Below are 55,528 nucleotides of genomic sequence, written 5' to 3'. Positions count from 1 at the left end.
GGAGTGGCAGCCGGGCAAGATCGACCCGCGCGGCTTCACCATGGACCGGCTGCGCGAGCGCATCCGCGAACGCCTGAAGTGAGGGCGGGGGACAATGGGCGGCATGTCCCGCCCCGTCCCCGACCCCGATGCGCTGCGCCCCCGCCTCCCCTCGCCCCTCCAGGAGATCGAGGACGAGCCGTTCGCGCGGCGCGGCATCCGGCTGCTGCTCAAGCGGGACGACCTGATCCACCCCGACCTGCCGGGCAACAAGTGGCGCAAGCTCGCGCCCAACCTGCGGGCCGCTGCCGCGGCCGGTGAGCGCGCGCTGCTGACCTTCGGCGGCGCGTACTCCAACCATCTGCGCGCCACCGCGGCGGCCGGCCGTCTCCTCGGCTTCGCCACCATCGGCGTGGTCCGGGGCGACGAGCTGGCCGCCGCCCCCCTCAACCCGTCCCTGGCCCGCTGCGCCGCCGACGGCATGCGGCTGCACTTCCTCGACCGGGCCACCTACCGCCGCAAGACCGACCCGGACGTGCTCGCCGGCCTCCGCAGCCACTTCGGCGCCTTCCGCGTCATACCGGAGGGCGGCAGCAACTCCCTTGCCGCGCAAGGCTGTACGGAACTCGGACGCGAGCTGCGCGGCACCGCTGACACGGTCGCGGTGGCCTGCGGAACGGGCGGCACCCTGGCGGGACTGGCCGCCGGGCTCGCTCCGGACCAGCAGGCCATCGGCTTCCCCGTCCTCAAGGGCGGCGGCCCCGGTGGCCGGCACTTCCTCCAGGAGACGGTCGGGGAACTGCAACGCACGGCCTTCGGCGCCCGCCGCGGCAACTGGCGCCTGGACCCCCGCTTCCACGGCGGCGGATACGCCCGCACCACCCCCGAGCTCGACGCATTCGCCGCCGCCTTCGAGAACCGCCACGGCCTCCCCGTGGAACGCGTCTATGTCGCCAAGCTGCTGTACGGCCTGACGACCCTGGCCGAGGAGGACGCCTTCGCGCCGGGCAGCACGGTTGCGGCCGTCATCACCGGCACGCCGTAGGCCGGCCGGCCGCCCCTACGCCCGCTCCCGGTAGGCCGCCGCTTCCTCCAGGTCCAGCCGGCGCAGCAGCGTCCGCAGCATCTCGTCGTCGATGCGGCGGGCGTCGCGGAGTTCGACGAAGACCCGGCGCTCGGCGTCGATCATTTCGCGGGCGAGCCGGCGGTAGGTCTCGTCGGCGGATTCGCCGGTTTCCTCGTTGACCGTCCCCAGGCGTTCCCACACGGCGTTGCGGCGCCGCTCCAAAACGGTGCGCAGGCGGTCGGAGAGGGGCCCTGGAAGCGCGTTGCGGCGGTCCTCGAGGAGCTCGTCCAGCAGCGCCTCCGCCGCCCGTGAGGCCTCGCTCTGGGCCTGCGCCTCGGCGAGCGTCTCGGCCCGCGCGTCGCGGCCGGGCAGCTTCAGGGCGCGGATCAGCGGCGGCAGCGTCAGCCCCTGGACGACGAGGGTGGCGATGACGGTGGTGAAGGTCAGGAAAAGGACGAGGTTACGGGCCGGGAAGGGGCCGCCGGCCTGCACGGTGGCGGGGATGGAGAAGGCGATGGCCAGCGACACCACCCCGCGCATCCCGGCCCAGCCGACGACGACCGGCGCGGTCCAGTTCGTATCGGGTTCGCGGGCCCGGATCCGGGCCGACAGGGCGCGCGGCAGATACGTCGCGGGGAAGACCCAGACGAACCGCGCGACGACCACGACGGCGAACACCACGGCCGCGTACCAAAGGGCCTGGGCCGCGCTGAACTCCCCCAGGCCGCGCAGCACCACCCGCAGCTGGAGCCCGATCAGCGCGAAGACCGCGGACTCCAGCACGAAGGAGACGACCTTCCAGACGGCGTCCTCCTGGAGCCGGGTCTCGAAGTCGACCTGCCAGGAGCGGTGGCCCAGATAGAGGCCGACCACGACGACGGCGAGCACCCCGGAGGCGCCGACCTGTTCGGCGGCCGCATACGCCGTGAACGGGATGAGCAGCGAGAGGGTGTTCTCCAGCAGCGCCGAGTCCCGCAGCCGGAGGCGCAGCCAGTGCAGCGGCACCATCAGGACGACACCGATCCCGATGCCGCCGAGGGACGCGACGGCGAACTCCTTGATGCCGTCGGCCCAGGTGGCGGCGACCCCGACGGCCGCGGCCAGCGCCACCTTGTAGGCGGTGATCGCGGTGGCGTCGTTGACCAGCGATTCGCCCTGCAGAATCGTGGTGATCCGGCTGGGCAGCCCGAGCCGGCGGGCGATGGCGGTGGCCGCGACGGCGTCGGGCGGGGCGACGACGGCGCCCAGGACGAGCGCCGCGGTCAGGGGAAGATCCGGGATGACCAGGTAGGCGGCGTAGCCCACCACCAGGGTCGCGAACAGGACATAACCGAAGGACAGCAGCGCCACCGGCCGCAGGTTGGCCCGCAGGTCCAGGTACGAGCTGTCCAGTGCGGCGGTGTGCAGCAGAGGGGGCAGCAGCAGCGGCAGCACGATGTGCGGGTCGAGGGTGTAGTCGGGGATGCCGGGGATGTACGACGCCGCGAGCCCGGCGGTGACCAGCAGCAGAGGCGCCGGGACGGGGCTGCGCCGCGCCAGCCCGGCGACCGCCGCACTCCCCGCGACCAGCAACAGCAGCGGCATCACATCCATGGTCCCCGTCCCGTTCCCCGTGGCTTGGCAGGCGACGGCCTCCTTGGTCGCCCGGCGATCTAACCTGGCCATCATGAGTGAGTGCACGCATGTTCCCGAACTGCCGCGCGCCGAACCGGCCCCGCTGAGCGCCACCTGCCCGGAATGCCTGGCGGCCGGCAGCCACCCCGTACAACTGCGGCTGTGTCTGGTCTGCGGCCACGTCGGCTGCTGCGATTCCTCGCCGTACCGGCATGCGACCGCGCACTACAAGGAGACCGGCCACCCGGTGATGCGGTCGTTCGAACCGGGCGACGACTGGCGCTGGTGCTTCGTCGACCAGCTCCTGGTGTGAGGCACTCCCGGCCGCCCCGTTGGCCGCCCGGCCGCCCCTTTAGCCTTGCGGCATGATCCGCGAAGCGACACCCGGCGACGTCCCCGTCATCCTGGCCATGATCGGCGAGCTGGCCGCGTACGAGCGCGAGCCCGAGGCCGCACGGGCCACCGAGCCGCAGCTGAAGGAGGCGCTCTTCGGAACCCACCCGGCGGCCTTCGCCCTGATCGCGGAGGCGGCCGGCGCCCCGGTGGGCTTTGCCCTGTGGTTCCGGAACTTCTCGACCTGGACGGGCACGCACGGTGTCTATCTGGAGGACCTGTACGTCCGTCCCGAGGCGCGCGGCGGCGGCCACGGCAAGGCGCTGCTCGCGGCCCTGGCCGAGATCTGCGTGGCTCGCGGCTACGAGCGTTTCGAGTGGTCGGTCCTGGATTGGAATGAACCGTCCATCGGCTTTTACCGGTCGATCGGCGCGCAACCCATGGACGAATGGACGGTCTTCCGGCTCACTGGAGAGGCGCTGCACGACCTTGCCGCCTCCCCGCGCGTCAACGGAGCGTAATCGGGATGGATTTGACAGTGCCGACCTCTAGCCACGGTGTGTACCCATAGCCGTACAATAAGTAACAGTGAGTGAGCGCTACGGCGCCGGGCGACTCCGGGCCGAAGCGTCGCCCGGACGGCAGCCGTGCTCCTTCCGGGCGACATCGGCCCGCAGATCGCGATAGCGTCACAGCCGAACCATGTGCTGCGCTGATTCGTTCTCCTTTCACCCGATGGGAGAACGCGACCGGCGTGGATGTCCCGAAGCCCTCGGCGGCATCCAGCATTCCAGCTCAACCAGCTTGTGCCACCTTGGAGGTGAGGGTGTCCCAGATCGCAGGCGAGCCCGGGACTCAGGACTTCGTGGAAGTCCGTCTGCCCGCTGCGGGTGCCTACCTGTCTGTGCTGCGTACGGCCACGGCCGGACTCGCAGCCCGCTTGGACTTCACCCTCGACGAGATCGAGGATCTGCGCATCGCGGTCGACGAGGCCTGCGCGATCCTGCTGCAACAGGCCGTCCCCGGCAGTGTGCTGAGCTGCGTCTTCCGTCTGATCGATGACGCGCTGCAGGTGACCGTGTCGGCTCCGACGACCGACGGCCGTGCCCCGGAGCGCGACACCTTCGCCTGGACGGTGCTCTCCGCGCTGGCCGGCAAGGTCGATTCCACCGTCGCCGAGGACCGTACGGTCACCATCAGCCTGTACAAGGAGCGCGGCGCCGGTCCCGGACCGTCATGACCGAGCAGGGGGCCCCGTGAAAGATCTCGAACGCGGCACGCGGATGGCGTCCGGTGTGGCCATCCCCGAGCAGCAGGCCCGGCCGCATCCGGTGGGCACGGACGACCACGGCGGCCGGTTGGACGCGGCGGAGCAGGCAGAGCGGGCGGACCACATGGACCAGAGCGAGCAGCAGGGGCAGCAGGCGGACCGGCACGATCCACCGGTCGCCGACCAGAAGCCCCAGGAAGAACAGCATCACCACGGGCCGCGCGATCCCCAGGACCGCAGCGGCGCGCGGGCGATGTTCTACGAGCTGCGCAAGCTCCCCGACGGCTCTGCGGAGCGCGCGGAGCTGCGCAACACCCTGGTGCGGATGCATCTGCCGCTCGTCGAGCATCTGGCGCGGCGGTTCCGCAACCGCGGCGAGCCGCTGGACGATCTGACCCAGGTCGCCACCATCGGTCTGATCAAGTCGGTGGACCGCTTCGACCCGGAGCGCGGCGTGGAGTTCTCCACGTACGCCACCCCCACCGTCGTCGGCGAGATCAAGCGGCACTTCCGCGACAAGGGCTGGGCGGTCCGCGTCCCGCGCCGCCTCCAGGAGCTGCGGCTGTCACTGACCACCGCGACCGCCGAGCTCTCCCAGCGCCATGGCCGGGCACCGACGGTTCATGAGCTGGCCGAGCACCTGGGGATCTCCGAGGAGGAGGTCCTGGAGGGCCTGGAGTCGGCGAACGCGTACAGCACGCTCTCCCTGGACGTGCCGGACACGGACGACGAGTCCCCGGCCGTCGCCGACACCCTCGGCGCCGAGGACGAGGCGCTGGAGGGGGTGGAGTACCGCGAGTCGCTCAAGCCGCTGCTGGAGGATCTTCCGCCGCGCGAGAAGAAGATCCTGCTGCTCCGCTTCTTCGGCAACATGACCCAGTCCCAGATCGCCCAGGAGGTCGGCATCTCCCAGATGCATGTCTCACGCCTCCTGGCCCGCACACTCGCGCAGCTGCGGGACAAGCTCCTGGTGGAGGAGTGAGCCGGCCTCCATGAACGGCGATGGGCGGGGTCCGTACGGGCCCCGCCCACTTGCTCTCCGGCCACGGGAATACCCCCCCCCGGGGCCACCACGTTCGGGAATACCCACCCCGGCCACCCCGTTGTGGCCCCGCAGGGGGCCTTTCCGTCCCCTACGGCATCCGTTCGACCTCCCCTTAGGGGACGTCCGTTTCCCGGGGGCCGATGCCCAGCGCCGCGGTGGCCGTCGGGGTGACCAGCAGGACGAGCACCACGATCGCCCCGGCCGCGAGCCCGGCCCCGGCCGCGATCAGCGCCCCGCCGCCCTTGATCAGCGTCCAGGCCACCGGCAGCGCCACGATCTGGGTGATCAGCGAGGGGCCGCGGCTCCAGCGGCGGCGCAGCCACAGTCCGCGCGCGGCGACGAGCGGCAGACCGGCGAGCGCAAGCACGGTCACCCCACCCGTCACCGCCTGCTGCGGACTGTCCGGCGACCCGGCCAGCCCCATGACCAGCATGTACGCGCCCAGGGCGGCCAGCGCCAGCCCCTCGACGGCGGTGAGCGCCGCGGCGGCGCTCAGCCGGGCGGGCCGCGGGCCGGTCGGCTGGGGTACGGCGGGGGTGCCGGCGGCGCGCTTCGCGGACTGCTTCTGCTGACTGCTCACCCCAGCAGGGTAGCGCCGGTGGCGTACGGGGCCGGGCCCGCCCGAACCGGGACGGGGCGTGAGAGGAGTACCGGCAGGTCGGTACGCTGCTTCGTATGCGCGCACTTCTCGTGGTCAATCCCGCAGCAACCACCACCAGTGCCCGCACCCGTGAAGTGCTCACGCATGCGCTCGCCAGCGACCTCAAGCTGGAGGTCGCCGAGACGAAGTACCGCGGGCACGCCCGTGACCTGGCCCAGGAGGCCACCGAGGGCGGCGAGACGGAACTGGTCGTGGCGCTCGGCGGCGACGGCACGGTCAACGAGGTCGTCAACGGCCTGCTGACGAACGGCCCCGATCCGGACGCGCACCCCCGGCTGGCCGTCGTCCCCGGTGGCTCCACCAATGTCTTCGCCCGCGCGCTCGGCCTGCCCAATGACGTGGTGGAGGCGACCGGCGCTCTGCTGGACGCGCTGCGCGACCGCAGCGAGCGCACGATCGGCCTGGGCCTGGCCTCCGGTACCCCGGGCAGCAAGGACGAGGGCGCGCCGCCCCGGTGGTTCACCTTCTGCGCGGGCTTCGGCTTCGATGCGGGCGTCGTGGGCCGGGTCGAGCAGCAGCGCGAACGCGGCAAGCGTTCGACGCATGCCCTGTACGTGCGACAGTTCGTACGTCAGTACCTGGGCGAGCGGAACCGCCGGCACGGCTCCATCACCCTCGAACGTCCGGGGAGCCGGGACGGCTCCACGGAGGTCGTCGAGGACCTGGTGATGTCCATAATCTGCAACACCGCCCCCTGGACCTACCTGGGCAATCGCCCGATCTACCCGTCCCCCCGGGCATCGTTCGACTCCGGGCTGGACCTGTTCGCACTGGGCAAGCTGTCGGCCCCGGCGGTGGCCCAATACGGCACCCAGCTGCTGACGTCAACACCGCACCGCGGGCCGCGGGGCAAGCAGGCGGTCTCACTGCATGACCTCACGGAGTTCACCTTGCATTCGCAGGCGCCACTGCCGTTCCAGATGGACGGGGATCACCTGGGACTGCGTACGAGTGTGACGTTCACAGGCGTTCGCCGTGCACTGCGTGTGATTGTGTGAGCAGTAGAGCCTAAAGTCCTTTCACTCGAACGTTTAGGCTGTCTCCCACCCCATGGAATGACGGCTGTGACCGAGGCGACACCAAGGAATCAAAAAAAAGTTTCCGGAAGGGGTTGTATCCGCAGCCGAGGTTTGCGAGTCTCTTCATGGCGATCGGGACGGCCGCTCTACCGGCCCCCTTGAGAGCCCGAATCCTCCTCCTCATTCCACAGGACCGCGCCAGTTCACGACTGGATTTCGGCCCTTCCCTTGTGGAGGGATTCGTGAAAGCGTTCACATTCACAAGCAACGTTCCCGTCATACGAGGAGATGGAGCAGCCATGGACTGGCGTCACCGCGCCGTTTGCCGCGAAGAAGACCCCGAGCTCTTCTTCCCTATCGGCAACACCGGTCCTGCGCTGCTGCAGATCGAGGAAGCCAAGGCCGTCTGCCGCCGCTGCCCCGTCATGGAGCAGTGCCTGCAGTGGGCGCTCGAGTCCGGCCAGGACTCCGGCGTCTGGGGTGGTCTGAGCGAGGACGAGCGCCGCGCAATGAAGCGCCGTGCAGCTCGCAACCGGGCGCGCAACGCCAGCGCCTGAGCCAGCCGCCCCGTGGCCCCCGAGCCGCAGCGCGCAGTACCCCCGATGCAGCCCCGGCGCTGAAAAGCCAGGTCGTTATCGCATCGCAATAGCTTTGAGCCCCGGACCAGATGGGTCCGGGGCTTGCTGCTGTTCAGGGGCCCGTACGGGTGTTCAGGGGCCGGGACAGGCGCTCAGTGCTGCTTCTCGGCCCGGACGGGAACATCGAGAACGACCTGGGTGCCGCGCTCCGGCGCCCGCACCATGTCGAACGTGCCGCCCAACTCCCCCTCCACCAGGGTCCGTACGATCTGCAGCCCCAGGTTTCCGGCGCGCTGCGGGTCGAATCCCTCCGGCAGACCGCGGCCGTTGTCCTGGACGGTGACCCGCAGCCGCGGCTCCGTACGGCTGCCGCCGCGCACCGCGCCGACCTCGACGGTGCCGCCTTCTGCCTGGTCAAAGGCATGCTCCAGGGCGTTCTGGAGGATCTCGGTGAGCACCATCGACAGCGGGGTGGCGACCTCGGCGTCCAGGATGCCGAAGCGGCCGGTGCGCCGGGTGGTCACCTTTCCGGGAGAGATCTCGGCGACCATGGCCAGCACCCGGTCGGCGATCTCGTCGAACTCGACCCGCTCATCGAGGTTCTGCGACAGCGTCTCGTGCACGATCGCGATCGAACCGACCCGGCGGACCGCCTCATTGAGCGCCTCGCGGCCCTGTGCGGAATCCATCCGGCGGGCCTGCAAGCGCAACAACGCGGCAACGGTCTGGAGATTGTTCTTCACCCGGTGGTGGATTTCCCGGATGGTCGCGTCCTTGGTGATCAGTTCCCGCTCACGACGTCGCAGTTCGGTAACGTCGCGCAGCAGCACCAGGGAACCGATGTGCGTACCCTTCGGCTTGAGCGGAATGGCGCGCAATTGGATCACGCCGTCATTGCCCTCGACCTCGAATTCCCGGGGGGCCCAGCCGCTGGCCAGCTTGACCAGGGCCTCGTCCACCGGGCCGCGGGCGGGCGCCAGTTCGGCGGTGGCCTGTCCGAGGTGGTGGCCCACCAGGTCGGCGGCGAGGCCGAGCCGGTGGTAGGCGGAGAGCGCATTGGGGCTGGCGTACTGGACCACGCCGTCCGCGTCGAGCCGGATCAGGCCGTCGCCGGCGCGCGGCGAGGCGTCCATGTCGACCTGCTGGCCCGGGAAGGGAAACGATCCTGCGGCGATCATCTGGGCGAGGTCGGAGGCGCTCTGGAGGTAGGTGAGCTCCAGGCGGCTGGGGGTCCGCACGGTCAGCAGGTTCGTATTACGGGCGATCACGCCGAGCACCCGCCCGTCGCGGCGGACGGGGATGGACTCGACCCGTACCGGCACCTCCTCCCGCCACTCGGGGTCGCCCTCGCGCACGATGCGTCCCTCGTCCAGGGCGGAGTCCAGCATCGGACGGCGGCCGCGGGGAACGAGATGGCCGACCATGTCGTCCTGATAGGAGGTCGGCCCGGTGTTGGGCCGCATCTGGGCGACGGATACGTAACGGGTGCCGTCGAGGGTGGGAACCCACAGCACAAGATCGGCGAAGGAGAGGTCGGAGAGCAGCTGCCACTCCGAGACCAGCATGTGCAGCCACTCGAGGTCGGAATCGCTCAGAGCGGTGTGCTGGCGTACGAGATCGTTCATGGAGGGCACATCTTGGAGCCTACCGGCGTACGGTGTACCTGTTGTTCCGGCGTATCTTCTGTTCGGCCCCTCGCCCGCCGCGCTGTCCCTCCGCAGCCGTGGTCCGTGCAAGGGCATGGACAACCGAGAATGGTCTAGTCCAGAATGTCGGGCGCAACACATTTTCTGGGGGATGTCCCCGGATCCTGCTCCTCCGTTCTCCCCGCACAGGAGAGCGGAACGAGGCCCGCGGCGCTCTCTGCCCTGACTGCGCCGAGGCCTCCGATCGACCGGTCCCGGCCGGGGCCGTGCCCCTACCGCACATGGGGTACATCCCGGCTGAAAACGGGGTCGGCCGATGTCAGCTCCGGGCTGCGGTGCCGGACAGGTTGAGGGTCCTGTCCCGGCGCCGCGGCCCGCGGGTGCTTCAGGGGCCGTCCGCCATACGGGCCCCCTCCCCCTCCCCCTCCTTCTCCTCCGTCTTGGGCCAGGCCGTCATCGCCAGCTCCGCGATGGCCTCCAGGGTCGACCGGTCCGCGCCGTCGCGCGCCTGCTGTGACATGCCCTGGACGACGGCCCCCAGGTAATGGGCGAGCGCGGCCGCGTCCGTGGTGGCGGGAAGCCCGCCGCAGGCGATGTCCACCACGATGGCCCGCTCGAACTCCCGGACGTTCGCCAGCCGCATCTCCCGCAGCGATTCGGCGACTTCGGCGGATGCCGGGGCGGTGTTCAGGCCGGCGCTGATGACGAGGCAGCCGCGGGGGTGGCCGGGCAGGGTGTATTCGGCCGCGGCCTCGCGCAGCGCGCGTTCGACTCCGCGGCGGGCGGTCGGTTCCTCGGCCACGGCGCGGGAAATGAAGCCGCCGTAGAGCCGCCTGTACCCGGCCACCACCTCATCGAACAGCGCCCGTTTGTCGCCGAAGGCGGCGTACAGGCTGGGGGCGCTGATGCCCATGGTGCGGGTGAGGTCGGAGATGGACGTGGCCTCGTAACCGTGCTCCCAGAAGGACCGAATCGCCTGCTCCAGAGCCGTCTCCCGGTCGAAGGAGCGGGGCCGGCCGCGCTGTTTCGTTTCCTTGGCTGCCATGGGGTGAATTTTATAGCGGTCGGTACGGAAGCCGTGCTACGGTTTTTCTGTAGCGAGCGATACAGAAAGCGCTCGGTGCGGGGTGCTGGTGCGTGACTTCGGTGCGCGCACCTCGCGCGCCGGGCGGCACATACGGAATGGGGAGGGGCACGGCCATGGGTGCACTCAGGGGCAGGACGGCACTGGTGACGGGCGGCAGCAGGGGGATCGGCCGGGCGATCTCGCAACGGCTGGGGCGGGACGGGGCGCGGGTGGCCGTGCACTACGGACGGGATGAGACGGCGGCCAAGGAGACGGTCTCGGCGATCGAGGCCGCGGGAGGCCGGGCCTTCGCGGTCCGGGCCGAGTTGGGGGCGGCGGGCGACGCGGAAGCGCTGTGGGCGGCGTTCGACGAACAGGCCGACGGGCTGGACATCCTGGTCAACAACGCCGGGATCAACAAGGCGGCCGACGGGACGCTCAAGCCGGTCGGCAAGGTGACGGAGGAGGACTTCGACCGCCTCTTCGCGGTCAACACCAAGGCGCCGTTCTTCATCGCCCAGCAGGGGCTTCACCGCCTGCGGGACGGCGGCCGGATCATCAATGTCTCCACGGGGCTGACGCATGGCGCGGCCAAGCCCGAGTTGATCGCCTACGCCATGACCAAAGGCGCCATCGACGTGTTCACCTCGACGCTGGCCAAGGACCTGGGCGGGCGCGGCATCACGGTCAACGCGGTGGCGCCCGGCGCGATCGATACGGATATGAACGCCGGCTGGCTGCGCGGGGAGGAGAACTCCGAGGCGCGTGCGGCACTCGGGGCGATATCCCCGCTCGGCCGGGTCGCGGATCCCACCGACGTCGGCGACATCGTGGCCTTTCTCGCCTCGGACGACAGCCGGTGGGTGACGGGGCAGTGGATCGATGCGACGGGGGGTGCGCTGCTCTGACGCCGACGCAGGACGTCCCCCGGCGGGCAGCCGACCGGCCATCCGGCCGACGGCAAAACAACCCCCGCCATCCCCCGGCGGCACCCGGTTCCGCAGGCCTCCCTCTGCTAGATTGGTCTATACCACATAGCCCATTCTCCAGAACGGCAGGCCAAGCGTGGAAGTTGTCATCGTCCCGGACGCCACGGCAGGCGGCGAGCTCATCGCGGAGGCCATCGCCACGCTGATGCGCCGCAAGCCCGACGCGCTGCTCGGTGTGGCCACCGGCTCGACCCCGTTGCCCATCTACGAGGCGCTCTCGGCGAAGGTCCGGGCCGGCGCGGTGGACGCCTCGCGGGCCCGCATCTGCCAGCTCGACGAGTATGTGGGCCTGCCGGCCGGACACCCCGAGTCCTACCGCTCGGTGGTGCTGCGCGAGGTGGTGGAGCCGCTGGGTCTCGGCGAGGACTCCTTCACGGGGCCGGACGGTTCGGCGCAGGATGTCCAGGCCGCGTGCGAGGCGTACGACAAGGCACTGAGCGAGGCCGGGGGTGTGGACCTCCAGCTGCTCGGCATCGGTACCGACGGGCACATCGGCTTCAACGAGCCCTGCTCGTCGCTCGCTTCCCGTACCCGCATCAAGACGCTCACCCGGCAGACCCGGGAGGACAACGCCCGCTTCTTCGACAGCCTCGACGAGGTCCCGCACCACGTCATCACCCAGGGCATCGGCACGATCCTGGAAGCCCGCCATCTGGTCCTGCTCGCCACCGGCGAGGGCAAGGCCAACGCGGTGGCCCAGGCCGTCGAGGGTCCGGTCACCGCGCTGGTACCGGCCTCGGCCCTGCAGCTCCACCCGCACGCGACGGTCGTCGTCGACGAGGCCGCAGCCTCCAAGCTGAAGCTCGCCGAATACTTCCGGGCCACGTATGCGGCCAAGCCGGAGTGGCAGGGGATCTAGGGGGCCGGTGCTGACGCCCGGCTGTTCTTCTTCGGGTGCGTGGTGAGGCTCCGGGCGAGGGTCCACAGGTCGGGGAGGGTGGCGGCGATGCGGGCTGATGCCCGGCTGGTCGGAGACCCGTTGCCTCCGTTCGGTCCGGGCGCACGGGTGCATCCGGCGGTGCCCTCAGTTGCGGGTCGCCGTCCTGTTCCCCGTTACTCCGTCAGCCCCGTCAGCCCGTACCCCCGTCATGCCCACCCGCCCGTCAGGGCCTCCGCCGCCGCCAGGCCGCACACCCGGGCCGCGCCATGGGTGGCGAGGTGGACGGCGCCGCTGGGCGGGGACTGCGGGACGCCCATTTCCACCACCGCGGTATCGGGGCGGGCCGCGGTGAGGGCGCGCAGGGCTTCGGCCATCCACGGGTGGCGGTGGACGTCGCGGACAACGGCGACGAGGCGGCGGCCGGCGGCGTCGGTGAGCAGGCCGTCGATCAGTGCGGGGGTGCCGGCCGTGGCCGCGGACTCGGCGGTGTAGGTGGCGGTGCGGGTGCCGGGGAGGAGACGGGCAAGTTCGGCGGCGATGCCCCAGGGTGTCTCGTCGCCCACGGCGATATTGGCGAGCGGGGTGAAGGCCGCGACGTAGGCCGGGCCGGTCAGCGGCTCGTACGGGCCGTCGGCGGTGATGCCCAGGGCGCGGCGGGCGGCGGTGAGGCCGATGCCGGGTGCGGGCGCGGCCCCCACGTCCGCGCCCGCACTCCGGGTCCAGCGCGCCAGGGCGCGCACCCGTGCCGCGGCGTCGGCGAGCCGCTGTTCGGGCAGCTCCCCGTCGCGTACCGCCGCCACCAGGGCGTCGCGCAGCCGCAGCACGGTGTCCTCGTCGGCCAGTCCGCCGCCCACGCAGATGGCGTCGGCGCCGGCCGCGATGGCCAGGACGCTGCCGCGCTCGATGCCGTAGGAGGCGGAGATCGCCTGCATCTCCATGCCGTCGGTGACGATCAGCCCGTCGAACCCGAGGCCGCCCTCGGCGACCGGCGCGCGCAGCAGGCCGTGCAGGGCGGCTGGGCTGAGCGTGGCGGGGCGGTCGCCGTCCAGGGCGGGCAGCAGGATGTGCGCGCTCATCACCGCCTTGGTGCCGGCATCGACGGCGGCGCGGAAGGGCACCAGTTCGCGGTCCTGGAGGGTGGGCAGGTCGGCGGTGATGCGCGGCAGGTCGTGGTGGGAGTCGACGGCGGTGTCCCCGTGGCCGGGGAAGTGTTTGGTGCAGGCCGCGACGCCGGCGGACTGGAGGCCCTCGACGTAGGCGGCGGTGTGCCGGGCGACCAGCCGTGGGTCGGCGCCGAAGGAGCGGACGCCGATGACGGGGTTGGCGGGGTTGGAGTTGACGTCGGCGGACGGCGCCCAGTTGAGGGTGATGCCGCAGTCGGCCAGGCGGCGGCCGAGTTCGCGGGCCACGTCGCGGGTCAGGGCGGTGTCGTCGACGGCGCCGAGCGCGAGGTTGCCGGGGAAGGACGAGCCGCCGCGTACTTCGAGGCGGGTGACGTCGCCGCCCTCCTCGTCGACGGCGATGAGGAGGTCCGGGCGTACGTCCCTCAACCGGGCGGAGAGGGCCGCGAGTTGGTCCGGGCTCTGCACATTGCGGCCGAAGAGGCCCACTGCAGCCAGCCCCTCGTCGAGGCGGCGGAGCAGCCAGCCGGGGGCGGTGGTGCCGGTGAAGCCGGGCTGGAGGACGGCGAGCGCGTCGCGGGTGAGGGTGTCGGTGGAACGAACGAGGGTGCCCATGCGTTATCCCTTCACTGCGCCGGAGGTGAGACCGCCGACCGCCTTGCGTTGCAGGAACAGGAAGAGGATCAGGATCGGGACGGCGAAGAGGGAGGCGGCGGCCATGGTGGCGCCCCAGTCGTCCCCGAACTGGCTCTGGAACTGCGAGAGCCACAGCGGCAGGGTGCCCGCGTCGGGCTCCTTGTTGAGGACCAGTACGAGCGGGAATTCGTTCCAGGCGGTGATGAAGCCGAAGAGGGAGGTGGCCATCAGCCCGGGGGCGAGGAGCGGGAAGACGACCTTGACGAAGGCCTGGCGGCGCGAGCAGCCGTCGACCATCGCGGACTCCTCCAGTTCCTTGGGCACCGCGGCCACATAGCCGCGCAGCGTCAGCAGGGTGAAGGGCAGCACCATCAGCATGTAGAAGAAGGTGAGCGGGAGGAGGCTGTTGAGCATGTCGGCGTCGCGGACGATGAGATAGACCGAGATCACCATGACCTCCCACGGCGCCATCTGGGCGACCATGAAGGTCAGCAGGATGCCCTTGCGGCCCCTGAAGCGCATACGGCTGAGGGCGAACGCCCCGCAGAGCGCGATCACCAGCGACAGGCCCACGGCGAGAAGGGTGACGACGGCCGAATTCCCGGCCAGCGTCCAGAAATCGGGGGCGTTCACCGCCGTCGCGAAGTGCTCGAAGGTGCCGTGGAACGGGAACCAGACGGGGTCCTCGGTGATGATGTCCTGCGTCGGCTTGAAGGCCGTGCCGAACATCCAGTAGACGGGGAAGACGAAGCCGATGGCGAGCACGATCGCCGTGGCGTTGGGCCAGATACGGCCGGCGAGCGAGCGCTTCACAGCGCGTCCTCCTCTTGGTCTTCGTGCCGGAGCGTCAGACGCAGGTAGTAGGCGGTCATGGCCAGCAGCACCACGATCGTGAGCAGGGAGATCGCGGCGCCCATGCCGAAGTGGAGATTGCCGACGCCCTCGGTGAAGGCGTAGATCGGCAGGGTTTCGGTGAGCCGGTCCGGGCCTCCTTCGTTGATCGCGAAGATCTGAGGGAACGCCTTGAAGACCCAGATGACTTCGAGGAAGGTCGTGGCGAGGAAGAAGGGCCTCAGGAAGGGGAAGGTCACGGAGGTGAAGACCCGCCAGGTGCCGGCGCCGTCCATCCGGGCCGCCTCGTAGAGCTCCCTGGGGATGGTCGTGGTGGCGGCGTAGAGGTTGAGTGCCACGAAGGGCAGGGAATGCCAGACGATCAGCACGGTGATGACGAAGAAGGTCGACAGCTGGGTGCCGACCCAGTCGTAGTTCGCCATGGAGTGCCAGCCGAGCCTGTCGAGCACCCAGTTGACGACGCCGTAGCGGGAGTCGAAGAGCCACTGGAAGACGGTGGTGGCGGCGATCACCGGCATCGCCCAGGCCAGCACCAGCGCGACGGAGAGCGTGAGCCGCATCTTCTTGCCGAGCCGGGCGAGCAGCAGTCCGATCAGCACACCGAGAACCATGATCAGGACGACATTGACGGCGGTGAAGACGATGGTGCGGAGGGTGACCCGCCAGAACTGCTCGCTGCCCAGGATCTCCTGGTAGTTACCGGTCCCGCGCCACTCGGTGAGGTGCTGGATCAGCTCCTTCATATTGAGGTTCTGGAAGGAGAGCAGGAGGTTGCGGACCATCGGCCAGCCCAGGAAGACCGCGGTCGCGAGCAGGGCGGGGAGCAGCAGCAGATACGGGGTGGCCCGCCGTCTTCTGCGGTCACGGCCGCCGGGGGGCGTGCCGGACCTGCCGGGCGTGCCCGATGTGCCGGTCCGCGCCGCGGCCTGGTCCATCGCGGCCGCCGCGCCGTCGAGCTGCACTGCCATGGGCCTCTGCTCCCCCTCGTTCCTGCCGGATACGCCGGTCCCTGCCGGATGCGTCGCGCCGTACGCGTACGGGACCGGGGGCGGCCGGTCCCGTACGCGGCTGGTGGTCGCCCGGTGCCGTTATTCCTTGGCGAGCCGCGCGTTGATTTCGGATTCGATGTCCTTGGCGGCGTCGGCCGGGGACTTACCGTTCAGCACGGCCGTCATATAGCTCTTGATCGGGTTGGGTATGTTCTCCACCGCGGCCCACTGGGGAATGAGAGGCGTCGTGCCGCCGGACCTTTCCGCGGCGGGTGCGGCGGCCGCCGCGGCGGGATTCTCCTTGGCGGCGTCGGCCAGGTCGGGGGACTTCGGCGTCCAGCCGGATTCCTTGACCATCTGGCCGTCATTCTGCTTCGAAAGGGCAATCTTCAGGAATTCTTTGGCGAGTTCCTGGTTCCTGCCCATTCCGGCGACGGCAAAGTTGGAGCCGCCGAGGAAGACACCCTCGGGCTTTGCGGCGGTCTCACCGGGGATGGTGAAGAAGCCGATGTCGTTCTTGATTTTCGGGTTGGCCTTGACGGCGGTGGCGGCCTCGTACCCCATGGCGATGACGGCGCCGGTCTTCCCCTTGGCGAATACCTCGCCCTGCTGCGGCGTCGCCTCGTCCTTGTTCTTCGGGGCGGTACTGAAGGCCTGGTAGGACCTGTAGATTTCCATGGCCTTGGCGACCTTGGGGTCACCGAGGTTGGAGACCCACTTGCCGCCCCGCTTCTTCACCAGGTCGGCGCCGGTGCCGATGGTCAGGCCGTCGAGGAAGTACCAGTTCTGGCCGGGGAGATAGAGCGGCTCGGCGTCGGTCTTCTTCTTGATGGCCGCAAAGGCCTTGAAGAGTTCACTGCGGGTCCTGGGAGTGCCCTTGAGTCCCGCTTCGGCCCAGATCTTCTTGTTGTACATCACGACGCGGTTTCCGGCGAACCACGGCAGCGCGTACTGTTTTCCGTCCACCACTGCCGCCTTGTTGAAGGCATCGTTCCAGTCGGCGCCGATGTCCTTCTTCAGGTCACCGAGGTCGGCCAGGGCGCCCGCCTTGGCGTAGGCGGCGGTCTGCGTATTGCCGATTTCGACGACGTCCGGCGGGGTGTCCTCGGACAGTGCGGTGCTCAGCTTCTGCTGAATTCCGTTCCACTGCTGGACCTTGAACTCGACGGTGGCGCCGGTCTTCTTCTTGAATTGCGCGGAGACCTGTCGGGTCCACTGCGCCGGATTGGACCCGCTCATCACCCATACGGTGAGCTTTTGGCCCTTGAAACCATCTGCGCCCGCCTTGTCGCCGCTTGACCCACAGGCAGCGACACTCACCAGCATTCCCGCGACCGCCGTCGCCGCTATGAGCCCACGCTTCATTGCGCTCTCCCCTAAAGGCCGGGTGTGGTCTTTAATGGTTTAGACCAGCGCCCGCAGCTTGGCCTAGACCTTTTGGGGTGTCAAGGGTGTATAAGAGTCGCTGTCAGGTCCGTTACCGGACCGACATCTGGCGGGCCGGGACCTGCGAGGGAGCACGGGAAGTCCACTCGTGCCACGATGTGAGCCGCTACGTACGGAGGAGCCGGTGACGGCAGCACGACAGGAGTCGGAGAGGCGGGTCATGGAGACCGACGGGGGCAGCGGCGAGAGCGGCGGCGGCGCACGGACCGCGCGGGTGCCCAAGTACTACCGCCTCAAGCGGCACTTGCTGGAGATCACCGAGACGCTGCCGCCCGGCACCCCGGTACCGCCCGAGCGCACCCTGGCCGCGGAGTTCGACACCTCCCGTACGACGGTCCGTCAGGCCCTCCAGGAGCTCGTCGTCGAGGGCCGCCTGGAGCGCATCCAGGGCAAGGGCACCTTCGTGGCCAAGCCCAAGGTCTCCCAGGCGCTGCAACTGACCTCCTACACCGAGGACATGCGCGCCCAGGGGCTGGAGCCGACTTCTCAGCTGCTGGACATCGGCTATGTCACCGCCGACGACCGCCTCGCCGGGCTGCTGGACATCACCACCGGCGGCCGGGTGCTGCGCATCGAGCGGCTGCGGCTGGCCAGCGGCGAGCCGATGGCCATCGAGATCACCCATCTCTCGGCCAAGCGGTTCCCCGCCCTCCGCCGCAACCTCGTCAAATACACCTCGCTCTACACCGCGCTGGCCGAGGTCTACGACGTCCGCCTGGCGGAGGCCGAGGAGACCATCGAGACCTCGCTGGCCACCCCGCGCGAGGCCGGCCTGCTGGGCACGGACGTCGGCCTGCCGATGCTGATGCTCTCGCGGCACTCCCTCGACGCCCAGGGTCAGCCGGTGGAATGGGTGCGCTCGGTCTACCGCGGCGACCGCTACAAATTCGTCGCCCGGCTCCGCCGCCCCGCGGACTGAGGTCCCGAAGGCGCCACCGTCCCCGTTTGCCCTGGTCCGTAACTCACGTATGCCATACCGATATACGGACACCTAGTGACGCGTCCCACGCCCCTGGCTTAGATTTCCAGCCGGTTACCCAGGAGAAAATGCCACGGACGGAGCCCCTCCATGTCAGAGCCAGAGCCGGCTGCCACAGCCCCGGAGCGCAGACGGATCGTCACGCCCACCCGCGTGGTGGCCGGGGTGTGTCTGATCGCGCCGTTCGTGGCGATGCTGTGGGTGAGTTCGTACGCCAGGATCGAGCCGACGCTCATCGGGATCCCGTTCTTTTACTGGTACCAGATGCTGTGGGTGCTGATCTCCACCGCGATGACCATGACCGCGTACAAGCTGGTGCAGCGTGAGCAGCGCGCCCGCAAGGGGGGTGTGGCCAAGTGAGCGCCGCCATCTCCTCCGTCGGCCTCGCGGCCGCCCCGGCGCACGGCGTCAACGGCGTCGCGCTGGCCGTCTTCGTCTTCTTCTTCGTCGCCGTGACGGTCATGGGCTTCTTTGCCGCCCGCTGGCGCAAGGCCGAACAGTCCGCCAGCCTCGACGAATGGGGCCTGGGCGGGCGCAGCTTCGGCACCTGGGTCACCTGGTTCCTGCTCGGCGGTGACCTCTACACCGCCTACACCTTCGTGGCCGTCCCGGCGGCGATCTACTCGGCGGGCGCCGCCGGCTTCTTCGCCGTCCCCTACACGATCCTCGTCTACCCGCTGATCTTCACCTTCCTCCCGCGGCTCTGGTCGGTCTCGCACAAGCACGGGTACGTCACCACCTCCGACTTCGTGCGCGGCCGCTTCGGCTCCAAGGGGCTGTCGCTGGCGGTGGCGCTCACCGGCATCCTCGCCACGATGCCGTACATCGCGCTCCAGCTGGTCGGCATTCAGGCCGTCCTGGACGTGATGGGTGTCGGCGGCGGCGAGAACACCAACTGGTTCGTCAAGGACCTGCCGCTGCTGATCGCCTTCGCGGTGCTGGCCGCGTACACCTACTCCTCCGGTCTGCGGGCGCCCGCCCTGATCGCGTTCGTCAAGGACGGCCTGATCTACCTGGTCATCGTCGTGGCGATCATCTACATCCCCATCAAGCTGGGCGGTTTCGACCACATCTTCAACGCGGCGGGCAAGGCGTTCGCCGAGCCCGGCGCCGTCCCTGGCAAACCGCGCGGCGAGCTGACGAGCGGGCCCAACGCCCAGTGGGCGTACGCCACCCTGGCGCTGGGCTCCGCGCTGGCGCTGTTCATGTACCCGCACTCGATCACCGCGACGCTGTCCTCGCGCAGCCGCAATGTGATCCGCCGCAACACCACGATCCTGCCGCTGTACTCCCTGATGCTGGGCTTCCTGGCGCTGCTCGGCTTCATGGCGATCAAGGCCGGTACGGACATCCAGGGCAACCCCCAGCTGGCGATTCCGCAGCTGTTCGAGGACATGTTCCCGAGCTGGTTCTCCGGCGTCGCCTTCGCCGCGATCGGCATCGGTGCGCTCGTACCGGCGGCCATCATGTCGATCGCCGCGGCCAACCTCTTCACCCGCAACGTCTACAAGGACTTCCTGAAGCCGGACGCGACCGCGGAGCAGGAACACAAGGTCGCCAAGCTGGTGTCGCTGCTGGTGAAGGTGGGCGCACTGGTCTTCGTCCTCACCATGGACAAGACCGTCGCCATCAACTTCCAGCTGCTGGGCGGCATCTGGATCCTGCAGACCATGCCCTCCCTGGTCGGCGGCCTGTTCACCCGCTGGTTCCACCGCTGGGCGCTGCTGGCCGGCTGGGCGGTCGGCATGCTCTACGGCACGCTCGCGGCGTACGGGGTGGCCAGCCCCACCCAGAAGCACTTCGGCGGCTCGTCCGCCGAGATCCCGGGCATCGGTGAGATCGGCTACATCGGCCTGACCGCGTTCGTACTGAACGTCGTGGTCACGGTCGTGCTGACCTTCGCCCTGAAGGCCGCCAAGGCGCCGGAGGGCATCGACGAGACCAGCGCCTCCGACTACACGGCGGATGCCGGTGACGAGGGTGTCACGGCCGATCTGCCGGCAGCTGCGGCGGGGGCGCCGGCGGGGCATTGAGGCTGCGGGCGGCCTACGGCTACGGGCCGTCGCATCCCTTTTGGGGGTGCGACGGCCCGTTTGCTTGCTGCGGCGTGGCTCGTTTAGTTCACCCAGTCCTTGAGGGCCTCGGTTTCGAGGGTGATGTCCACGGGATCCGGCAAATGGAGCGTCTTGCCGAACGGCACGGTATGGACGTTCTCGTAACGGGCACCGTCGGGCTCGCTGTAGACGGAGACCTGGCAGGCTTGCCGGTCGATCAGCAGATAGAGCGGAATACCGGTCTCCGCGTACGCACGGGGCTTCTCCACCCTGTCGCGCCGTTCGGTGTCGGAGTCGTGTGAGGTCACCTCGACAGCCAGCAGCACCGGGTCGGGGTCTGCCCATTCGCCCTGGCCTCCGAAGGAGCCAGTGGGGGCGAGCGAGCCATCCGGGCGGGCGCGGCCCTTGCGGTATGGCTCCACCTTGAGCCCCTGGTCGTAGAGCCACAGTTCGGGGCGCGACTGCATGCAGACACGCATCAGCCACTCAATGATCAGCCCGTGGTCCCCGTCCGGCATGGGCTTGCTCCTGACCTTCCCGTCGATAAATTCCAACCGCGCGCCTTCCTCCAAGCGGCTGAGTATCCGGGCGGCCTCTTCGAAGTGCTCGGTGTCCATGATGTGCGGCCGGTCAGCGAGCGCGCTCATGCCTTCTCCTTCGTCGATCGGGCGGAGCGGGGAACGTAAACCGACGATAGCCGAGGCCACTGACAGCCACCGCTCGATCACTCGGAGATCACTCTCGCACCTGCCCGATTGTCAGACCCGCCCGGCACACTGCACTGCATGGACATCACGATCAGGCCCGCGCGCCCGGCCGAGTTCGCCGCAATAGGGGACCTCCTGGTGGAGGTCTATCTCGCCGATGGGCTGCTGACGTTCGGGGAGAGCGATCCGTACATCGCCGAGCTGCGGAAGGTCGCGCACCGGGCGGAGCACGCCGAGGTACTGGTGGCGGTGGAGGGGACGGGCGGGGCGGTGCTGGGGGCCGTGACATTCGCCGCGTACGGGAGTCCGTATGCGGAGCTGGCGGGGCCCGGGGAGGGGGAGTTCCGGATGCTGGCGGTGCGGGCCGAGGGGCGCGGACAAGGTATCGGGGAGGCGTTGGTGACGGCCTGTACGGAGCGCGCCCGCGGGCTGGGGCTGCGGGCGGTGGTGCTCTCCAGTCAGCAGCATCTGCTGCCCGCCCAGCGGCTCTACCGCCGTCTGGGATTCACGCGCGCCGAGGAGCGGGACTGGCAGCCGATACCGGATGTCACGCTGTGGGCCTTCACCCGCGAGCCGGCCTGAGCAACGATTCCGGGCCCCGCCACGGCCGATGGCCGTTCGCACACCTGTGGGAGTGGTATGGGGAAGGTATGAGGCAGCGACACAAGATGTGGGGGTGCGTGCGGGGAGCAACACAAGATGTATGCTCGTGCTCGCTGTCGCCGCAGGGGAATCCGGTGGGAATCCGGAACTGTCCCGCAACGGTGTGAGAGCGCGTCCCCATGGCCCTACGGCCATCTCGCGCGCCCGTGAAGTCCGAGGACCTGCCGACGGTACGCCCGCACCGCCATCGGTGCGGACGTCGATACGTCCGGGCCCCGAGGGTTGGGCCGGTGGACGCCGCGCGGTGTGCCCGCGCGCCCCTGACCGTCACGGGGTGCCGCACGCCCGCGAGCGCCCGTCGCGCCTCTCCCTCCCGGTCCCCGCCGAGTGAGGGAGAGCATCACGTGACCATCGCGCCAACGGAGCCCGCGTCAGACGCCGAGGTCGTGCAGCCTGCGGTGGCCACGCCTGACACCTCCGCCGGGCGGGGCCAGGACAGGCCCGGCGTCGCGCTGCTGCGCACGCTGACCGAGCTGACCGCGGACCTGACCGCGACCGACCCCGGCAAGGTGGCCGCCGCCGCGCTGCGCGGCCGCCACCCGGGTTCGGACGAGGCCGAGTTGCGCGCCCTGGCCATCGACGCCGCGGCCGGTCTGATCGGTGACGAGCCGCAGTACTCCCGGCTCGCCGCGCGCCTGCTCACCCTCGCCATCGCGGAGGAGGCGGCCGGACAGGGGGCGGTCGCCTTCTCCGCCTCCGTCGAGGCCGGCCACCGCGAGGGCCTGATCGCCGACCGCACCGCGGAGTTCGTACGGACCCATGCGGAGCAGCTGGACGCTCTCGTCGAGAACTCCCTCCGCGACGGCGCCGACGACCGCTTCGGGTACTTCGGGCTGCGTACCCTGCACTCCCGCTACCTGTTGCGGCACCCCACCACCCGTCAGGTCATCGAGACGCCCCAGCACTTCCTGCTCCGGGTGGCCTGCGGCCTCGCCGAGGACGACTCCACGCGGGCGCTGGCGGATGTCGCGGAGCTGTACCGCCTGACCAGCACGCTGTCCTACCTGCCGTCCTCCCCCACCCTCTTCAACTCCGGCACCCGGCACCCGCAGATGTCCTCGTGCTATCTGCTGGACTCGCCGCTGGACGAGCTGGACTCGATCTACGACCGCTACCACCAGGTGGCGCGGCTGTCCAAGCACGCCGGCGGCATCGGTCTCTCCTACTCCCGGATCCGCGCACGGGGGTCGCTGATCCGGGGCACCAACGGTCACTCCAACGGCATCGTGCCGTTCCTGCGCACGCTGGACGCCTCGGTCGCGGCGGTCAACCAGGGCGGCCGGCGCAAGGGCGCGGCCTGTGTCTATCTGGAGACCTGGCACGCCGACATCGAGGAGTTCCTGGAGCTGCGTGACAACACCGGTGAGGAGGCCCGCCGTACGCACAACCTGAACATCGCGCACTGGATCCCGGACGAGTTCATGCGCCGCGTGGAGGCGGACGCCGACTGGTCGCTGTTCTCGCCGTCGGACGTCCCGGAGCTGGTGGACCTGTGGGGCGAGGAGTTCGACGCCGCGTACCGCAAGGCCGAGGCCGACGGCCGGGCGCTCAAGCAGATCCCGGCCCGGCTGCTGTACTCGCGGATGATGCGCACCCTGGCGCAGACCGGCAACGGCTGGATGACGTTCAAGGACGCCGCCAACCGCACCGCCAACCAGACCGCCGAGCCCGGCAAGGTCGTGCACTCCTCCAACCTGTGCACGGAGATCCTGGAGGTGACGGACGACGGGGAGACCGCGGTCTGCAACCTGGGGTCGGTGAACCTGGCGGCGCACCTGGGTGAGAACGGTGAGATGGACTGGGAGCGGCTGGACGCGACCGTCCGCACCGCCGTCACCTTCCTCGACCGCGTCGTGGACATCAACTTCTACCCGACCGAGCAGGCCGGGACGTCCAACGCCCGCTGGCGCCCGGTCGGTCTGGGCCTGATGGGCCTGCAGGACGTCTTCTTCCGGCTGCGGCTGCCCTTCGACTCGCCCGAGGCGACGGAGCTGTCCACCCGTATCTCCGAGCGGATCATGCTCGCCGCGTACGAGGCGTCCGCCGACCTCGCCGAGCGGCAGGGCCCGCACCCGGCCTGGTCCGCGACCCGCACCGCCCGCGGGGTGCTGCACCCGGACCACTACCCGGACGCCGAGCCCCGCTGGGCCGACCGCTGGGCCGCGCTGCGCGCCCGTATCGCGAAGACCGGGATGCGCAACTCCCTCCTCCTGGCCATCGCGCCGACCGCCACCATCGCCTCCATCGCGGGCGTGTACGAGTGCATCGAGCCGCAGGTCTCCAACCTCTTCAAGCGCGAGACCCTGTCGGGTGAGTTCCTGCAGGTCAACGCGTATCTGATCGAGGAGCTCAAGGCGCTGGGCCTGTGGGACGCGCGCACCCGTGACGCGCTGCGCGAGGCCAACGGCTCCGTGCAGGACGTCAATTGGATCCCCGAGGAGATCCGGGCGCTGTACCGCACGGCCTGGGAGATCCCGCAGCGCGCGCTGATCGACATGGCCGCGGCCCGTACGCCGTACCTCGACCAGAGCCAGTCGCTGAACCTCTTCATGGCGTCGCCGACCATCGGCAAGCTCAGCTCGATGTACGCCTACGCCTGGAAGCGCGGCATCAAGACGACGTACTACCTGCGGTCGCGGCCGGCGACCCGGATCGCCCAGTCCGCGCGCGCCGCATCCATCCCCGCCCAGCTGCCGGTGGCCGACCCCGAGGCGGTCGCCTGCTCCCTGGAAAACCCCGAGTCCTGCGAGGCCTGCCAGTAATGACCACCGAGACCCCCAACGCCTCCGCCGCGCACACCGCCACCACCGGCAAGAAGAACCTCCTCGACCCGGGCTTCGAGCTGACGCTGCGTCCCATGCGGTACCCGGACTTCTACGACCGCTACCGCGACGCGATCAAGAACACCTGGACCGTGGAGGAGGTCGACCTCCACTCCGACGTCGCCGACCTCGCCAAGCTCTCGCCGGGCGAGCAGCACATGATCGGCCGGCTGGTCGCGTTCTTCGCGACCGGTGACTCGATCGTCTCCAACAACCTCGTGCTGACCCTCTACAAGCACATCAACTCCCCCGAGGCGCGGCTGTATCTGAGCCGTCAGCTCTTCGAGGAGGCCGTGCACGTCCAGTTCTATCTGACGCTGCTGGACACCTATCTCCCCGACCCGGACGACCGCGCCGCCGCCTTCACGGCCGTGGAGAGCATCCCGTCCATCCGGGAGAAGGCCGAATTCTGCTTCAAGTGGATGGACTCGGTCGAGAGCATCGACCGCCTGGAGTCCAGGGCCGACCGCCGCCGCTTCCTGCTGAACCTGATCTGCTTCGCGGCCTGCATCGAGGGGCTGTTCTTCTACGGCGCGTTCGCCTACGTCTACTGGTTCCGCTCGCGCGGTCTGCTGCACGGGCTCGCCACCGGCACCAACTGGGTCTTCCGCGACGAGTCCATGCACATGGAATTCGCGTTCTCGGTGGTGGACACGGTCCGCGAGGAGGAGCCCGGCCTCTTCGACGACAAGCTGGAGCAGCAGGTCACCGAGATGCTCCAGGAGGCCGTCGAGGCGGAGCTGCAGTTCGGCCGCGACCTGTGCGGCGAGGGTCTGCCGGGCATGAACACCGAGTCGATGCGCGAGTACCTCCAGTGCGTCGCCGACCAGCGCCTGCAGCGCCTCGGCTTCGCGCCCGTCTACGGCTCGGAGAACCCGTTCTCCTTCATGGAGCTGCAGAACGTCCAGGAGCTGACCAACTTCTTCGAGCGCCGGGCCTCGGCCTACCAGGTCGCCGTGGAGGGCTCGGTCTCCTTCGACGACGACTTCTAGCAGATCCGGCCACCGGCCGCCCGCCGATTATGAGCATTCGGTTAGCGGGCGGCCGGAACGGCAACCGGCGCGGCTTCCGTACTATCTACGGAAGTATGAAGGGGAACAGGGGGCGTCGCCGACCGCGTCGCCGGATCGTCGACCATCTGCGGCAGGGCCGAGCGGGGCTGCGCCGTCGGCTGCCGTCGTGGAAGCCGCGTCGCCGGATCATCGACTATCCGCGACAGGGGCGAGAGGGTCTGCGCCGCTGGCTGCCGTCATGGAAGCTGCTGCTCGGCACGTTCGGGGCCGGCATCGCGGGCCTGGCGGCGCTGTTCGCCCTCGTCTACCTCACCGTCGACATCCCCAACGAGAACGAACTGGCCGCCCAGGAAGCCTCCCTCTACTACTGGGCGGACGGCAGCCAGATGGTCAGCGTCGGCGCCGTCAACCGGCAGAACGTCAGCCTGGACAAGGTGCCGGATTCCGTCGAGAACGCCGTGATCGCGGCCGAGAACGCCACCTTCTACAGCGATTCCGGTGTCTCCCTCAAGGGAATCGGCCGGGCGCTGGTGAACATGGTCTCCGGCGGGGAGACCCAGGGCGGCTCCACCATCACCCAGCAGTATGTGAAGAACACCTATCTTTCGCAGGACCAGACGGTCACGCGTAAGGCGAGGGAATTCATCATCTCGCTGAAGGTGAACAACGAGAAGTCCAAGCGGGATATTCTGCGCGGATATCTCAACACCAGCTGGTTCGGCCGGAGTTCGAACGGCATCCAGGCAGCCGCGCACGCCTATTACGGCATCGACGCCGAACGGCTGAACCCGAGCCAGGGAGCGCTGCTGGCCGCCCTGCTCAAGGGTGCGGAGCAGTACGACCCGACGCTGAGCAAGGCCAATCACCAGCGGGCCGTGGAGCGCTGGCGGTGGATTCTCGACCGGGAGGTCGCCACCGGCAAGATGAGCAGGGAACAGCGGGCCAGGTACACGAAGTTCCCGGAGCCGCGCGCACTGGCGAAGCCCACCAGCCAGGCCGGCCAGACCGGGTATCTCGTCGATGTCGCCAACAAGTTCATCAAGAGCAGCACCGGGCTGACCGACAAGGATCTGGCGCGCGGCAGCTATCGCATTCACACCACCTTCGACAAAACGCTCACCCAGCGTCTGGAAAAGGCGGTCACCAGCGTCCGCAAGAAGACCATCGATGCGAAGAAGCGCACGACCGACACATTCGTGGAATTCGGTGCGGCCTCGGTGCGTCCGAAGGACGGGGCGATCGTCGCGCTGTACGGCGGCGCGGATGCGACCAAGCACTTCAGCAACAACGCCGACACCTCCGCCGTTCCGGCCGGATCGGCATTCAAACCGTTTGTGCTGGCGGCGGCCCTGCAGCAGGAGACCGAGGCATGGGGCGCCGAGGCGCGCCCCGGGGACTGGGACCGCAGCGTGGGGGATCTGCGCGGGGCCCTGATGTCGGCGCAGAACCCGCCGTTCGTGCAGGCCGGGGAGCGCCTCGGGCTGGAGCGGATCCGGGATCTCGTGGTGGCCGCGGGGCTGCGCGAGGAGAGCCTGGCGCAGCTGGAGCCGACGTTCCCGCTCGGCACCTCCGCCCCCAGCGCGATCCGGATGGCGAGCGCCTACACCACCTTCGGCAACGGCGGGCTGCACGCCGAGCCGTACGCGGTGTCCAGGATGACCCTCGACGGCAAGCCGCTCGACGGCTTCGACCGCCCGGATCCGGAGCAGGTCGTGACGCCCGAGGTGGCCCAGCAGATGACCGGGATCCTGGAGGGGCTGGGCTGGCGCACGCTGGGCACCCCGGACGGCAGGGCCGCCTACCGGCCGGTCGCGGCGGGCGTCAGCGAGCCCGGTGACCGGATGAAGTCGGCGTGGTTCATCGGCAGCCCGTCGGCCATGTCCTTGGCGCCCGAGCGCGGGCCGGTGACCAGCGACTCCCCCAAGGGGCAGGCCCTCAAGGAAGGCAATGAGCCGACGACCGCGATCACCATGTTCCGCAACAAGCCGGGCGCGCCGGAGCTGCTGCCGATGAACGGCGTGGGCGGCCCGGACTCGGGGCTGGGCACGACCATCCCGCCACAGATCTGGGCCGCCGGCCAGGAAGCGTCGTAGGGCTCCAGGGCGCTCGCCTCGGCCGTCGGCGCCCCGGTCGTCGGCTTCCTCGGCCGCCGGCGCTCAGTCGTTGGCGACGACGGGGTAGCGCGGCTCCTTCTCGGCCATCTGCTTCAGCGCGTCCTTGCGGGCCCGCTTGGAGAGCCGGTCGATGTAGAGGTAGCCGTAGAGGTGGTCGGTCTCGTGCTGCAGGCAGCGCGCGAAGTAACCGGTGCCCTCGATGGCGACCGGCTCGCCCTTGGCGTTCCGGCCGCGGACGACCGCGTAGTCGGGGCGGGCCAGCTCGGCGTAGGCACCGGGCACCGACAGGCAGCCCTCGTTGGAGTCGTCCAGCGACCGGCGCCCGGCCGGCAGCTCGTCCAGGACGGGGTTGCAGACCGCGCCGACGTGCCGTACGCCCTCGTCGTCCAGGCAGTCGTAGACGAAGACCTTCAGGTCCACGCCGATCTGGTTCGCGGCCAGGCCCACGCCCTCGGCGGTGCGCTGGCTGGTGAACATGTCGTCGATGAGCTGCGCGAGCTCGTCGTCGAACGCGGTGACGTCCTGGCACTCCTTGTGGAGCACCGGGTTGCCGACGACCGTGATCGGCCGCGAGGTGCCGCGCTCACGGTGGGCGGCCTCCCGCTCGGCCGCCTCCGTCACATCGTCGATGAACGTCTCGTCCACCTGCTGCTCACCGTCTTGATCAAACACAGGCTGCTGCGCCATGTCCGCCGTACGCCTTCCTGAAAACCCTGAAAAAACCCTGATTAGTCGCCGTACAGACTACGGGGACGCGGGCCGCCGCTCAGCAGACCTCTTCAAGATCGCGCCACTCCCGGGTGTCCGGGCTGTCCGCGACCCAGCCGTCGAGCAGGCCGCGCACCAGGGCGGCGGGCGCCGCGATACCGCATTCGCGCTCGGGGACCCACAGGGAGCCCGAGCCCGCGGTGCGGTGGCCGAGCGGGCCGGGGTGGCCCGGTTCGCTGTGGTCGTGCGGGTCCAGATGCTCGCCGTCGCCCTCGTCGCTGGGCATGCGGCTCTCCGAGCACGTACGGCACAGCAGGCGTACGGAGGACGACCAGTCCTCGGCGGCGAAGCCCGCGTCGGCCGCCAGCCGCTCCAGGGCGTCCCGGTCGGCCTCGGTGGCGGCCTCCAGGAGGACCACCCAGGTGGGTACCGGGGAGGGCGCCCACAGCTCGATCTCGTCGAAGACCGGGTACGCGGGGCCGGCGGCGGTGGTGCGCTCGCCGTGCGGGACGCCGTCGTGCAGCACGACCTCGCCCCAGCGGCGCCCGGAGGACGGCAGCGGGATGGAGAGCACCTCGATCCGGGCCGGGTCCAGGCGGCGGCCCCAGACCACCTCGGCCTCCCCCTCCGGGGAGAGCCGGACCGCGGCGCTGCCCAGGGCCATCCCCACCGGCTCCCCGGACGGCGAGCCCTCGCCGGGGACCCTGAGGCCGTACGCCTGCCAGGCGCGGCGGGCCAGCGGCCAGTCCTGCAGGGCGGTGGCGGCGATACCGACGTTCCACCAGTCGGGCGCCCCGGTCTCGCGGTCCAGGAGGGCCACCGCGCGCAGGCCGGCGGCCCGCGCCTGCTCCCAGTCGTGCCGGAACTTGTGCAGCAGGGCGAGGTTGAACCAGGATTCCGACAGCCACGGCTCCATGTCCGCGGCACGGGTCAGCAGCGCCCCCGCGTCCTCGTAACGGCCGTCGCCGATCAGCGTGAAAGCGCGGTCGGTCGCCTGCCGCCACGAGGCGGAGGGCCGGTGCCGTACCTTGCCGAAGATCCTCACGATTCCCGCCTGCTGGTTGCTCTCGATGCCGCTGCCGGTGGCGTCCCGGGCGGCGCCCGGGGCCCTGGTGGGGGCCCACTCGACAACCTGCCACAGATTGCCGTCGGACTCAGCCTGATTGCTGTGCCCCCCTGCGGCTCCTTGCCCTGCGCCGCCCCCCTGAATCCCCTTGCGGGGGGCTTCCTTCGCATCCAACCATGCCCATCTCACAGGCCGCTCATTACCCATGGGTTCCACGAGGCGGGACGGGCCCTGCCCGGCCCGTTCCTCACCGCACGTGTCCCCTTCACCACCTCCCCGTCACGTCCCGCCGGCCGGCCGCCGCCAGCACCCGGGCCAGCGCCTCGACAACCCGTGGCTCATGGTCGTGCGCGGTGGACAACCGCAGTCGCTCCAGGGCGCGCAGCGGTCCGCCGGGGCGGGCGGCCCCCCGCGCCAGGTCGTCGTAGGCGTTGACCGTACGGACGATACGGGCGGTGACCGGCTGGTCGCGGAACGGATCCGCCTGCCGTTCGACGATCACCGCGACCTGCGCCGGGACGCCGGTCTGCCGGACAACGGCACCGCCCAGCAGCGCGATCCGGCGCTGTTCGTCGGGCGGCAGCGGTGCGGTCGCGCCGGCCGGGACCGGGTCCAGGAGCGAGAGCTGGCCGATGTCGTGCATCAGCGCGGCGTATTCGAGGAGGTCCAGGTCCGGTTCGTTCAGGCCCAGTTCGCGGCCCACCGCGCGGCTGAGCGCGGCCACCCGGCGGGCGTGGCCGGGCGCCGTGCAGCCGGCGATCTCGGTGGCGCGGGCCAGCGAGGCGATGGTCTGGCGGTAGGTGGCCCGTACGGCGGCGAAGCGGCGGAGGGCGGACTGGGTCAGCAGCAGCGGCAGAGCGCAGACCGGCAGCGCCCAGACCCCGGCCACGGCGGTGGCGAGCGAGATGACCACCCCGGTGGCGCAGATCGCCGTGCCGATGCCGAGCAGCGCCCGCAACTCGTCGCGCAGCAACGGGCCGTACGGCCAGCCGGTGCGGGCGTGGGCGAGGGCTGCGGCCAGCACCGCGTCGCACAGTGCGGTGAGCGCGAGCAGCCCGACCAGGAGGAGGGGGTAGAGCCGGCCGTCGGCTCCCCACTGCGTCAACGTGCCGGTGTTGTAGAGGGGTTGGAAGCAGGTGGCGGCGAAGCCCGCGGTCAGTACGCGGCGGGCCAGATGGTCGCGCGCGTGGCCCCGGCCGAGCGCGAGATGCGGGACGAGTCCCACCAGTACGGCCGCCAGCACGACCGAGACGGTCTGCGCCACGCCGTGCGTCGTCGGCCGGCCGCCGGCCTCGCCCAGCAGCGCGTACGCGAGCGCGCCGGCCGCGCCGAGGGGTGCGCTCTCCCGCTCGCCGGGCCCGGTGGTGCGCGTGTGCCCGCGGCGCAGCAGCTCGCCGGCCGCGATCAGCACGCCGAAGGCCAGCGCCGTTCCGGGCTGCGCCAGGCCGTCCCACAGGGTCCGGCCGAGGCTCCAGGCGGCGAGGGCCGCGGCGGCGGCATGGACGGCGACGACGAAGGGGGCGCTGCCCCAGCTGCCGCCGGCGGGACCCCCGCCCCTGCCCTTGAGGCCATGGGGGAGGCTCATGGCGCACCGTCCCGGCCGGGGTGCCGGGCCGTGGGCATCGCCGCCGGGCCCGCCTCCGGTACGTCCGCCCGTGGCCAGGGGGGCCGGGTTGTTGGAGGGACGTTTCCTCTACGGAGCTGCGCGAGGTCTCCACGGGGCTGCGCGGGGTCCGCGGCCGCCACCGCCACCCGGCCCGGATCCGCGTCCGCCGCCGTCACCAGGCCGGGGTGCCAGCCGTACCGCTCCAGCGCCGCGGCCAGCGCCGCCACCATCCGCGGATCGAACTGCGTCCCGGCGCACTTGCGCAGCTCCGCGACCGCGGCCGGGACCGGGCGGGCGCGGCGGTAGGAGCGGGTGGAGGTCATCGCGTCGAAGGCATCGGCGACGGCCACCACCCGCGCGAACTCCGGGATCTGCGGCCCCGACAGGCCGTACGGATAGCCGCGGCCGTCCAGCCGTTCGTGGTGGTGCAGGATCGCCGCCCGCGCCTCGCCGAGGAAGCCGATGCCGCGGACGATCTCGTGGCCGTACTCGGGGTGCAGCTCGATGATCCCGCGCTCGGCCGGGGTCAGCGGCCCGTCCTTGCGTAACAGCCGGGTGGGGACGCCGAGTTTGCCGACGTCGTGCAGGATCCCGGCGAACCGGAGCACCTCCGTGCGGTCCTCCGCCATGCCCAGCTCGCGGGCGATCATCACCGAGGCGCGGCCGACCCGCTCGCTGTGCCCGCGGGTGTAGCGGTCCTTGATGTCCACGGCCTGCACCAGGGCGCGGATGGTGGCCTGGTGGGCGGCGCGTTCGCGGTGGTACTGGGCGAAGACCCAGCACGAGAGGTACATCGGCAGCAGGACGAGCAGCGCCGCCGGCGGCCCGTACGCGCTGCGCCAGAGCACCGCCATCAGCAGTCCGGCGAGCCCGTGCACCAGATGCGGGCCCAGCGAGCGGGTCAGCAGGCCGCGCCAGGCGGTGCGCGCCGGGTGGCGCTCGGCGGCGATCAGGATGCCGCCGCCCAGCGCGGCGAGCGCCACGCAGAAGGTGAGGGCGGCGGCCGCGGCCGGGAGCAGCACCAGGGGGAACTGCGGTGCGGACAGCGGGTGGTGGCCGAGGGCGTCGGTGAGGACGCGGCCGGCCCAGGAGGCCGCGCAGCAGGCCAGGGCGAGTTCGGCGGCGTGCCAGATCCTGCGCGCGGCCGCCGAGCGGGCCTCGGCCGGAGCCAACAGCGCCCCGGGGACGGCGGCCAGCGCGGCCAGCGGCGGTGGCAGCAGCAGGGCCGCGGCGAGGAGTACGGGGCTGGCCCAGCCGGAGGGAAACGTGCCGGGCGTCAGAGGGCAGCGGCGCAGCTGTTCGCACAGCCCGTACAGGGTGGTCAGGGCCAGGGCGCCGGCCCAGGGGGCGGCGGCGCCGAGACGTAAGGCGGGGGCGGCGCACAGCGCCGCGGCCAGGACGGTGCAGCCGATATACCCTCGCGCGGCCGCCGGAAGTTCCCGCATCGCGCCCTCCTCACCCTTCCCCGTGGTGCCGCGCGCGCGGCACGCTTGGGTTCGGTGAGGATAGAGGGGCCGGGGCGCCGGATAGGGCGCATCAGCGGATCGGGCGGGAGGAATCGCCCCGCCCCTCACCCCTTGGGGTGATCTGCCGCGCAATCCCGCCCGCGCGGCGTCGGCACGTGCTGCGGCGGCTAGGCCCTGTCGGAGCCCGCGGCCTCTGCCGCCTGCTCGCGCTGTGCCTGTTCCTTCTGGGCCTGTTCCTTCTGGGCCTGCTCGTGCTTGGCCTGGTCGAGCACGCTGACCTCGGGCACGGTCTCCCCGGCCCGGATCAGATCGATCCGGCCCATGACCTTGGAGCGCAGGTCGGTGGGGACGTCGTCATGGCCGCAGCAGCGCTTGACGAGCTTCTTGACGGCCTGCTCCAGACCGTACTTCTCCAGGCACGGCGAGCATTCGTCCAGATGCACCTGGAAATCCGCGCACTCCCCGGCGGGCATCTCCCGGTCGAGATACTCATAGAGGTGATCGAGGACCTCTGAGCAGTCCTTCTCGTGCGGGTCTCCGCAGCTCATGATCCCGAGCCTTTCCGGTCGTGCGACTGAGACGTCCGCGCGGCCTGCGGGTCCGCAGCCGTCGCCCCCGCGGGGACCAGCCCGCGCTCACGGGCGTAATCCTCCAGCATGCCGCGCAGCTGGCGGCGGCCGCGGTGCAGACGGGACATCACCGTGCCGATGGGTGTCCCCATGATGTCCGCGATCTCCTTGTACGCAAAGCCCTCCACGTCCGCGAGATAGACCGCGATACGGAATTCCTCCGGAATCTCCTGGAGCGCGGCCTTCACATCGGAGTCGGGGAGATGGTCGAGCGCCTGGGACTCGGCGGACTGCAGCCCCGTCGACATGTGCGACTCCGCGCGCGCCAGCTGCCAGTCCTCGATCTCGTCGGCGGCGCTGCGCTGCGGCTCCCGCTGCTTCTTGCGGTAGGAGTTGATGAAGGTGTTGGTCAGGATGCGGTACATCCAGGCCTTGAGGTTGGTGCCCTCGCGGAACTGGTGGAAGGACGCGTACGCCTTCGCGTAGGTCTCCTGCACCAGGTCCTCCGCATCGGCGGGATTGCGCGTCATACGCAGCGCGGCGGAGTACATCTGGTCCAGGAAGACGAGCGCGTCCCGCTCGAAGCGCGCATTGCGCTCGAGGTCGCTCTCCCGCCGGCCGGCGGTCTTCTCCTCAGCCGCGCCGTCGGTCCCTGCGTCGGTACCGGTGACCGGACCCACCTCCTCCAACACCGTGACGGATCCGGATGCGGACCCCCGTGAATCGGAGAATAGACGACGATCCGGCGCCGCCGCCGCTCCAGCCAGGGCGGGCTGCGTCGCCTGCATCTGCGACCACGGCAGGTCAGCGGCCGGGCGGGCGGGGCAAGCGATTCCCATGCGACGGACTCCCGTTTCCTCGTGCTGCGCTCGACGTTCTTGATCCCTACGCCAGGCACAACAGCCACGGGCAGCCCCTCATTCCCCGGTCTCGGAGTTATTTCGCAGGGGCTGCTGCCGGTCGCCCACGAGGAGGTGGTGCCCCGCCCTCAGCCGAACATCCCGTCCAGCCATCCCGTCACCGCGTCCGTGATCACGGCCATCGACCCCGCCTCGTCGACCCCCGCCTTCTTCGGCACCGCGAAGCCGTGGTCCCCGTAGGCCACCTCGGTGATCTCCGTCCCCGGCGGGAACTCCGCGGGCCTGCCGAACGGGTCCCGGCCGCCCTGGACGACCAGCGTCGGCACCCCGGCGCCGGTCAGCTCGTCGGCGCGGGACTTCTCGGGCCGGCCCGGCGGGTGCAGCGGGAAGCTGAGGGCCAGGACGGCGTGCGCGCCCAGTTCACGGGCCGTACGGCAGGCCACCCGGGCACCGGCGCTGCGGCCGCCCGCCACCACCGGCAGCCCCGGCTTCTCCAGGGCGGGCCACAGGGCCGTCCACCCCGTGTCCAGGGTCCTGGGCGCGGGCGCCAGCTTCTTCCCGGCCACCCGCCACGGCTGCTCGACCAGCGCGACGGTGTAGCCGCGGGCGGGCAGCGCGGCGGCCAGGGCGCGCAGGTCGCGGGCCTCGATGCCGCCGCCCGCGCCATGGCTGACGGCCAGCACGGCCCGCGCCGGCGTCACCTCGCGGTACCAGGTGATGCGGGCGTCGCCCGCCGGGGTCGCGACCGTCTCGCTCTCGTTCGCCCTCGTACTCATGGCTCCATCCTGCCCCGGGCGCCCCGCCCCCTCAGAACGGCGCTCAGAACAGCGTGCCGGCCTCCGGGGCCTCGAGTTCCTTGAGCAGCTCGGGCCCGTTGTTACGGACGTTGCTGACCTCCGTCGGGACGGGATAGGCGCGCATCAGCCCGGCCGGCGGCGGCGCCAGCAGCGCGCGCAGGTCGTCGGGGTCCGTGCGGGCCGGGTCGAGCCAGGCGTCCCAGCGGTCCGGGGTCAGCACCAGCGGCATACGGGGGTGGATGCCGGCCAGCGACTGCGGGCCCTCGCCGCCTTCGGCGCCGGCCAGCGGCGTGGTCTCGGCCTCGGTGGTGAGGACCGTACAGGTCACCCACCAGGCCAGCGGGTGGTCCGGGGGCAGCGTCGCGTCCCGCCAGAACTCGTACAGCCCGGCCATCGCCATCACCGACCCGTCGGCGGGCGTCACGAAGTACGGCTGCTTACGGGGCCGCTTCTTCCTGCCCTGCTCCTCCAGCTGCCGCTCGGCCGGGGCGGTGACCCACTCGAAGTAGCCGTCGCCGGGGAGCAGGCACCGGCGGGCGCTGAAGGCCCGTTTGAAGGACGGCTTCTCGTGCACCGTCTCGGACCGCGCGTTGATCATCTTGGCGGCGGCGTCGGGTGACTTCGACCACGACGGGACCAGGCCCCACTTCAGCGCGCGCAGCTGACGCACCGGTCCGGGCGGGAAGGCGGCCGCCGCCTCGCCCTTGAGGGGACGCTCCAGCACCGCATGCACGGGGGCGGTCGGGGCGACGTTCCAACTGGGCGCCAGGGTCTCCTCCGGTTCCCACTGCTGGACACCGAAGGAACCCACCAGATCCTCGGGCTTGCGACTCGCTGCATACCTACCGCACATGCATGCCACACTGCCATGCCACACGAAGGGGAGACATGGATACCGATCACCTCACCGATATCTGGAGCCGTGTTGTCGGGACCCAGCCCGATCCCTCCCTCTGGCTGGTGATCGCCACCGGGGTGCTGGCGCTCGGCGCCGTCGTCCCGCACACCGCCTGGCGGCTGTCGCGGAATGCCGTCACGATCGCGCACGAGGGCGGGCACGGGCTGATCGCGCTGGTCATGGGCCGCCGCCTGCAGGGCATCCGGCTGCACTCGGACACCTCGGGGCTGACCGTCTCGCGCGGCAAGCCGACCGGCCTGGGCATGGTGCTGACCGCCGCGGCCGGCTACACCGCCCCGTCCCTGCTGGGCCTGGCGGGCGCCGCGCTGCTGGCCGCGGGGCACATCACGGCCCTGCTGTGGGGCACCACCGCGCTGCTGACCGCCATGCTGATCATGGTCCGGAACGCCTACGGCGTCCTCACCGTGGTGCTGGCCGGCGCCGCCTTCCTCCTCGTGTCCTGGCTGACGACGCCGGACGTCCAGGCGGCGTTCGCGTATGCGGCGGTGTGGTTCCTGCTGCTGGGCGGCGTACGGCCGCCGTTCGAGCTGATGGGGAAGCGGCGGCGGGGAGGCGCGGTGGACTCCGACCCGGACCAGCTGGCCCGGCTCACGCATGTCCCGGCGGCCGTCTGGCTGGGCCTTTTCCACGTGGTGACGCTGTGCTCCCTGATGGGCGGCGGGCGCTGGCTCCTCGGCATATGAATTCGCCGTATGCGCCCCTTTGGCGCCTGAGTGCACTACCAGCGCCATGTTTCATGGAAGTTGCGTAGGTATGCGCCACTTTTGATCAAGATCGGCACCCTTGCCCAGCCATTAAAGTAAGGGCATGACCGAGAGCCCCGCACTCCCCGCCCTGTGGCCCGCCCCCCTTGCCCCCGGGGCCGTCGATGCAACCGTCACCGTGCCCGGCTCGAAATCGGTCACCAACCGCGGCCTGGTTCTGGCCGCCCTGTCCGCCGAGCCCGGCTGGCTGCGCCGCCCGCTGCGCTCCCGCGACACCCTCCTGATGGCCGAGGCGCTGCGCACCCTGGGCGTCGGCATCGAGGAGACCGCCTCCTCCAGCTCCGCCGGTTCCGCGGGCGCCGATGCGCTGCCCGGCGGCGGTGAGGCCTGGCGGATCATCCCGGCGGGCCTGCACGGCCCGGCCACCGTGGACGTCGGCAATGCCGGAACGGTCATGCGCTTCCTGCCGCCGGTCGCGGCCCTGGCCGACGGCCCGATCCGCTTCGACGGCGACCCCCGCTCGTACGAGCGTCCCCTCGGCGGCGTCATCGACGCGCTGCGCGCCCTGGGCGCCCGGATCGACGACGACAGCCGCGGCGCGCTGCCCCTGACGGTGCACGGCGGCGGCGCCCTGGAAGGCGGACGGGTCGAGATCGACGCGTCCTCCTCCTCCCAGTTCGTCAGCGCCCTGCTGCTGTCCGCCCCGCGCTTCAACCAGGGCGTGGAGGTACGCCACGTGGGCGCCGCGCTGCCGTCGATGCCGCACATCCGGATGACCGTCGACATGCTGCGCAGCGTCGGCGCCCAGGTGGACACGCCCGAGTCCGGCGGCGAGCCGAACGTGTGGCGGGTCACGCCGGGCGCGCTGCTCGGCCGCGATCTGGTCGTCGAGCCGGATCTGTCCAACGCCCAGCCGTTCCTGGCCGCCGCCCTGGTCACCGGGGGCCGGGTCACCATCCCGGACTGGCCGGAGCACACCACGCAGCCCGGTGACGCCCTGCGCGAGATCTTCACCGCGATGGGCGGCTCCTGCGAGCTGACCGACCGCGGCCTGACCTTCACCGGCAGCGGCACGATCCACGGCATCGACGTCGACCTGGGCGAGGTCGGCGAGCTGACCCCGGGCATCGCGGCCGTCGCGGCCCTGGCCGACTCCCCCTCCACGCTGCGCGGTGTGGCGCATCTGCGGCTGCACGAGACCGACCGGCTGGCCGCGCTCACCAAGGAGCTCAACGAACTCGGCGGCGATGTCACCGAGACCGCCGACGGCCTGCACATCCGGCCGCGCCCCCTGCACGGCGGGATCTTCCACACCTACGAGGACCACCGCCTGGCCACCGCGGCGGCGATCATTGGCCTGGCCGTCGAGGGCGTGGAGGTGGAGAACGTCGCCACCACCGGCAAGACCCTGCCCGACTTCCCCGCGATGTGGACGGACATGCTCGATCCGGCCGCCGTCCCCGCCCGGAGAGCTTGAGGGCTGACGCCGCCATGCGCCGCTACGGCAAGAACCCCGATGAGGACGACATCCGCGTCCGTCCCAACCCCAAGGGCAACCGCCCCCGCACCAGCATCCGCCCCAAACACACGGACGCCGGCGAGGGTCTGGTCCTGACCGTCGACCGCGGCCGGCTGACCTGCCTGATCGAGGGCCGTACGGTCACCGCGATGAAGGCCCGCGAGCTGGGCCGCAAGAGCGCGGTGGTCGGGGACCGGGTCGCCGTCGTCGGTGATCTGACGGGCGCCAAGGACACCCTCGCCCGGATCGTCCGGGTCGAGCCGCGCACCTCGACTCTGCGCCGCACGGCCGACGACGACGACCCGTACGAGCGGGTGGTGGTCGCCAACGCCGACCAGCTCGCGATCGTCACCGCGCTCGCCGACCCCGAGCCGCGCCCGCGCCTGATCGACCGCTGCCTGGTCGCCGCGTACGACGCGGGCCTGGACCCGCTCCTCGTCCTGACCAAGTCCGATCTGGCGTCCGCGGACGACCTGTTGGAGTCCTACGGCGCGCTGGGCGTCCCGTACGTGGTCACCAACCGCGACGAACTGGCCGACGGCGCCGCGGCCGAGCGCGTCCGGGAGCAGCTGACGGGCCGTATGACGGCGTTCGTCGGGCACTCCGGCGTGGGCAAGACGACGCTGGTCAACGCCCTGGTGCCGGAGCGCCGCCGGGCCACCGGCCATGTCAACGCGGTCACCGGCCGCGGCCGGCACACCACGACGTCGGCCCTGGCCCTCCCCCTGCCCGGCGATTCGGGCTGGGTCATCGACACGCCGGGCGTGCGGTCCTTCGGCCTGCACCACGTCGACCCGTCGCGGGTCATCCATGCCTTCCCCGACCTGGAGCCGGGCACCGACGGCTGCCCGCGCGCCTGCAGCCACGACGAGCCGGACTGCGCGCTCGACGCCTGGGTCACCGACGGGCACGCCGATCCGGCACGGCTGTACTCCTTGCGCCGGCTGCTCGCCACCCGGGAGCGGCGCGAGGGCGACTGATCGCGCGAATCCGCTGCCACCCGTCCGACGTAACTGCATAATCACACCAAGGCAGGCAAAGGGCAGTCGGAATTCGACAGCCGGATGGCAGCGGAAGCGGCCATCGGGCCGATGCGGTCACCGACCTGACGGAGCGACCTGACGGAGGCAGTGGGACATGGCGTGGCTGCTGGTGGTGGTGGCGGGGCTCCTGGAGACCGGGTTCGCCGTCTGCCTCAAGCTCTCCCACGGCTTCACCCGCCTCTTCCCCACCGTCGCCTTCGCGGCGTTCGCGCTCGGCAGCTTCGGGCTGCTGACGCTGGCGCTGCGCAAGCTCGACGTCGGCCCGGCGTACGCGGTGTGGACGGGCATCGGCGCGGCCGGCACCGCGATCTACGGCATGATCTTCCTCGGCGACGTGGTCTCCACCCTCAAGCTGGTCTCCATCAGCCTGGTCATCGTCGGCATCATCGGACTCCAGCTGTCGGGCTCGGCCCACTGAGTCACACAGCCCGGCAGTCCGCACCGCCACCGGACTACTTCCCCTACGGGAATACTTCCCCGCACCCGCCGCGCTGTGGCCCGCAGGGGGCGCTCCCACCCCCTAAGGGATCCGTTCCCCCACCCCCTAGGGACACCCCCGCCCCCTGACGAACGCGCCCCGGACCAGCCGCGACACCGCCTCCGGCCCGGCCCGGGACGATGTCCCCGCCGGGGCGACGACACAGGACAGCGTCAGCCGCGCCGCGGTCTCGCAGGCGGTTCCGAGGGCCGGCAGCTCCTCCTTGGGCCAGTCCGGCTCCAGCGCCGCGACGGCCCGGTCGCAGAACCGGCCGACCAGCTCGGCGGGACCAGGCCGCGGCGGGGCCGGCAGCCGGTCCCCCCAACAACCCGTCAGCGCGGCCCTGACCAGGGGGTTCATCCGTGCGGTACGGAGCGTCCAGGCGGCCGCGGCCACCACCCGGCCCGCCGCGTCGCCGCCCGGCCCGGCCGCGGGACGCCGGGTCAGCGCCCGTTCGACGCCGGCCAGATAGCTGTCGGTCTCCCGCCGTACGAGGGCGTGGGCCAGCCCCTCCTTACTGCCGAACTCGTTGTAGAGGGTCTGCCGGGAGAGCCCGGCCGCGGCCGCGACATCCACCATGCGGACATCGGCCCAGGACCGCCTGGTCAGCGCCGCATACGCGGCATCCAGCAAGCAGTCACGCGCTGCGGGCATCCGTCGCCTCCCCGGCCGTCGGCCCAAATGGCCGCTGTGCGCACAGAATTGACGGGGCACCAGGGGCTGTCAAGGGTCGTTGCACGCCCCGTCCGTACCCCGTTGCGCGCCGCATGGAAGCCGCTCGCGGGCGCCGACGCGGCCAGTGGAATGACCCCGCGCGCGGGGTGGGCATGGCCAGGTGGCTCCCGCGTATACCAATGGATACTGTTCGCACATGCCCGACTATCACGATGATCTCCGCCTCGGCCATGTCCTCGCGGACGCCGCGGACGCCGCCACCATGGAGCGGTTCAAGGCTCTCGATCTCAAGGTCGAGACCAAACCGGACATGACGCCGGTGAGCGAGGCGGACAAGTCCGCCGAGGAGCTGATCCGTGGTCATCTCCAGCGGGCCCGGCCGCGCGATGCGGTGCTCGGCGAGGAGTTCGGCAGCGAGGGCGCCGGACCGCGCCGCTGGATCATCGACCCGATCGACGGCACGAAGAACTACGTCCGCGGGGTGCCGGTCTGGGCCACGCTGATCGCCCTGATGGAGCGCGGCGAGGGCGGCGACCGCCCGGTGGTCGGCATCGTCTCCGCCCCGGCCCTCAACCGCCGCTGGTGGGCCGCCGACGGCCTGGGCGCCTATACGGGCCGCAGCCTGACCTCCGCCACCCGGCTGCGGGTCTCACAGGTCGGCCGCATCCAGGACGCGTCGTTCGCGTACTCCTCGCTGACCGGCTGGGAGGAGCGCGGCAAGCTGCCGGGTTTCCTCGATCTGAGCCGGGACTGCTGGCGCACCCGGGCCTATGGCGACTTCTGGCCGTACATGATGGTCGCCGAGGGGTCGGTGGACATCTGCGCGGAGCCGGAGCTGTCGCTGTGGGACATGGCGGCGTGTGCGGTGGTCGTCAAGGAGGCGGGCGGCCAGTTCACCGGCCTGGACGGCAAGCCGGGCCCGCACAGCGGGAACGCCGCGGCCTCCAACGGTCTGCTGCACGAGGATCTGCTGACCTATATCGGCGACGCACGTCACTGACCTGCGAAGGGGCAAGTAATCGAACAACGGTCCAACGCTTGCCCCTTGTAGCACCTTGTTGTGCCGCCCCAGGCATGTGAATATGAGAATCCCCCACTTTGTGAACTTGTGAATCTCTTCGCAAGCACATTCACCAAGGAGGTGGCTCCACTCCATGCCCATGTTCGTCAAAGACGCCATGAGCACGGTGGTCCTCACCATCGGGCCCGCTCATACCCTCCGCCAGGCGGCGCAGCTGATGGCGGCCCGGCGGGTCGGCGCGGCCGTCGTCCTCGACACCGACACCAGCGGCCTCGGCATTCTCACCGAGCGCGACATCCTCAATTCCCTCGGCGCGGGCGAGAACCCCGACCGGGAGACCGCCCAGACCCACACCACCTCCGACGTGGTCTTCGCCGCGCCGGACTGGACCCTCGACGACGCCGCGGACGCCATGGTGCGCGGCGGCTTCCGCCATCTGATCGTGCTGGACGACCTCGAACCAGTCGGCATCGTCTCCGTACGCGACATCATGCGCTGCCGCTCGGACGTACTGGAGCGGGCCGGCGCCCTGCCCGCCTGACCGGCGCCCGACTCCCGGCACCACGAAGAGGCCGGAGCCCCATGGCATCCGGCCTCTTCGCTTTTACGGCAGCGACAATTGAGCTACCCCCACGGCGCGCAACCACCTCCGCGAGAGCGGCGCCGGTTTAGGCGCAAAGGGGGCGGCGTCAGCCGCGCAGGGCCTGGACCGCGGCTTCCAGCCGCTTGCCGTAGTCCGCGTCCGCCTTGCGGAAGTTCTCGATCGCGCGCTGCGCGATGTCGTCGCGGGAGACCTGGGAGATGAAGCCCGCCAGGTTGTTGATCAGGCGCTCCTTCTCGTCGTCCGCCATCAGGCGGTAGAGGTTGCCCGCCTGCACGAAGTCGTCGTCCTCGGCGTGCGAGGGCGCCGCCTGCTCGCCGGTGGGGCCGGTGAGGGAGGCCGGCTGCCACAGCGGCCTGCCGGTCTCGACGGGGCCGCCGAAGCTGTTGGGCTCGTAGTTCTTCTGGCCCGCGTGGCGGCCGTCGTAGAGCGCGCCGTCCCGGCCGTGGCTGCGCGCCTCAGTGGCGTGCGGGCGGTTGACCGGCAGGTGGTCGGCGTTGATGCCGACGCGGTAGCGGTGGGCGTCGCCATAGGCGAAGAGCCGGCCCTGGAGCATCTTGTCGGGGGACGGGCCGATACCCGGCACGAAGTGGTGCGGGGAGAAGATCGACTGCTCGACCTCGGCGAAGATGTTCTGCGGGTTGCGGTTGAGCTCCAGCTTGCCGATCTCGATCGGCGGGTAGTCCTCGTGCGGCCAGACCTTGGTCAGGTCGAACGGGTTGAAGCGGTAGTTCGCCGCCTCCTCCGCGGGCATGATCTGCACCTGCACGGTCCAGGTCGGGAAGTCGCCCCGCTCGATGGCCGTGCGCAGGTCACGCTGGTGGCTGTCGGGGTCCTGGCCGGCCAGCACCGCGGCCTCTTCCGAGGTCAGGTTCTTGATGCCCTGGTCGGTCTTGAAGTGGAACTTGACCCAGAAGACCTCGCCCGCCTCGTTGTTCCACTGGAAGGTGTGCGAGCCGTAGCCGTTGAGGTGGCGGTACGAGGCCGGGATGCCGCGGTCACCGAACAGCCAGGTCACCTGGTGGGTGGCCTCGGGCGACAGGCCCCAGAAGTCCCAGACGTTGTCCGCCTCCTGCGAGCCGGTGTACGGGTCGCGCTTCTGGGTGTGGATGAAGTCGGGGAACTTGATGGCGTCCTTGATGAAGAACACCGGGGTGTTGTTGCCGACGAGGTCGTAGTTGCCCTCTTCGGTGTAGAACTTCAGCGCGAAGCCGCGCGGGTCGCGCACCGCGTCGGCCGCACCGAGGTTGCCGGCGACCGTGGAGAAGCGCAGGAACGTCTCGGTCTGCTTGCCGACCTCGGAGAGGAACTTGGCGCGGGTGTACCGGGTCACATCGGCGGTCACCGTGAAGGTGCCGTACGCACCGGCGCCGCGGGCGTGCACGATGCGCTCCGGGATGCGCTCGCGGTTGAAGTGGGCGAGCTTCTCTATCAGGAGCTGGTCCTGGATGAGGCCGGGACCGCCGATGCCGGCCGTCTCGCTGTTCTGGTTGTCCGCGACCGGGGCCCCGGTTTCCGTGGTCAGCGGTCCGGTGCTGCTCTCTACCGACACGTGCGCCTCCTGAAGTGTTCTCCACCTGTCCCTTGGCTTGCGCCGGTCACGATCCTACATTGGACATTGTCTAAGTCAAGAAGTACCCGAAACTCGTACCTGATCCGGTGATGGACCGGCCACTGCTACCCTGGGCTGTATCTGACTGATAGGTGATTGGCATGAGTGACCTGCTGGAACGGCTCCGGGGACGCGGCTGGCGGCTGACCGCGCAGCGACGCGTCGTCGCCGAGGTCCTCGACGGGGACCACGTCCACTACACCGCCGACGAGGTGCACGCCCTGGCGACCGAGCGGCTCCCCGAGATCTCTCGCGCCACGGTCTACAACACGCTGGGCGAGCTGGTCTCGCTCGGTGAGGTGCTCGAGGTGAGCACGGACGGCCGGGCGAAGCGCTACGACCCGAACGCCCACCACGACCACCAGCACCTCGTCTGCTCGCGGTGCGGCACGATCCGCGACGTCCACGTCCAGGGCGACCCGCTCTCGGCCCTGCCCGAACCGGAGCGCTACGGCTTCGAGGTCTCCGAGGTCACGGTGACCTACCGGGGCATCTGCCCCAACTGCACCGCCCACCACTCCTGACACCACGGGAGCCGGCCCCCGTCCGGGCCGCCCCCAGGTCATCGCCATCCATCACACCGAGCCCGCGCCCGCGACGGCAGCGGGCTCCTTCGCGTGCCCGCCGCCGCAGGCTCGTTCGCGCCCGCACCGCCTTCCGTAGGCCCACACCGGGGTATGCACGCCCCCTTGCCCGTATCTGACGACCCGTCATATCGTCGGCGGGCCGCACTTTTCGGCCACCGGACGCACCCGTCCCGGCCCCATATCCCCGCGCCCCCTTGTCCGCACTCCGCACCCGCAAGGAGCACCCCGTGGGAGAGCCGCGCCCGTCCCCGCCCGCCGACAGATTCCCCCGCCCTCCGGCGCTGTGCGCCCGCGCCCTGGCCCGTTCGTTCGGCCGCGGCAGCAAGGCGCTGGCCGCCCTCGGCCCCGTCGACGCCGAGATCGCGTCCGGCGAGTTCGTCTGCATCGTCGGCCCGTCCGGCTGCGGAAAATCGACCCTGCTACGGATCGCGGCCGGGCTGCTGCGCCCCAGCGCGGGCGAACTCGAGATCCGGGCGAGCACCGACCGCCCCGCCGCGATGATCTTCCAGGACTACGGGATCTACGACTGGAAGACCGTCCTGGCCAATGTCCGCTTCGGCCTCGACATCCAGCGCCTGCCCCGCAAGGAGGCCGATGAGCGCGCCCGCTCCTGGCTCGCCCGGATGGGGCTCGCCGACTTCGCGGACGCCTACCCGGCCGCCCTCTCCGGCGGTATGCGCCAGCGCGTCGCCATCGCCCGCGCCCTCGCCGTCGAGCCCGAAATCCTGCTGATGGACGAGCCGTTCGCGGCCCTGGACGCCCAGCTGCGCACCATCCTCCAGGACGAGCTCCTCGACCTCACCCAGACCACCCGCACCACCACCCTCTTCATCACCCACAGCCTCGAAGAGGCCATCGTGCTCGGCGACCGGGTGCTGGTGCTGTCCGCCCGGCCCGGCCGGATCATCGCCGAACGCCGCCCGCCGTTCGCCCGCCCACGCACCGGCGAGATCCGCGCCACCCCCGAATTCACCGCGCTGAAGGCCGAGTTGTGGGAGCTGCTGCGCGGCGAGGTCGACGGGCGGGCCACCGCCCCCAGGAAGGGGGCCGTACCGGCATGACCACCACACCCCGCGCAGCCGCGCCCGACCGCCTCCTGGTCCGCCGCCCAGGGCCGCAGGAGCTCCGCCCCGAACGCACCCAGCGCCGCCGGCGCACCCTCGAACGCTCGCTGGCCGTGGCCGTCCCCCTCGCGCTCGTCCTGCTGTGGCAGCTGGCCGCCTCCCAGTCCTGGATCGACGCCCGCGTCTACCCCGCGCCGTCCACCATCCTGGCCGACGGCCGGCACCGCGCGCTGGCGGGCGAGCTGTGGCCGGACGTGCGCGCCACCCTCCAGCGCGTCCTGGCCGGCTACGCCATCGGCACCGTCGCGGGCTACCTCCTGGGCCTCCTGATGGGCTCCCTCTCGCTCGTACGGGCCGCCCTGGAACCCCTCCTCGACGCCCTCTACGTCGTCCCCAAACTCGCCCTCCTGCCCGTCTTCCTCAATATGTTCGGCCTCGGCGAGGGCCCGCAGGTGGCGCTCGTCGCCGCCACGGTCTTCTTCTTCGTATGGATCTCCACGATGGCGGCGGTGCTCGCCGTTCCCGCCGGGCACCGTGATGCGGGGCAGGTGTTCGGCGCGAGCCCCTGGCAGATGTTCCGCCATGTCCTGCTGCCCGCCTCGCTGCCCGCCGTCCTGGTGGGCGCCCGGATCGCCGCGGGCGTGGCCGTGCTGGTGATCGTCGCCTCCGAACAGATCGCCGCCACCGACGGCCTGGGCCATCTGATCTTCGACTCGCGTGCCCTGTTCCAGAACGACGTGATGTTCGTCGGCATCGTCTGTGTCGCCGTCCTGGGTGTCCTCTTCTCCGAACTGGTGCGGCTGGCCGGGCGGTTCCTCACCCCCTGGGCCCCCCGCGACCGCGGCCACGCCCAGAACTGACCCTCAACTCCCGGACCGTCCCGCACGGAGGACCCATGCTGCGCTCCCGCACCACCACCCTCGCCGTGCTCACCGCAGCCCTCGCCCTCGGCGCGGGCTGCACCGCCGGGCCGGACACCACCACCGCCGCCGAGCCCCGCACCATCAAGCCGGTGGCGGGCTGCGGCACGGCCTCCTGGACCGACCCCGCCGACCGCTCCCCCGGCCGCACCCCGGCCCGCTGCGACAAAGGCACCCCCGCCCCCGCGCCCCTCAGGAAGCACCGCACCCTCACGGTCGCCACCGGCACCCTCAACGCCGAGTACGCCGCACCGCTCCGACTGGCCATCGCCAAGGGCGAGTTCAAGAAGGAGGGCCTGGACGTCAGGCTCAAGGTGCTGCCCACCCCGGAGGCGCTGCCGCTGCTGGCCAAGGGCGATCTGGACGCCCTGTGGGCAGCCCCCGAGGCCGCCGTCGTCAACGGCGTCAACGGCGGCTTCGACATCCGCTGGGTGGCCGGAAACTTCTCCCCCGACCCGAAGTCCAGGAGCGGCCTGTGGGCGCGTCTGAAGAACGGCCGGGGCGCGTCCTCGGTGTCCCTCAAGGGCGCGACGATGGGCACCATGATCGGCAAGGGCTCCGTGATCATGTACCCGATGGCCAGGACCTTCGCCGCACACGGCGCCGACATGAACTCCGTCGCCTTCCAGCAGCTCGGCTCCTCCGACGTACTGACCGCCCTGACCGGCGGCGGCGTGGACTGCGCCTGGCTGCTCGATCCCGTCTGGCGGCGGATCGCCGGCGACCGGACGTACACGTTCCTCGGCGGACAGCCCCAGGGCGAACCGCTCGGCGGCGCCCTCTACGGCCCGAATCTGCTTCATCAGGACCCCGACGCGGGCGTCGCCTTCCTGCGCGCCTACATCCGCACCGTCAACACCTACTTCGCCGGTGACTACAAGGCCGACAAGGCGTTCGTCACCGAGCTGGCGAAGCTGCTCAAGGTGGACGCCGGGGTCCTGGCCTCGGTGCCGCCGCTCCGGATGGACTGGGAGATCCGCAAGGGCACCGCGGCCCGGCTGCAGAAGGCCTACCGGGACGCGGGCGTCACCAAGGGGGCGCCGCTGCCGGAGAACAGGATCGTCGACCGCTCGCTGTACGCGGAGGCGGTGGGCCACCGGCCGTGAACCGGCGGCCGGGCGGCCGTAGGCTCCAGGCGTACGACAAAGGCCCGGATTCTCGAGGAATCCGGGCCTTGGCCTTCAGTAGCGGGGACAGGATTTGAACCTGCGACCTCTGGGTTATGAGCCCAGCGAGCTACCGAGCTGCTCCACCCCGCGTCGTTGTGCCCTTACTTTAACCCCAGCCCGACGACCAGCGCAAATCCCTTCCGCGGGCCCAGGACCGGCCCCTTTGTTCCGGCCCTGGGAACCCGGAGCGCCACTACGCGCTGAGCTCCTCCTGGAGCGCCGTACGCAGCCGCGCCGCGCGCTCGGCGACCTCGGGCGGGCCCAGCTCCACGGCCCGCGCGCACCAGGTCTGCGCCTCGGCCAGCGCGCCGCGCCGGGCGGCCAGCAGCGCCAGGCGCAGTGCCGCGCGGCCGTGGCCGTCCTCGGCGGCCCGCTGCCACCACAGGGCGGCCTCGGGGAGGCTTCCCTCGCGGGCCAGCAGCAGCCCGAGGTTGAAGGCGCCGTTACAGCTGCCGGCCTCGGCCGCCGCGCGGTACCAGTTCGCGGCCTCGACCAGGTCACCCCGTGCTGCCGCGAACATGCCAACCCGGACCTGGGCGCGGCGGTGCCCCTGCCGCGCGGCCCGCTCGTACCACTGCGTGCTCTCGTCGTCCGCGGTGCGGTCGCTGTCCGCCGGTCCCTCGCCCGCCGCCGAGGCCCTGCGGTCCAGGAGGTCCGCGAGCCGGAAGGCGGCCTCGGGGCTGCCGCCGCCGGCCGCGCAGCGCAGATTGCGCTCCGCGTCCTGCAGATCGCCGTCCCGCAGCTGCACGATGGCGACCTGCAGCGCCGCCTCGGTGTGCCCGGCCGCCGCCGCCCGCTCGTACCAGGCGTGCGCGGTGCGCTCCTCGCCGCGCCCGGCGAAGAGGATGCCGAGGTTGAACGCGGCGTCCACGCTGCCCGCCTCGGCCGCCTTGGAGAACCACGGCTCGGCGCCCGCGGCATCGCCGCGCTGCAGCAGCAGAATGGCGAGCGCGTTGGCCGCCTCGCGGTGCCCGGCGTAGGCGGCGCGGCGGTACCACTGCTCGCCGCCCTCGGCCCGGCCCTGCTCGGCGCAGAGCAGGCCGATGTTGTACGCGCCGTTGACGTCGCCCGCGTCCAGTGCGACGCGGTACCAGCGCTCGGCGGTCTGCAGCTCGCCGCGGTCGGCGTGCAGCGCGCCCAGCGCATTGGCGGCGTTGCCGTCGCCGTCCTGGGCGGCGCGCCGCCACCACTCGGCGGCGCTCTCCTCGTCGCCGGCGTCGCGCAGCAGGAAGCCCAGCGCGCAGGCGGCCCGCGCCTCGCCGTCCTTGGCGGCGGACAGGTACCAGCGGCCCGCCTCCTGGATGTCGCCGCGGTCCTCCAGGAGCGCGCCCAGCTGCAGGGCCGCCCTGCGGTGGCCGCGGGCGGCGGCCTGGCGGTACCACTGCTCGGCCTCGGCCTGCCGGTTCAGCTCCCCGTAGGCGGGCACCGTACGGCGGTCGGCGTCGCGGCCGTCCTCGATGATCCGGGCGAGGCGGTAGGCGGCCTCGCGGTGGCCGCGCTCGGCGGCGGCGCGGAACCAGCGCTCGGCGCCGACGTCGCCGCGGTGTTCGAGCAGGTCGGCGAGGGCGTACGCGCCCAGGCAGTGGCCGGATTCGGCGGACTGACGCAGCCAGTACTCGGCGGCGGGCTCGTCGCCGCGCTCGCGGTAGTGCCGGCCGAGGGCGTGCGCGGCCGCGGCGGAACCGGCGACGGCGGCGATCCGCCACCAGCCGCCCGCCTCGTCGGTGTAGCCGCGCTGGTGGAGCAGTACGCCGAGGTTGTTGGCCGCGGCGCGGTCGCCGGCCGCGGCGGCGGAGCGCAGATGCGGCTCGGCGCCGTCCAGGTCGCCGCGGCGCAGCAGCATCGCGCCGAGCGCGCTCATCGCGGCGGTGTCACCCGCCTCGGCGGCCCGGCGGTGGCCGGTCTCGGTGACCGCATCGGACGCTTCGGCGGCCTCCGCGGCCTCCATCGCATCCATCGGCAGCTCGGATTCGCGCCCGTCGTCGGGCGCATGCACAAACCGGTCTGTCTCCAACAACCTTGCCTTGTCCCCCATAACAGCCATCGTCGCACCACCTGTAACCCGCGTACACCTGGTATACCGCAGCCAGTGAGGTCACTTCAGCGGTTTGTCGACTTCCCGACACGGCGACTTGTCAAACTCAAGCACACAGGTTCGCCACATCCGCAGTTCGACGCGGCCTTCACCGGCACCGACCTCACACCACACAACAGACACATGACGAAGGCCCGGATCGTGAAAGATCCGGGCCTTCATCTTCAGTAGCGGGGACAGGATTTGAACCTGCGACCTCTGGGTTATGAGCCCAGCGAGCTACCGAGCTGCTCCACCCCGCGTCGTTGTGCCCTCACGCTATCACGGGGCCGGGGTGGCCCCGGACCAGAGCTGCCGTGCGGCCGCCGGTACGTTCACCGGCGGCCGCACGGACCTCAGTTGCTGCCGGACCGGCTCAGCCGCCCGACTTGTTGCCCTTGCCGGCCGACTTCGCCTCCTCGGACGCCTTCGCCGCCCGGTCCAGCGCCGCCTTGAGCCTCTTCTTGGCGGCGTCGTACCCCGCCAAGTCCTTGCGCTCGAGGGCCTTCTCGCCGTCCTCGTAGGCCTTCTCGGCGTCGCTCAGCGCCTGTTGCACCGTCTGGTTGGCCGGCGGCTGCTGGCCGGTCTCACCGCCCGGTGGCTTGGTGCCCGTACTCGGCGCCTTCTTGCCGAAGACGACATCCAGCGCGTCCTCGAGGGAGTCCTCCAGGACCGGCTTGTTGTCGCCGTAGCTGACCAACACCTTCTTCAGCAGTGGGTAGTTGGTTCCGGCGCCGCGCAAATAGACCGGTTCGACGTACAGCAGCCCGCCGTCCAGTGGCACGGTCAGCAGATTGCCGTACTCGATCTCCGAATCGCCTCTCTTGAGGATGTTGAGCTCATTGGCGATCGTGGGATCGGAGTTGAACTTCGACTGCGCCAGCTGGGGACCTGGAACCGGTGTCTGAGCGGGCAGTTTCAGGAGTCTGATCCTGCCGTAGTCGGGGCTCATCGCATTGGCGTCGACGGCCATGAAGGCGCCCAGGTTGTCCTTCTTGTTGGGCGTGAACGTCGTCGTCAGCGAGAAGGCCTGGTCCTTTTGGTCCGGCATCTTCATGCTCAGGTAGTACGGCGGCACGGCGTTGCCCGACTTGGTCGTCGGGTCGCTCGGGACCTGCCAGCGCTCCGAACCGGAGTAGAAGGTCCCGGGCTCGGTGACGTGGTAGGTGGTCAGCAGCTGCCGCTGCACCTTGAACAGGTCCTGCGGATACCGCAGATGCTCCTTCAGCTGAGGGCTTATATCGGCCTTCTTCTTGACCGTACCGGGGAACGACTTCATCCAGGTCTTGAGGACCGGGTCCTTCTCGTCCCACTGGTAGAGCTTGACCGAGCCGTCGTAGGCATCGACCGTCGCCTTGACGGAGTTGCGGATGTAGTTGACCTGATTCTGCTGGGCCACCACCGCCCGCTGCCCGTCGGTGAGCGAATCGGCCGTGGTGTCCCCGAGCGTGGTGCGCGAGGCGTACGGATAGCCGTTGCTGGTGGTGTAGGCGTCCACGATCCACTGGATCCGGCCCTTGATGACCGCCGGATAGGCATCGCCGTCGATGGTCAGCCAGGGGGCGACCGCCTCGACCCGCTCCTTGGGCGTGCGGTTGTACAGGATCCGCGAACCGTCGCCGATCGCGCCGGAGTAGAGGATCTGCGGCTCCCCGAACGCCACCGCGTACGCGGCGCGGTTGATCGGGTTGGAGAGATTCACCCCGCTCTTGCCCGTATAGCGATAGCTCTTCTCACCGCTGTCGTCGGAGTAGTCCAGTTCCTTCTGCGGACCGCCGACGATCGAGTACTGGGAGGTCTTCTCGCCGTAGTACACCCGCTGCTGGTAGGGACCGACGAGCTGCCCCTTGGTCGGCAGGTCCGACTCGCTGTACTTCGGACCGCCGCCGTCGGCCGTCTCGGTCCCCTTCGCGGAGACCGCGCCGTAGCCGTGGGTGTACTTGAAGTGGTCGTTGATCCAGTTGTGGTCCGGGATGCCGGCGATGTTCAGCTCGCGCAGACCGATGACGGTGTCCTGCTCGGCGCCGCCCTTGTCCTTGTACCGGTCGACGTCAAGGGTGGAGGGGAACTGGTAGTACGCCCGCACCTGCTGCTGTTGCTGGAAGGCCGGCGAGACCACATTCGGGTCGAGCAGCCGCATGCTGGCCGTGGTGTCGGCATCGTCCCGCAGCCGCCGGCTGTCCTCCTTGCCGGCGGGCTTGTAGTCGCCCTTGTACGGCATGACCTCGGAGTCCCGGATGTCGTATGCGTCCCGGGTCGCCTTGATGTTCCGCTTGATGTACGGCGCTTCCTTGCTCGCCTCGTTGGGCTGGACCTGGAACTTCTGCACGATCGCCGGATACAGCCCGCCGATCAGGATCGCCGAGAGCACCATCAGCCCGAAGCCGATCACCGGCAGCTGCCAGGTGCGGCGCCACAGGGTCGCGAAGAACAGCACCGCACAGATCGCCGCGATGAAGAACAGGATGGTCTTCGCCGGGAGATAGGCGTGGGCGTCGACGTAGCGCATCCCGGCCCAGTTGTCCGCCGACTTCAGGCCGGTGGACTTGACCGCCAGGCCGTACCGGTCGAGCCAGTACGCGATGGCCTTGAGCGAGACGAAGATGCCCAGCAGCACCGAAAGGTGACCGGTCGCGGCGGCCGTGGCCCGCGAGCCGGGGCTGGTCACCCGCAGCCCGCCGTAGAGGTAGTGCGTCAGGGCGGCGGCGACCAGACACAGCACCGCGCAGGCGAAGCCGAAGCTCAGCAGGAAGCGGTACCACGGCAGGTCGAAGGCGTAGAACGCGACGTCCATGCCGAACTGCGGGTCCTTTTGCCCGAATGGCACGCCATTGACCCATTGCAGCCAGGTACGCCACTCACCGGAGGCGGAGGCGCCCGCGATCAGCCCGATCACCGCGGTGATCGCGATCAGCGCCCACTTCTTGAACGGGGCAATGCCCATCCGGTAGCGGTCCAGGCTCTGCTGCTCCATGGACATCGCGCTCAGCGGCGGCCGCAACCGGTGCGCCAGCCAGATGTTGACGCCGACGGCCACCGCCATCACGGCACCGAAGGCGAAGAACAGACCGATCTTGGTCCACAGGGTCGTGGTGAAGACCGACGAGTAATGGACCGATCGGTACCACAGCCAGTCGGTCCAGAACCCGGAGAACATGACGAAGAGCATGGCCAGTACGGCCAGTACGCCCAGCGTCATGAGCAGGGTCCTCACCCGCCGGGACGGTCGGCCGACTCTGATCCGTGGCCCGGAAGGGCCTCCGCCGCGGTCCGGCATCTGGAAAGCCAAGGTGCGCACCTCGAAGTTCGCTGTTGTGTGGAACAGGCCCGGCGATAGTAGGACCCAGTGATGCAACTTACGAAGGCTTTACTCGGTTCCCGTTTTCCGGGACGGACAAGGCACGATGTGGAACATGACCAACCTCCCCGTTGACGGCACCCCCCTCGCCGCCGACCCACTGACCCGCGCCGTGCTCGAAATCGACGAGTACGCCGCCGGGCTCGGCTGGGACCAGCCCGCCCGACTGTTCGCCCTCGTCGACACCGCCAAGCTGCGCGATCAGGAGCCCTCGCTCGCCGCCCAGCTCGGCATCGACGACTCCACGACCGCTTCCCTGACCCCCGTCGAGCAGGACGAGATCCCCGCCGACGCGCCGCTCGACGAATTCCTCGCCACCATCGCCTGGCCGGACGCCGTCGCCGGCTGCGCGCTGACCGTGGAACGGCTGATGCTGCCGCCGTCCGCCGAGGACTCCGTGCCCGAGGGGATGAACGAGACGCAGCTCGCCAAGTGGGTCGCCGGGCACCCGGACCGCCAGGAGGTCCGGATGACGGTGGCCGTACTGCGCGACGGGGCGCGCGAATCGGCGCTGCGGCTGCGCGAGAAGGACTCCACGTCCGAGGTGCTCACCGGCTCCGCGCTGGTGCCGGGACTTGCGGACGCGCTGTCCGCGACCTTCGAGGCGTAGGCGCGCGCCTCTCGGGCGCTACGACCGGCCTGCCGGGGTGCAGCTCGGCAGGCCGGCGGTGTCGCCCGTGCGGATCTTCTCCAGTGCCTTGACGGCGTCACCTATGGTGCCGACCTTCACCAGGGTCAGGCCCTGCGGAGTGTCCTTGGCGGCGGTCGCGCAGTTGTCCTTGGGCGTCAGGAAGAACTGGGCGCCCTTGCCCCGCGCGCCGACCGTCTTCATCGAGATACCGCCGATCGGGCCGACGTTCCCCTTGTCGTCGATGGTGCCCGTACCGGCCACGAACTTGCCGCCGGTCATGTTCCCGGTCGTCAGCTTGTCGACGATGCCGAGCGCGAACATCAGGCCGGCGCTGGGGCCGCCGACATCGGCCAGCTTGATGTCGATGGGGAACGGGAATATGTGGTCCACCCCGGCCTGGATGCCGACGATGGCCCGGCCGTTGGTGGCCTTGGCGGTGGTGACGGTGATCTGCTTCTGGCCGGTTGTGGGCTTCTTGCCCTTCTTCTCCGCGGCGGCCGCCACCTTGGCGGGGATGACCGTGAAGACGGTCTTCTCGCCCGGCTTGTGCCGGGTGACCAGCTTGGCGACATCGCCCATCGCCTTGACGGGCCTGCCGTCCACCGCCTTGATCACATCGCCCGCGTGCAGCCGCCCGTCGGCCGGCTTGTCCTTCATGACGGAGGCGACCACCGTCTGCTCCGCCACCGGGATGTGCAGCTGGTGGAGCGCGGCGACCTTGGCGCTCTCCTGGGACTGGGTGAACTCCTCGGCGTTCTCCTGGTCGGCCTGCTCGGCCGTCTGCCCCTCGGGGTAGAGCGTCTTGTGCGGCACCACGGTGCCGTCGTGGTCCAGCCAGCCGATGAGCGCCTCGAAGAGGTTCATGGTGTAGTCGGGGCCGGTGACCCGGACCGTGGTCATGTTGAGGTGACCGGTCGGCTGGTAGGTCCGGCGCCCGGAGATCTGCAGCACCGGCGCCCCCCCATGATCGCCGAGGGTGTTCACCGTCGGGCCCGGTGACATCGCCGCGTACGGCACGGGGATCAGCACCGCAATGATGAGCAGCGCGATCAGCATCATGGTCGAGGCGAGCAGCGTCGCGGTGCGGCGTGGCATGGAACGACAGTACGGGACGGGTATGACAACCGGCCCGCGGGGCCCGTCCGGACGGGGACGAGCGGACTGCGGTTGCTACCGCATATACCGGCGGACCGTCAGGCGGGGTCCGAGGCGGGGTCAGAAACGGAATGCTCCCGCTCCATCGCCTCGCGGAACCGGGCGTAGCCCGCGAGTTCCTCGCCGTCCCCGGACTTACGGCTGCGTTGGGTCCAGGTACTCCACACCGTGGCGACGAGCGCGGCCATAACCGGAACCAGCAACCACAGGAGCGCACCCACAGCGACCTCCCAACCCCTTGCACAACCGCAATCGACGATTAGCAGATTAACCATCCGATAGGTCAACGCTTACGCCAGGGGGCGGGTTACGCAACCGGAGCAACGGCGCCCCGGTCCGCTCGGATGGCCTTTCTAAACCCCTACCCACTCCTCTGCCCCATCAGAGAACGTCTGGTGCTTCCAGATGGGAACCTGGTGTTTGAGGTCGTCGATCAGCTTGCGACACGCCTCGAACGCCTCGCCCCGGTGCGGGCAGGAGACCGCCACGACGACCGCCAGATCGCCGATGGCCAGATCACCCACTCGGTGTACGGCGGCCAGCGCCCGGACGGGGTAGTCGGCGACCACCTTCTCGGCGATCCGGCGGATCTCTGCCACGGCGGAGGGGTGCGCAGAGTAGCCGAGCCCCTCGACGTCCGCACCACCGTCGTGCGAACGGACCGTGCCGACGAACAGCGCCGTGCCGCCCGCAGCGGCGTCCCCGACGGCCGCGAAGACCTCGTCCACGGACAGCGCGGTGTCGCGGATCGCGATGAGCCGGATCGGGTCCTCGGCGGCCCGCTCGCCGGGGTGGTCGCGGCCGGGTGCTGGGGTTTCGGCAGACATACCTCCATCGTGCCGTACCAGCGGCGCGCCGGGAAATGGCCGATTCCACCGGGCGTCCGGGCCGCCGTATGGAGGCTCGTACAGCCCGGCGCACACGGCCCCCGGCCCCCGGGCCGCGTGTGGATCAGATACGGCGGCGGGCCTTGCGGGCGCGGCGGACCAGTGCTGCGGTGCCCAGGAGAGCGACGGTCGCGCCGGCGGCACCGGCGGCGGTGGCGTCCTTGCGGCCCAGGCGGCGGCCCGCGACGGTGTGGCGGCCGGCGACCTCCTCCAGGAGCTCGGCGAGCACCTCCTCGTTGGTCCACTTCGGCCGCCAGCCCGCCTCGTGGAGGCGGCTGCCGCTGACCACCCAGGGATGCATGGTGTACGCGAGGTCCCCGGCGGGCGACGGGGTCAGCCCGATGCGGTGCAGCCGGGCGGCGGCCCCCAGGGCCACCGAGGACGGCAGCTCCATGCGCCGGATGCCGGACAGCTCCTCGACCTCCTCCTGCTCCAGCCAGCCGTCGCAGCCCACCGCCAGCTCGCCGTCGACCTTCTCCAGGGCGGCGTACTCCAGG

53 protein-coding genes, 2 tRNA genes and 1 riboswitch (2 of these 56 only partly in view) are annotated in these 55,528 nt (G+C 70.7%); of the genes, 28 read left to right on the top strand and 27 right to left on the bottom strand.

Translation table 11 applies throughout. The annotated features are described in order from the left end of the window. Both AB0D04_RS03600 and AB0D04_RS03595 read left to right on the top strand, forming a co-directional pair. Positions 1–82 carry the 3' portion of an N-acetylmuramoyl-L-alanine amidase gene (locus tag AB0D04_RS03600; RefSeq protein ID WP_362698957.1) on the top strand. Its footprint begins 509 nt before the window's first position, so the window shows 82 of its 591 coding nt (coding positions 510–591); its start codon lies beyond the left edge, outside the window; its stop codon occupies positions 80–82. A 21-nt stretch (positions 83–103) separates the two neighbouring features. Next, complete coding sequence (locus AB0D04_RS03595; RefSeq protein ID WP_362698955.1) at positions 104–1,024, top strand: pyridoxal-phosphate dependent enzyme; 921 nt, start codon at positions 104–106, stop codon at positions 1,022–1,024. Between the two features lie 15 nt (positions 1,025–1,039). Here AB0D04_RS03595 and AB0D04_RS03590 read toward each other — a convergent pair whose 3' ends face one another. Continuing rightward, on the bottom strand, positions 1,040–2,638 hold the full coding sequence (locus AB0D04_RS03590; protein ID WP_362698953.1) for a Na+/H+ antiporter: 1,599 nt from the start codon (positions 2,636–2,638) through the stop codon (positions 1,040–1,042). 73 nt (positions 2,639–2,711) lie between these two features. Between AB0D04_RS03590 and AB0D04_RS03585 the strand changes: the two genes are divergently transcribed. From AB0D04_RS03585 to AB0D04_RS03570, 4 genes are all read left to right on the top strand, one after another. Then, on the top strand, positions 2,712–2,972 hold the full coding sequence (locus AB0D04_RS03585) for a UBP-type zinc finger domain-containing protein (RefSeq protein ID WP_362698951.1): 261 nt from the start codon (positions 2,712–2,714) through the stop codon (positions 2,970–2,972). A 52-nt stretch (positions 2,973–3,024) separates the two neighbouring features. Next, positions 3,025–3,513: a GNAT family N-acetyltransferase gene (locus tag AB0D04_RS03580; RefSeq protein ID WP_362698949.1), complete on the top strand. Its 489-nt coding sequence runs from the start codon at positions 3,025–3,027 to the stop codon at positions 3,511–3,513. A 305-nt stretch (positions 3,514–3,818) separates the two neighbouring features. Next, positions 3,819–4,232, top strand: a complete 414-nt coding sequence (locus AB0D04_RS03575) for an anti-sigma factor (RefSeq protein ID WP_003985353.1) — start codon at positions 3,819–3,821, stop codon at positions 4,230–4,232. Between the two features lie 43 nt (positions 4,233–4,275). Further along, positions 4,276–5,244: an RNA polymerase sigma factor SigF gene (locus AB0D04_RS03570; RefSeq protein ID WP_362699099.1), complete on the top strand. Its 969-nt coding sequence runs from the start codon at positions 4,276–4,278 to the stop codon at positions 5,242–5,244. A 175-nt stretch (positions 5,245–5,419) separates the two neighbouring features. Here the strand turns inward: AB0D04_RS03570 and AB0D04_RS03565 are convergent, their stop codons facing one another. Further along, positions 5,420–5,887, bottom strand: a complete 468-nt coding sequence (locus AB0D04_RS03565; protein ID WP_362698947.1) for a hypothetical protein — start codon at positions 5,885–5,887, stop codon at positions 5,420–5,422. Positions 5,888–5,982: 95 nt separating this feature from the next. Between AB0D04_RS03565 and AB0D04_RS03560 the strand changes: the two genes are divergently transcribed. After that, positions 5,983–6,966 carry a diacylglycerol kinase family protein gene (locus AB0D04_RS03560; protein WP_362698945.1) on the top strand — a complete coding sequence of 328 codons (984 nt, stop codon included), beginning with the start codon at positions 5,983–5,985 and terminating at the stop codon, positions 6,964–6,966. Between the two features lie 320 nt (positions 6,967–7,286). Beyond that, positions 7,287–7,544: a WhiB family transcriptional regulator gene (locus AB0D04_RS03555; RefSeq protein ID WP_003983230.1), complete on the top strand. Its 258-nt coding sequence runs from the start codon at positions 7,287–7,289 to the stop codon at positions 7,542–7,544. Positions 7,545–7,717: 173 nt separating this feature from the next. Here AB0D04_RS03555 and AB0D04_RS03550 read toward each other — a convergent pair whose 3' ends face one another. Both AB0D04_RS03550 and AB0D04_RS03545 read right to left on the bottom strand, forming a co-directional pair. Further along, the gene (locus AB0D04_RS03550; protein ID WP_362698943.1) at positions 7,718–9,190 is read right to left on the bottom strand and encodes a PAS domain-containing sensor histidine kinase; all 1,473 of its coding nucleotides are present in this window, start codon (positions 9,188–9,190) and stop codon (positions 7,718–7,720) included. Between the two features lie 406 nt (positions 9,191–9,596). Then, positions 9,597–10,256: a TetR/AcrR family transcriptional regulator gene (locus tag AB0D04_RS03545; protein ID WP_362698941.1), complete on the bottom strand. Its 660-nt coding sequence runs from the start codon at positions 10,254–10,256 to the stop codon at positions 9,597–9,599. Between the two features lie 155 nt (positions 10,257–10,411). On the opposite strand from AB0D04_RS03545, the gene AB0D04_RS03540 reads away from it, so the two are divergent. Continuing rightward, the gene (locus tag AB0D04_RS03540; protein ID WP_362698939.1) at positions 10,412–11,185 is read left to right on the top strand and encodes an SDR family oxidoreductase; all 774 of its coding nucleotides are present in this window, start codon (positions 10,412–10,414) and stop codon (positions 11,183–11,185) included. 157 nt (positions 11,186–11,342) lie between these two features. Continuing rightward, positions 11,343–12,125 carry a glucosamine-6-phosphate deaminase gene (nagB, locus tag AB0D04_RS03535; protein ID WP_362698937.1) on the top strand — a complete coding sequence of 261 codons (783 nt, stop codon included), beginning with the start codon at positions 11,343–11,345 and terminating at the stop codon, positions 12,123–12,125. A gap of 227 nt (positions 12,126–12,352) precedes the next feature. On the opposite strand, the gene AB0D04_RS03530 is transcribed toward nagB, so the two are convergent. The 4 genes from AB0D04_RS03530 to AB0D04_RS03515 all read right to left on the bottom strand — a co-directional run bounded on the left by AB0D04_RS03530 (position 12,353) and on the right by AB0D04_RS03515 (position 17,070). Continuing rightward, positions 12,353–13,882 (bottom strand): glycoside hydrolase family 3 N-terminal domain-containing protein, encoded by a 1,530-nt coding sequence (locus AB0D04_RS03530; RefSeq protein ID WP_362698935.1) that lies wholly within the window; start codon positions 13,880–13,882, stop codon positions 12,353–12,355. Positions 13,883–13,885: 3 nt separating this feature from the next. Continuing rightward, entirely contained in the window at positions 13,886–14,716 is an 831-nt protein-coding gene (locus tag AB0D04_RS03525) for a carbohydrate ABC transporter permease (protein ID WP_362698933.1), read from the bottom strand. Beyond that, on the bottom strand, positions 14,713–15,723 hold the full coding sequence (locus AB0D04_RS03520; RefSeq protein ID WP_362698931.1) for a sugar ABC transporter permease: 1,011 nt from the start codon (positions 15,721–15,723) through the stop codon (positions 14,713–14,715). Before AB0D04_RS03520 ends, AB0D04_RS03525 begins: the two co-directional genes overlap by 4 nt. Positions 15,724–15,843: 120 nt before the next feature. Further along, on the bottom strand, positions 15,844–17,070 hold the full coding sequence (locus AB0D04_RS03515) for an extracellular solute-binding protein (RefSeq protein ID WP_362699097.1): 1,227 nt from the start codon (positions 17,068–17,070) through the stop codon (positions 15,844–15,846). 280 nt (positions 17,071–17,350) lie between these two features. Here AB0D04_RS03515 and AB0D04_RS03510 point away from each other — a divergent pair, with 280 nt between their 5' ends. From AB0D04_RS03510 to mctP, 3 genes are all read left to right on the top strand, one after another. Further along, positions 17,351–18,109 carry a GntR family transcriptional regulator gene (locus AB0D04_RS03510; RefSeq protein ID WP_362699095.1) on the top strand — a complete coding sequence of 253 codons (759 nt, stop codon included), beginning with the start codon at positions 17,351–17,353 and terminating at the stop codon, positions 18,107–18,109. Between the two features lie 150 nt (positions 18,110–18,259). Then, positions 18,260–18,529, top strand: a complete 270-nt coding sequence (locus tag AB0D04_RS03505) for a DUF3311 domain-containing protein (protein WP_362698929.1) — start codon at positions 18,260–18,262, stop codon at positions 18,527–18,529. Next, complete coding sequence (gene mctP, locus AB0D04_RS03500) at positions 18,526–20,202, top strand: monocarboxylate uptake permease MctP (protein ID WP_362698927.1); 1,677 nt, start codon at positions 18,526–18,528, stop codon at positions 20,200–20,202. Before AB0D04_RS03505 ends, mctP begins: the two co-directional genes overlap by 4 nt. Before the next feature lie 83 nt (positions 20,203–20,285). Here the strand turns inward: mctP and AB0D04_RS03495 are convergent, their stop codons facing one another. Continuing rightward, positions 20,286–20,870: a Uma2 family endonuclease gene (locus AB0D04_RS03495; protein ID WP_362698925.1), complete on the bottom strand. Its 585-nt coding sequence runs from the start codon at positions 20,868–20,870 to the stop codon at positions 20,286–20,288. A gap of 138 nt (positions 20,871–21,008) precedes the next feature. Here AB0D04_RS03495 and AB0D04_RS03490 point away from each other — a divergent pair, with 138 nt between their 5' ends. The 4 genes from AB0D04_RS03490 to AB0D04_RS03475 all read left to right on the top strand — a co-directional run bounded on the left by AB0D04_RS03490 (position 21,009) and on the right by AB0D04_RS03475 (position 27,521). Continuing rightward, positions 21,009–21,512: an N-acetyltransferase gene (locus tag AB0D04_RS03490; protein WP_362698923.1), complete on the top strand. Its 504-nt coding sequence runs from the start codon at positions 21,009–21,011 to the stop codon at positions 21,510–21,512. Between the two features lie 104 nt (positions 21,513–21,616). Further along, positions 21,617–21,777, top strand: a riboswitch (cobalamin riboswitch). Between the two features lie 160 nt (positions 21,778–21,937). Then, a complete protein-coding gene (locus tag AB0D04_RS03485) occupies positions 21,938–24,355 on the top strand; it encodes a ribonucleoside-diphosphate reductase subunit alpha (RefSeq protein ID WP_362698922.1) in 2,418 nt (805 codons plus the stop codon). Continuing rightward, positions 24,355–25,407, top strand: a complete 1,053-nt coding sequence (locus tag AB0D04_RS03480; RefSeq protein WP_362698920.1) for a ribonucleotide-diphosphate reductase subunit beta — start codon at positions 24,355–24,357, stop codon at positions 25,405–25,407. Before AB0D04_RS03485 ends, AB0D04_RS03480 begins: the two co-directional genes overlap by 1 nt. A gap of 95 nt (positions 25,408–25,502) precedes the next feature. After that, on the top strand, positions 25,503–27,521 hold the full coding sequence (locus AB0D04_RS03475; protein ID WP_362698918.1) for a transglycosylase domain-containing protein: 2,019 nt from the start codon (positions 25,503–25,505) through the stop codon (positions 27,519–27,521). Between the two features lie 63 nt (positions 27,522–27,584). On the opposite strand, the gene def is transcribed toward AB0D04_RS03475, so the two are convergent. From def to AB0D04_RS03435, 8 genes are all read right to left on the bottom strand, one after another. Continuing rightward, complete coding sequence (gene def / locus AB0D04_RS03470) at positions 27,585–28,229, bottom strand: peptide deformylase (RefSeq protein WP_362698916.1); 645 nt, start codon at positions 28,227–28,229, stop codon at positions 27,585–27,587. Between the two features lie 79 nt (positions 28,230–28,308). Further along, the gene (locus tag AB0D04_RS03465; RefSeq protein WP_362699093.1) at positions 28,309–29,295 is read right to left on the bottom strand and encodes a hypothetical protein; all 987 of its coding nucleotides are present in this window, start codon (positions 29,293–29,295) and stop codon (positions 28,309–28,311) included. A 286-nt stretch (positions 29,296–29,581) separates the two neighbouring features. Continuing rightward, complete coding sequence (locus AB0D04_RS03460; RefSeq protein WP_362698915.1) at positions 29,582–30,901, bottom strand: HD domain-containing protein; 1,320 nt, start codon at positions 30,899–30,901, stop codon at positions 29,582–29,584. Beyond that, positions 30,898–32,367, bottom strand: a complete 1,470-nt coding sequence (locus AB0D04_RS03455; protein ID WP_362698913.1) for an HD-GYP domain-containing protein — start codon at positions 32,365–32,367, stop codon at positions 30,898–30,900. Before AB0D04_RS03455 ends, AB0D04_RS03460 begins: the two co-directional genes overlap by 4 nt. Before the next feature lie 188 nt (positions 32,368–32,555). Continuing rightward, positions 32,556–32,936 carry a mycothiol system anti-sigma-R factor gene (rsrA, locus tag AB0D04_RS03450; protein WP_362698911.1) on the bottom strand — a complete coding sequence of 127 codons (381 nt, stop codon included), beginning with the start codon at positions 32,934–32,936 and terminating at the stop codon, positions 32,556–32,558. Further along, positions 32,933–33,637 (bottom strand): sigma-70 family RNA polymerase sigma factor, encoded by a 705-nt coding sequence (locus AB0D04_RS03445; protein ID WP_362699092.1) that lies wholly within the window; start codon positions 33,635–33,637, stop codon positions 32,933–32,935. The genes rsrA and AB0D04_RS03445 overlap by 4 nt, the downstream gene beginning before the upstream one ends. A gap of 308 nt (positions 33,638–33,945) precedes the next feature. Then, positions 33,946–34,593 carry an alpha/beta family hydrolase gene (locus tag AB0D04_RS03440; RefSeq protein ID WP_362698909.1) on the bottom strand — a complete coding sequence of 216 codons (648 nt, stop codon included), beginning with the start codon at positions 34,591–34,593 and terminating at the stop codon, positions 33,946–33,948. 43 nt (positions 34,594–34,636) lie between these two features. Further along, entirely contained in the window at positions 34,637–35,467 is an 831-nt protein-coding gene (locus AB0D04_RS03435; protein WP_362698907.1) for an SOS response-associated peptidase, read from the bottom strand. 35 nt (positions 35,468–35,502) lie between these two features. Here AB0D04_RS03435 and AB0D04_RS03430 point away from each other — a divergent pair, with 35 nt between their 5' ends. The 4 genes from AB0D04_RS03430 (at position 35,503) to AB0D04_RS03415 (ending at position 39,217) form a co-directional block, all read left to right on the top strand. After that, complete coding sequence (locus AB0D04_RS03430; RefSeq protein WP_362698905.1) at positions 35,503–36,216, top strand: M50 family metallopeptidase; 714 nt, start codon at positions 35,503–35,505, stop codon at positions 36,214–36,216. 124 nt (positions 36,217–36,340) lie between these two features. Continuing rightward, entirely contained in the window at positions 36,341–37,714 is a 1,374-nt protein-coding gene (gene aroA, locus AB0D04_RS03425) for a 3-phosphoshikimate 1-carboxyvinyltransferase (RefSeq protein ID WP_362698903.1), read from the top strand. A gap of 14 nt (positions 37,715–37,728) precedes the next feature. After that, complete coding sequence (rsgA, locus tag AB0D04_RS03420) at positions 37,729–38,736, top strand: ribosome small subunit-dependent GTPase A (protein WP_362699090.1); 1,008 nt, start codon at positions 37,729–37,731, stop codon at positions 38,734–38,736. A gap of 157 nt (positions 38,737–38,893) precedes the next feature. Then, positions 38,894–39,217 (top strand): multidrug efflux SMR transporter, encoded by a 324-nt coding sequence (locus AB0D04_RS03415; protein WP_362698901.1) that lies wholly within the window; start codon positions 38,894–38,896, stop codon positions 39,215–39,217. Positions 39,218–39,343: 126 nt separating this feature from the next. Here the strand turns inward: AB0D04_RS03415 and AB0D04_RS03410 are convergent, their stop codons facing one another. After that, entirely contained in the window at positions 39,344–39,931 is a 588-nt protein-coding gene (locus tag AB0D04_RS03410) for a TetR/AcrR family transcriptional regulator (RefSeq protein ID WP_362698899.1), read from the bottom strand. A 217-nt stretch (positions 39,932–40,148) separates the two neighbouring features. Between AB0D04_RS03410 and hisN the strand changes: the two genes are divergently transcribed. Beyond that, positions 40,149–40,952 carry a histidinol-phosphatase gene (gene hisN, locus AB0D04_RS03405; RefSeq protein ID WP_362698897.1) on the top strand — a complete coding sequence of 268 codons (804 nt, stop codon included), beginning with the start codon at positions 40,149–40,151 and terminating at the stop codon, positions 40,950–40,952. A gap of 160 nt (positions 40,953–41,112) precedes the next feature. Continuing rightward, positions 41,113–41,514 carry a CBS domain-containing protein gene (locus AB0D04_RS03400; protein WP_362699088.1) on the top strand — a complete coding sequence of 134 codons (402 nt, stop codon included), beginning with the start codon at positions 41,113–41,115 and terminating at the stop codon, positions 41,512–41,514. A gap of 148 nt (positions 41,515–41,662) precedes the next feature. On the opposite strand, the gene AB0D04_RS03395 is transcribed toward AB0D04_RS03400, so the two are convergent. Then, entirely contained in the window at positions 41,663–43,126 is a 1,464-nt protein-coding gene (locus tag AB0D04_RS03395; protein WP_362698895.1) for a catalase, read from the bottom strand. Positions 43,127–43,287: 161 nt separating this feature from the next. On the opposite strand from AB0D04_RS03395, the gene AB0D04_RS03390 reads away from it, so the two are divergent. The 4 genes from AB0D04_RS03390 (at position 43,288) to AB0D04_RS03375 (ending at position 46,863) form a co-directional block, all read left to right on the top strand. Continuing rightward, entirely contained in the window at positions 43,288–43,710 is a 423-nt protein-coding gene (locus tag AB0D04_RS03390; protein ID WP_362698893.1) for a Fur family transcriptional regulator, read from the top strand. Between the two features lie 344 nt (positions 43,711–44,054). Beyond that, positions 44,055–44,834, top strand: a complete 780-nt coding sequence (locus tag AB0D04_RS03385; RefSeq protein WP_362699086.1) for an ABC transporter ATP-binding protein — start codon at positions 44,055–44,057, stop codon at positions 44,832–44,834. After that, a complete protein-coding gene (locus tag AB0D04_RS03380; protein ID WP_362698891.1) occupies positions 44,831–45,697 on the top strand; it encodes an ABC transporter permease in 867 nt (288 codons plus the stop codon). The genes AB0D04_RS03385 and AB0D04_RS03380 overlap by 4 nt, the downstream gene beginning before the upstream one ends. Positions 45,698–45,732: 35 nt before the next feature. Continuing rightward, entirely contained in the window at positions 45,733–46,863 is a 1,131-nt protein-coding gene (locus AB0D04_RS03375) for an ABC transporter substrate-binding protein (protein ID WP_362698889.1), read from the top strand. 79 nt (positions 46,864–46,942) lie between these two features. Here the strand turns inward: AB0D04_RS03375 and AB0D04_RS03370 are convergent. The 4 genes from AB0D04_RS03370 to AB0D04_RS03355 form a co-directional block, all read right to left on the bottom strand. Then, positions 46,943–47,016, bottom strand: a tRNA-Met gene (locus AB0D04_RS03370). Between the two features lie 103 nt (positions 47,017–47,119). Continuing rightward, positions 47,120–48,970, bottom strand: coding sequence for a tetratricopeptide repeat protein (locus AB0D04_RS03365; protein ID WP_362698888.1), 1,851 nt, complete (start codon positions 48,968–48,970; stop codon positions 47,120–47,122). A gap of 219 nt (positions 48,971–49,189) precedes the next feature. Then, positions 49,190–49,263 (bottom strand) — tRNA-Met (locus AB0D04_RS03360). Positions 49,264–49,376: 113 nt separating this feature from the next. Continuing rightward, a complete protein-coding gene (locus AB0D04_RS03355; protein WP_362699084.1) occupies positions 49,377–52,277 on the bottom strand; it encodes a UPF0182 family protein in 2,901 nt (966 codons plus the stop codon). 136 nt (positions 52,278–52,413) lie between these two features. Here AB0D04_RS03355 and AB0D04_RS03350 point away from each other — a divergent pair, with 136 nt between their 5' ends. Then, a complete protein-coding gene (locus AB0D04_RS03350; protein WP_362698886.1) occupies positions 52,414–52,968 on the top strand; it encodes a PPA1309 family protein in 555 nt (184 codons plus the stop codon). 18 nt (positions 52,969–52,986) lie between these two features. Here AB0D04_RS03350 and AB0D04_RS03345 read toward each other — a convergent pair whose 3' ends face one another. The 4 genes from AB0D04_RS03345 to AB0D04_RS03330 form a co-directional block, all read right to left on the bottom strand. Then, positions 52,987–54,084 carry a PDZ domain-containing protein gene (locus AB0D04_RS03345; protein WP_362698884.1) on the bottom strand — a complete coding sequence of 366 codons (1,098 nt, stop codon included), beginning with the start codon at positions 54,082–54,084 and terminating at the stop codon, positions 52,987–52,989. Between the two features lie 98 nt (positions 54,085–54,182). Continuing rightward, positions 54,183–54,347 carry a hypothetical protein gene (locus tag AB0D04_RS03340; RefSeq protein WP_362698883.1) on the bottom strand — a complete coding sequence of 55 codons (165 nt, stop codon included), beginning with the start codon at positions 54,345–54,347 and terminating at the stop codon, positions 54,183–54,185. A 150-nt stretch (positions 54,348–54,497) separates the two neighbouring features. Further along, a complete protein-coding gene (locus AB0D04_RS03335; protein WP_362698881.1) occupies positions 54,498–54,971 on the bottom strand; it encodes a molybdenum cofactor biosynthesis protein MoaE in 474 nt (157 codons plus the stop codon). Between the two features lie 124 nt (positions 54,972–55,095). Next, positions 55,096–55,528 carry the final stretch of an SDR family oxidoreductase gene (locus AB0D04_RS03330; protein ID WP_362698879.1) on the bottom strand. 719 nt of this gene lie beyond the right edge of the window, so only the last 433 of its 1,152 coding nucleotides appear in the window; its start codon lies beyond the right edge, outside the window; it ends in the stop codon at positions 55,096–55,098.

The organism is Streptomyces sp. NPDC048483 (assembly GCF_040651455.1).
Taxonomy (GTDB): Bacteria; Actinomycetota; Actinomycetes; order Streptomycetales; family Streptomycetaceae; genus Streptomyces.
The sequence above is the reverse complement of the archived record's forward strand: the minus strand, read 5'-3'. Positions and strand labels throughout refer to the sequence as shown.

Bases quoted from the DNA above. Each gene is read 5' to 3' on its own strand.
- AB0D04_RS03490 (WP_362698923.1), top strand. From the start codon at position 21,009: ATGGACATCACGATCAGGCCCGCGCGCCCGGCCGAGTTCGCCGCAATA.
- AB0D04_RS03410 (WP_362698899.1), bottom strand. From the start codon at position 39,931: ATGCCCGCAGCGCGTGACTGCTTGCTGGATGCCGCGTATGCGGCGCTG.
- aroA (WP_362698903.1), top strand. From the start codon at position 36,341: ATGACCGAGAGCCCCGCACTCCCCGCCCTGTGGCCCGCCCCCCTTGCC.
- AB0D04_RS03550 (WP_362698943.1), bottom strand. From the start codon at position 9,190: ATGAACGATCTCGTACGCCAGCACACCGCTCTGAGCGATTCCGACCTC.
- AB0D04_RS03545 (WP_362698941.1), bottom strand. From the start codon at position 10,256: ATGGCAGCCAAGGAAACGAAACAGCGCGGCCGGCCCCGCTCCTTCGAC.
- rsrA (WP_362698911.1), bottom strand. From the start codon at position 32,936: ATGAGCTGCGGAGACCCGCACGAGAAGGACTGCTCAGAGGTCCTCGAT.
- AB0D04_RS03580 (WP_362698949.1), top strand. From the start codon at position 3,025: ATGATCCGCGAAGCGACACCCGGCGACGTCCCCGTCATCCTGGCCATG.
- AB0D04_RS03555 (WP_003983230.1), top strand. From the start codon at position 7,287: ATGGACTGGCGTCACCGCGCCGTTTGCCGCGAAGAAGACCCCGAGCTC.
- AB0D04_RS03335 (WP_362698881.1), bottom strand. From the start codon at position 54,971: ATGTCTGCCGAAACCCCAGCACCCGGCCGCGACCACCCCGGCGAGCGG.
- AB0D04_RS03560 (WP_362698945.1), top strand. From the start codon at position 5,983: ATGCGCGCACTTCTCGTGGTCAATCCCGCAGCAACCACCACCAGTGCC.
- AB0D04_RS03400 (WP_362699088.1), top strand. From the start codon at position 41,113: ATGTTCGTCAAAGACGCCATGAGCACGGTGGTCCTCACCATCGGGCCC.
- AB0D04_RS03365 (WP_362698888.1), bottom strand. From the start codon at position 48,970: ATGGCTGTTATGGGGGACAAGGCAAGGTTGTTGGAGACAGACCGGTTT.
- AB0D04_RS03380 (WP_362698891.1), top strand. From the start codon at position 44,831: ATGACCACCACACCCCGCGCAGCCGCGCCCGACCGCCTCCTGGTCCGC.
- AB0D04_RS03570 (WP_362699099.1), top strand. From the start codon at position 4,276: ATGGCGTCCGGTGTGGCCATCCCCGAGCAGCAGGCCCGGCCGCATCCG.
- AB0D04_RS03590 (WP_362698953.1), bottom strand. From the start codon at position 2,638: ATGGATGTGATGCCGCTGCTGTTGCTGGTCGCGGGGAGTGCGGCGGTC.
- AB0D04_RS03515 (WP_362699097.1), bottom strand. From the start codon at position 17,070: ATGCTGGTGAGTGTCGCTGCCTGTGGGTCAAGCGGCGACAAGGCGGGC.
- AB0D04_RS03540 (WP_362698939.1), top strand. From the start codon at position 10,412: ATGGGTGCACTCAGGGGCAGGACGGCACTGGTGACGGGCGGCAGCAGG.
- AB0D04_RS03475 (WP_362698918.1), top strand. From the start codon at position 25,503: ATGAAGGGGAACAGGGGGCGTCGCCGACCGCGTCGCCGGATCGTCGAC.
- def (WP_362698916.1), bottom strand. From the start codon at position 28,229: ATGGCGCAGCAGCCTGTGTTTGATCAAGACGGTGAGCAGCAGGTGGAC.
- AB0D04_RS03355 (WP_362699084.1), bottom strand. From the start codon at position 52,277: ATGCCGGACCGCGGCGGAGGCCCTTCCGGGCCACGGATCAGAGTCGGC.
- AB0D04_RS03440 (WP_362698909.1), bottom strand. From the start codon at position 34,593: ATGAGTACGAGGGCGAACGAGAGCGAGACGGTCGCGACCCCGGCGGGC.
- AB0D04_RS03510 (WP_362699095.1), top strand. From the start codon at position 17,351: ATGGAGACCGACGGGGGCAGCGGCGAGAGCGGCGGCGGCGCACGGACC.
- AB0D04_RS03415 (WP_362698901.1), top strand. From the start codon at position 38,894: ATGGCGTGGCTGCTGGTGGTGGTGGCGGGGCTCCTGGAGACCGGGTTC.
- AB0D04_RS03585 (WP_362698951.1), top strand. From the start codon at position 2,712: ATGAGTGAGTGCACGCATGTTCCCGAACTGCCGCGCGCCGAACCGGCC.
- AB0D04_RS03505 (WP_362698929.1), top strand. From the start codon at position 18,260: ATGTCAGAGCCAGAGCCGGCTGCCACAGCCCCGGAGCGCAGACGGATC.
- AB0D04_RS03390 (WP_362698893.1), top strand. From the start codon at position 43,288: ATGAGTGACCTGCTGGAACGGCTCCGGGGACGCGGCTGGCGGCTGACC.
- AB0D04_RS03375 (WP_362698889.1), top strand. From the start codon at position 45,733: ATGCTGCGCTCCCGCACCACCACCCTCGCCGTGCTCACCGCAGCCCTC.
- AB0D04_RS03530 (WP_362698935.1), bottom strand. From the start codon at position 13,882: ATGGGCACCCTCGTTCGTTCCACCGACACCCTCACCCGCGACGCGCTC.
- AB0D04_RS03435 (WP_362698907.1), bottom strand. From the start codon at position 35,467: ATGTGCGGTAGGTATGCAGCGAGTCGCAAGCCCGAGGATCTGGTGGGT.
- hisN (WP_362698897.1), top strand. From the start codon at position 40,149: ATGCCCGACTATCACGATGATCTCCGCCTCGGCCATGTCCTCGCGGAC.
- rsgA (WP_362699090.1), top strand. From the start codon at position 37,729: ATGCGCCGCTACGGCAAGAACCCCGATGAGGACGACATCCGCGTCCGT.
- AB0D04_RS03345 (WP_362698884.1), bottom strand. From the start codon at position 54,084: ATGCCACGCCGCACCGCGACGCTGCTCGCCTCGACCATGATGCTGATC.
- AB0D04_RS03430 (WP_362698905.1), top strand. From the start codon at position 35,503: ATGGATACCGATCACCTCACCGATATCTGGAGCCGTGTTGTCGGGACC.
- AB0D04_RS03495 (WP_362698925.1), bottom strand. From the start codon at position 20,870: ATGAGCGCGCTCGCTGACCGGCCGCACATCATGGACACCGAGCACTTC.
- AB0D04_RS03460 (WP_362698915.1), bottom strand. From the start codon at position 30,901: ATGAGCCTCCCCCATGGCCTCAAGGGCAGGGGCGGGGGTCCCGCCGGC.
- AB0D04_RS03480 (WP_362698920.1), top strand. From the start codon at position 24,355: ATGACCACCGAGACCCCCAACGCCTCCGCCGCGCACACCGCCACCACC.
- AB0D04_RS03595 (WP_362698955.1), top strand. From the start codon at position 104: ATGTCCCGCCCCGTCCCCGACCCCGATGCGCTGCGCCCCCGCCTCCCC.
- AB0D04_RS03520 (WP_362698931.1), bottom strand. From the start codon at position 15,723: ATGGCAGTGCAGCTCGACGGCGCGGCGGCCGCGATGGACCAGGCCGCG.
- AB0D04_RS03350 (WP_362698886.1), top strand. From the start codon at position 52,414: ATGACCAACCTCCCCGTTGACGGCACCCCCCTCGCCGCCGACCCACTG.
- AB0D04_RS03455 (WP_362698913.1), bottom strand. From the start codon at position 32,367: ATGCGGGAACTTCCGGCGGCCGCGCGAGGGTATATCGGCTGCACCGTC.